The 55800-nt window shown below is 71.3% G+C and carries 57 protein-coding genes and 5 tRNA genes (2 of these 62 only partly in view); 51 read left to right on the top strand and 11 right to left on the bottom strand.

Features of this window, described 5'->3' with window-relative positions; translation table 11 throughout:
* The 9 genes from ACH4UK_RS07655 to ACH4UK_RS07615 all read left to right on the top strand — a co-directional run.
* Positions 1-96, top strand: partial view of a hypothetical protein gene (locus ACH4UK_RS07655; RefSeq protein WP_398355088.1) — the 3' portion only. The gene continues 87 nt to the left of window position 1, outside the view; the window shows 96 of its 183 coding nt (coding positions 88-183); the start codon falls outside the window, past its left edge; it ends in the stop codon at positions 94-96.
* 126 nt (positions 97-222) lie between these two features.
* A complete protein-coding gene (locus ACH4UK_RS07650; protein WP_398355087.1) occupies positions 223-1008 on the top strand; it encodes a fumarylacetoacetate hydrolase family protein in 786 nt (261 codons plus the stop codon).
* Positions 1001-2476 (top strand): glutamate--tRNA ligase, encoded by a 1476-nt coding sequence (gene gltX, locus ACH4UK_RS07645; RefSeq protein ID WP_398355086.1) that lies wholly within the window; start codon positions 1001-1003, stop codon positions 2474-2476. The genes ACH4UK_RS07650 and gltX overlap by 8 nt, the downstream gene beginning before the upstream one ends.
* A gap of 97 nt (positions 2477-2573) precedes the next feature.
* Positions 2574-3293, top strand: a complete 720-nt coding sequence (locus ACH4UK_RS07640) for an HAD family hydrolase (protein ID WP_398355084.1) — start codon at positions 2574-2576, stop codon at positions 3291-3293.
* Between the two features lie 87 nt (positions 3294-3380).
* Positions 3381-3452: transfer RNA gene (locus ACH4UK_RS07635), tRNA-Gln, on the top strand.
* A gap of 48 nt (positions 3453-3500) precedes the next feature.
* A tRNA-Glu gene (locus ACH4UK_RS07630) sits at positions 3501-3573 on the top strand.
* Positions 3574-3633: 60 nt separating this feature from the next.
* Positions 3634-3706, top strand: a tRNA-Glu gene (locus ACH4UK_RS07625).
* Between the two features lie 12 nt (positions 3707-3718).
* Positions 3719-3790 (top strand) — tRNA-Gln (locus ACH4UK_RS07620).
* Between the two features lie 20 nt (positions 3791-3810).
* Positions 3811-3883, top strand: a tRNA-Glu gene (locus ACH4UK_RS07615).
* Positions 3884-4054: 171 nt separating this feature from the next.
* On the opposite strand, the gene ndgR is transcribed toward ACH4UK_RS07615, so the two are convergent.
* The gene (ndgR, locus tag ACH4UK_RS07610; protein WP_003966003.1) at positions 4055-4771 is read right to left on the bottom strand and encodes an IclR family transcriptional regulator NdgR; all 717 of its coding nucleotides are present in this window, start codon (positions 4769-4771) and stop codon (positions 4055-4057) included.
* A 173-nt stretch (positions 4772-4944) separates the two neighbouring features.
* Between ndgR and leuC the strand changes: the two genes are divergently transcribed.
* From leuC to ACH4UK_RS07590, 4 genes are all read left to right on the top strand, one after another.
* Complete coding sequence (gene leuC / locus ACH4UK_RS07605) at positions 4945-6372, top strand: 3-isopropylmalate dehydratase large subunit (protein ID WP_398355083.1); 1428 nt, start codon at positions 4945-4947, stop codon at positions 6370-6372.
* A 2-nt stretch (positions 6373-6374) separates the two neighbouring features.
* Positions 6375-6968: a 3-isopropylmalate dehydratase small subunit gene (leuD, locus tag ACH4UK_RS07600; protein WP_398355082.1), complete on the top strand. Its 594-nt coding sequence runs from the start codon at positions 6375-6377 to the stop codon at positions 6966-6968.
* 104 nt (positions 6969-7072) lie between these two features.
* Complete coding sequence (locus ACH4UK_RS07595; protein WP_398355081.1) at positions 7073-7300, top strand: hypothetical protein; 228 nt, start codon at positions 7073-7075, stop codon at positions 7298-7300.
* A gap of 142 nt (positions 7301-7442) precedes the next feature.
* On the top strand, positions 7443-8117 hold the full coding sequence (locus ACH4UK_RS07590; protein ID WP_398355080.1) for an HU family DNA-binding protein: 675 nt from the start codon (positions 7443-7445) through the stop codon (positions 8115-8117).
* Positions 8118-8220: 103 nt separating this feature from the next.
* Here the strand turns inward: ACH4UK_RS07590 and ACH4UK_RS07585 are convergent, their stop codons facing one another.
* Positions 8221-8424, bottom strand: coding sequence for a hypothetical protein (locus tag ACH4UK_RS07585; RefSeq protein WP_398355079.1), 204 nt, complete (start codon positions 8422-8424; stop codon positions 8221-8223).
* A 10-nt stretch (positions 8425-8434) separates the two neighbouring features.
* Positions 8435-9118: a 2-phospho-L-lactate guanylyltransferase gene (cofC, locus tag ACH4UK_RS07580; RefSeq protein WP_398355077.1), complete on the bottom strand. Its 684-nt coding sequence runs from the start codon at positions 9116-9118 to the stop codon at positions 8435-8437.
* 150 nt (positions 9119-9268) lie between these two features.
* Between cofC and ACH4UK_RS07575 the strand changes: the two genes are divergently transcribed.
* From ACH4UK_RS07575 to ACH4UK_RS07565, 3 genes are read left to right on the top strand one after another with little or no spacing between them, the layout of a single operon-like run.
* Positions 9269-10021: a lysophospholipid acyltransferase family protein gene (locus ACH4UK_RS07575; RefSeq protein ID WP_398355076.1), complete on the top strand. Its 753-nt coding sequence runs from the start codon at positions 9269-9271 to the stop codon at positions 10019-10021.
* Positions 10018-11028 (top strand): NAD(P)H-dependent glycerol-3-phosphate dehydrogenase, encoded by a 1011-nt coding sequence (locus tag ACH4UK_RS07570; RefSeq protein WP_398355075.1) that lies wholly within the window; start codon positions 10018-10020, stop codon positions 11026-11028. The genes ACH4UK_RS07575 and ACH4UK_RS07570 overlap by 4 nt, the downstream gene beginning before the upstream one ends.
* Positions 11029-11062: 34 nt before the next feature.
* Positions 11063-12238 carry a D-alanine--D-alanine ligase family protein gene (locus ACH4UK_RS07565; protein WP_398355074.1) on the top strand — a complete coding sequence of 392 codons (1176 nt, stop codon included), beginning with the start codon at positions 11063-11065 and terminating at the stop codon, positions 12236-12238.
* A gap of 19 nt (positions 12239-12257) precedes the next feature.
* On the opposite strand, the gene ACH4UK_RS07560 is transcribed toward ACH4UK_RS07565, so the two are convergent.
* Together ACH4UK_RS07560 and ACH4UK_RS07555 are read right to left on the bottom strand one after the other, a co-directional pair.
* Positions 12258-12752 carry a DUF3515 domain-containing protein gene (locus ACH4UK_RS07560; protein WP_398355073.1) on the bottom strand — a complete coding sequence of 165 codons (495 nt, stop codon included), beginning with the start codon at positions 12750-12752 and terminating at the stop codon, positions 12258-12260.
* Positions 12753-12772: 20 nt separating this feature from the next.
* Entirely contained in the window at positions 12773-13006 is a 234-nt protein-coding gene (locus ACH4UK_RS07555; RefSeq protein ID WP_006127869.1) for an Lrp/AsnC family transcriptional regulator, read from the bottom strand.
* Positions 13007-13225: 219 nt separating this feature from the next.
* Between ACH4UK_RS07555 and ACH4UK_RS07550 the strand changes: the two genes are divergently transcribed.
* The gene (locus ACH4UK_RS07550; RefSeq protein ID WP_398355072.1) at positions 13226-14206 is read left to right on the top strand and encodes a thiamine-phosphate kinase; all 981 of its coding nucleotides are present in this window, start codon (positions 13226-13228) and stop codon (positions 14204-14206) included.
* A 36-nt stretch (positions 14207-14242) separates the two neighbouring features.
* Entirely contained in the window at positions 14243-15076 is an 834-nt protein-coding gene (thiD, locus tag ACH4UK_RS07545) for a bifunctional hydroxymethylpyrimidine kinase/phosphomethylpyrimidine kinase (RefSeq protein WP_398355071.1), read from the top strand.
* Between the two features lie 99 nt (positions 15077-15175).
* Here thiD and rpmB read toward each other — a convergent pair whose 3' ends face one another.
* The gene (gene rpmB / locus ACH4UK_RS07540; RefSeq protein WP_003965989.1) at positions 15176-15361 is read right to left on the bottom strand and encodes a 50S ribosomal protein L28; all 186 of its coding nucleotides are present in this window, start codon (positions 15359-15361) and stop codon (positions 15176-15178) included.
* Positions 15362-15618: 257 nt separating this feature from the next.
* Between rpmB and ACH4UK_RS07535 the strand changes: the two genes are divergently transcribed.
* The 9 genes from ACH4UK_RS07535 (at position 15619) to mutM (ending at position 24877) form a co-directional block, all read left to right on the top strand.
* Positions 15619-17337, top strand: a complete 1719-nt coding sequence (locus tag ACH4UK_RS07535; RefSeq protein ID WP_398355070.1) for a DAK2 domain-containing protein — start codon at positions 15619-15621, stop codon at positions 17335-17337.
* A 49-nt stretch (positions 17338-17386) separates the two neighbouring features.
* Positions 17387-19609 (top strand): ATP-dependent DNA helicase RecG, encoded by a 2223-nt coding sequence (gene recG / locus ACH4UK_RS07530; protein WP_398355069.1) that lies wholly within the window; start codon positions 17387-17389, stop codon positions 19607-19609.
* Positions 19610-19746: 137 nt separating this feature from the next.
* Positions 19747-20331, top strand: a complete 585-nt coding sequence (rsmD, locus tag ACH4UK_RS07525) for a 16S rRNA (guanine(966)-N(2))-methyltransferase RsmD (RefSeq protein WP_398355068.1) — start codon at positions 19747-19749, stop codon at positions 20329-20331.
* A 26-nt stretch (positions 20332-20357) separates the two neighbouring features.
* Positions 20358-20837 carry a pantetheine-phosphate adenylyltransferase gene (coaD, locus tag ACH4UK_RS07520; protein ID WP_398355700.1) on the top strand — a complete coding sequence of 160 codons (480 nt, stop codon included), beginning with the start codon at positions 20358-20360 and terminating at the stop codon, positions 20835-20837.
* Positions 20838-20936: 99 nt separating this feature from the next.
* Complete coding sequence (locus ACH4UK_RS07515) at positions 20937-22037, top strand: ATP synthase F0 subunit B (protein ID WP_398355066.1); 1101 nt, start codon at positions 20937-20939, stop codon at positions 22035-22037.
* Positions 22038-22290: 253 nt separating this feature from the next.
* The gene (locus ACH4UK_RS07510) at positions 22291-22866 is read left to right on the top strand and encodes a YceD family protein (RefSeq protein WP_398355699.1); all 576 of its coding nucleotides are present in this window, start codon (positions 22291-22293) and stop codon (positions 22864-22866) included.
* 2 nt (positions 22867-22868) lie between these two features.
* The gene (gene rpmF, locus ACH4UK_RS07505; protein WP_003965982.1) at positions 22869-23042 is read left to right on the top strand and encodes a 50S ribosomal protein L32; all 174 of its coding nucleotides are present in this window, start codon (positions 22869-22871) and stop codon (positions 23040-23042) included.
* A 19-nt stretch (positions 23043-23061) separates the two neighbouring features.
* The gene (gene rnc / locus ACH4UK_RS07500) at positions 23062-23886 is read left to right on the top strand and encodes a ribonuclease III (protein WP_118905841.1); all 825 of its coding nucleotides are present in this window, start codon (positions 23062-23064) and stop codon (positions 23884-23886) included.
* Positions 23887-24016: 130 nt separating this feature from the next.
* The gene (gene mutM / locus ACH4UK_RS07495; protein WP_398355065.1) at positions 24017-24877 is read left to right on the top strand and encodes a bifunctional DNA-formamidopyrimidine glycosylase/DNA-(apurinic or apyrimidinic site) lyase; all 861 of its coding nucleotides are present in this window, start codon (positions 24017-24019) and stop codon (positions 24875-24877) included.
* Here the strand turns inward: mutM and ACH4UK_RS07490 are convergent.
* Positions 24850-25236 carry a winged helix-turn-helix transcriptional regulator gene (locus ACH4UK_RS07490; protein WP_398355063.1) on the bottom strand — a complete coding sequence of 129 codons (387 nt, stop codon included), beginning with the start codon at positions 25234-25236 and terminating at the stop codon, positions 24850-24852. The genes mutM and ACH4UK_RS07490 overlap by 28 nt on opposite strands.
* 110 nt (positions 25237-25346) lie before the next feature.
* Positions 25347-26294, bottom strand: a complete 948-nt coding sequence (locus tag ACH4UK_RS07485; RefSeq protein ID WP_398355062.1) for a CAP domain-containing protein — start codon at positions 26292-26294, stop codon at positions 25347-25349.
* Positions 26295-26525: 231 nt separating this feature from the next.
* Between ACH4UK_RS07485 and ACH4UK_RS07480 the strand changes: the two genes are divergently transcribed.
* The 4 genes from ACH4UK_RS07480 to ACH4UK_RS07465 all read left to right on the top strand — a co-directional run bounded on the left by ACH4UK_RS07480 (position 26526) and on the right by ACH4UK_RS07465 (position 33412).
* Positions 26526-26807, top strand: coding sequence for an acylphosphatase (locus ACH4UK_RS07480; protein ID WP_030085033.1), 282 nt, complete (start codon positions 26526-26528; stop codon positions 26805-26807).
* A 437-nt stretch (positions 26808-27244) separates the two neighbouring features.
* Positions 27245-27457 (top strand): hypothetical protein, encoded by a 213-nt coding sequence (locus ACH4UK_RS07475; protein ID WP_006127885.1) that lies wholly within the window; start codon positions 27245-27247, stop codon positions 27455-27457.
* Positions 27458-27757: 300 nt separating this feature from the next.
* Positions 27758-31786, top strand: coding sequence for an AAA family ATPase (locus ACH4UK_RS07470; protein ID WP_398355061.1), 4029 nt, complete (start codon positions 27758-27760; stop codon positions 31784-31786).
* Between the two features lie 207 nt (positions 31787-31993).
* The gene (locus ACH4UK_RS07465; RefSeq protein ID WP_398355060.1) at positions 31994-33412 is read left to right on the top strand and encodes a sugar porter family MFS transporter; all 1419 of its coding nucleotides are present in this window, start codon (positions 31994-31996) and stop codon (positions 33410-33412) included.
* Between the two features lie 97 nt (positions 33413-33509).
* Here the strand turns inward: ACH4UK_RS07465 and ACH4UK_RS07460 are convergent, their stop codons facing one another.
* Positions 33510-34466, bottom strand: coding sequence for an LLM class flavin-dependent oxidoreductase (locus tag ACH4UK_RS07460; protein WP_398355059.1), 957 nt, complete (start codon positions 34464-34466; stop codon positions 33510-33512).
* A gap of 179 nt (positions 34467-34645) precedes the next feature.
* On the opposite strand from ACH4UK_RS07460, the gene ftsY reads away from it, so the two are divergent.
* Positions 34646-35854, top strand: coding sequence for a signal recognition particle-docking protein FtsY (gene ftsY / locus ACH4UK_RS07455; RefSeq protein WP_398355058.1), 1209 nt, complete (start codon positions 34646-34648; stop codon positions 35852-35854).
* Positions 35855-35990: 136 nt separating this feature from the next.
* On the opposite strand, the gene ACH4UK_RS07450 is transcribed toward ftsY, so the two are convergent.
* Positions 35991-36638, bottom strand: a complete 648-nt coding sequence (locus ACH4UK_RS07450) for a bifunctional DNA primase/polymerase (RefSeq protein WP_398355056.1) — start codon at positions 36636-36638, stop codon at positions 35991-35993.
* A 446-nt stretch (positions 36639-37084) separates the two neighbouring features.
* On the opposite strand from ACH4UK_RS07450, the gene ACH4UK_RS07445 reads away from it, so the two are divergent.
* From ACH4UK_RS07445 to ffh, 5 genes are all read left to right on the top strand, one after another.
* Positions 37085-38560, top strand: coding sequence for a hypothetical protein (locus tag ACH4UK_RS07445; protein ID WP_398355055.1), 1476 nt, complete (start codon positions 37085-37087; stop codon positions 38558-38560).
* A 423-nt stretch (positions 38561-38983) separates the two neighbouring features.
* Positions 38984-40336: an ammonium transporter gene (locus ACH4UK_RS07440; protein WP_398355053.1), complete on the top strand. Its 1353-nt coding sequence runs from the start codon at positions 38984-38986 to the stop codon at positions 40334-40336.
* Positions 40333-40671 carry a P-II family nitrogen regulator gene (locus tag ACH4UK_RS07435; RefSeq protein ID WP_398355051.1) on the top strand — a complete coding sequence of 113 codons (339 nt, stop codon included), beginning with the start codon at positions 40333-40335 and terminating at the stop codon, positions 40669-40671. Before ACH4UK_RS07440 ends, ACH4UK_RS07435 begins: the two co-directional genes overlap by 4 nt.
* Positions 40672-40700: 29 nt before the next feature.
* The gene (locus ACH4UK_RS07430; RefSeq protein WP_398355050.1) at positions 40701-43160 is read left to right on the top strand and encodes a [protein-PII] uridylyltransferase; all 2460 of its coding nucleotides are present in this window, start codon (positions 40701-40703) and stop codon (positions 43158-43160) included.
* 131 nt (positions 43161-43291) lie between these two features.
* Complete coding sequence (gene ffh / locus ACH4UK_RS07425; protein ID WP_398355048.1) at positions 43292-44839, top strand: signal recognition particle protein; 1548 nt, start codon at positions 43292-43294, stop codon at positions 44837-44839.
* Between the two features lie 73 nt (positions 44840-44912).
* On the opposite strand, the gene ACH4UK_RS07420 is transcribed toward ffh, so the two are convergent.
* Positions 44913-45791 carry a methyltransferase domain-containing protein gene (locus tag ACH4UK_RS07420; protein WP_398355047.1) on the bottom strand — a complete coding sequence of 293 codons (879 nt, stop codon included), beginning with the start codon at positions 45789-45791 and terminating at the stop codon, positions 44913-44915.
* Between the two features lie 453 nt (positions 45792-46244).
* Here ACH4UK_RS07420 and ACH4UK_RS07415 point away from each other — a divergent pair, with 453 nt between their 5' ends.
* The 14 genes from ACH4UK_RS07415 to ACH4UK_RS07350 all read left to right on the top strand — a co-directional run.
* On the top strand, positions 46245-46838 hold the full coding sequence (locus tag ACH4UK_RS07415) for a hypothetical protein (protein ID WP_398355046.1): 594 nt from the start codon (positions 46245-46247) through the stop codon (positions 46836-46838).
* Positions 46839-46995: 157 nt separating this feature from the next.
* Positions 46996-47436 (top strand): 30S ribosomal protein S16, encoded by a 441-nt coding sequence (rpsP, locus tag ACH4UK_RS07410; protein ID WP_215108526.1) that lies wholly within the window; start codon positions 46996-46998, stop codon positions 47434-47436.
* 2 nt (positions 47437-47438) lie between these two features.
* Complete coding sequence (locus ACH4UK_RS07405) at positions 47439-47678, top strand: RNA-binding protein (protein ID WP_003965959.1); 240 nt, start codon at positions 47439-47441, stop codon at positions 47676-47678.
* A 123-nt stretch (positions 47679-47801) separates the two neighbouring features.
* On the top strand, positions 47802-48389 hold the full coding sequence (gene rimM, locus ACH4UK_RS07400) for a ribosome maturation factor RimM (protein ID WP_398355045.1): 588 nt from the start codon (positions 47802-47804) through the stop codon (positions 48387-48389).
* A complete protein-coding gene (gene trmD / locus ACH4UK_RS07395) occupies positions 48389-49210 on the top strand; it encodes a tRNA (guanosine(37)-N1)-methyltransferase TrmD (RefSeq protein WP_398355044.1) in 822 nt (273 codons plus the stop codon). Before rimM ends, trmD begins: the two co-directional genes overlap by 1 nt.
* Positions 49211-49340: 130 nt before the next feature.
* The gene (rplS, locus tag ACH4UK_RS07390) at positions 49341-49691 is read left to right on the top strand and encodes a 50S ribosomal protein L19 (protein ID WP_003965955.1); all 351 of its coding nucleotides are present in this window, start codon (positions 49341-49343) and stop codon (positions 49689-49691) included.
* A gap of 45 nt (positions 49692-49736) precedes the next feature.
* Entirely contained in the window at positions 49737-50507 is a 771-nt protein-coding gene (gene lepB / locus ACH4UK_RS07385) for a signal peptidase I (RefSeq protein ID WP_398355043.1), read from the top strand.
* Entirely contained in the window at positions 50500-51576 is a 1077-nt protein-coding gene (gene lepB, locus ACH4UK_RS07380; RefSeq protein WP_398355042.1) for a signal peptidase I, read from the top strand. The genes lepB (ACH4UK_RS07385) and lepB (ACH4UK_RS07380) overlap by 8 nt, the downstream gene beginning before the upstream one ends.
* Complete coding sequence (gene lepB / locus ACH4UK_RS07375) at positions 51479-52375, top strand: signal peptidase I (RefSeq protein WP_398355698.1); 897 nt, start codon at positions 51479-51481, stop codon at positions 52373-52375. The genes lepB (ACH4UK_RS07380) and lepB (ACH4UK_RS07375) overlap by 98 nt, the downstream gene beginning before the upstream one ends.
* A 50-nt stretch (positions 52376-52425) precedes the next feature.
* Complete coding sequence (lepB, locus tag ACH4UK_RS07370; protein ID WP_398355041.1) at positions 52426-53181, top strand: signal peptidase I; 756 nt, start codon at positions 52426-52428, stop codon at positions 53179-53181.
* Entirely contained in the window at positions 53178-53666 is a 489-nt protein-coding gene (locus ACH4UK_RS07365) for an NUDIX hydrolase (protein WP_398355040.1), read from the top strand. The genes lepB (ACH4UK_RS07370) and ACH4UK_RS07365 overlap by 4 nt, the downstream gene beginning before the upstream one ends.
* Before the next feature lie 64 nt (positions 53667-53730).
* Positions 53731-54039: a DUF2469 domain-containing protein gene (locus ACH4UK_RS07360; protein ID WP_003965949.1), complete on the top strand. Its 309-nt coding sequence runs from the start codon at positions 53731-53733 to the stop codon at positions 54037-54039.
* Between the two features lie 160 nt (positions 54040-54199).
* Positions 54200-54559: a YraN family protein gene (locus ACH4UK_RS07355; RefSeq protein WP_398355039.1), complete on the top strand. Its 360-nt coding sequence runs from the start codon at positions 54200-54202 to the stop codon at positions 54557-54559.
* Positions 54559-55800, top strand: partial view of a YifB family Mg chelatase-like AAA ATPase gene (locus ACH4UK_RS07350; RefSeq protein WP_398355038.1) — the 5' portion only. The gene runs 381 nt beyond the window's last position; the window shows 1242 of its 1623 coding nt (coding positions 1-1242); the start codon lies at positions 54559-54561; its stop codon lies off the right edge, out of view. The genes ACH4UK_RS07355 and ACH4UK_RS07350 overlap by 1 nt, the downstream gene beginning before the upstream one ends.

The raw sequence follows: 55800 nt of genomic DNA, 5'->3' as shown, positions 1-55800 counted from the left end.
CCCTTCCAGCCGGAGCACGCCGCCGACCTGCCGACCGTGACGGCCAACCCGCGCCGCACCATCCTCATGGAAGCCCCGGTCGCCGTCGCCCGGTAGCACCCCGCAATGCGCGCGGTTGTCCCCCTCATCGGCGTCAGCGCCTCGCCCGGCCGGGGCCGGGCGAGGCGCTAGCCTGGAGCGTCAGTCTTCAGTCAGCCAGCAAGTGAGGGGCGACAGCATCCCGTGCGCATCGCCAGGTTCTCCATCGACGGCAATGTCGCCTTCGGCGCCGTCGAGGGACAGGGCACCGTGGAATCCGGTGGCCTCGTCCTCGACATCATCAAGGGCATTCCGTACGCCGACTTCGAGCTCTCGGGCACCAAGGTCCCCCTGAACAAGGTCCGGCTGCTGCCCCCCGTGCTCCCCAACAAGGTCGTGGCCATCGGCCGCAACTACGCGGAGCACGCCGCCGAGCTCGGCCACGAGGTCCCGGACGCGCCGATCACCTTCTTCAAGCCCACCACCTCGGTGATCGGCTCCGGCGACGCGATCGAGTACCCCTCCTTCTCCAACGAACTGCACCACGAGGCCGAGCTGGCCGTGGTCATCGGCCGCATGTGCCGCGAGGTCCCCCGGGAGCGCGTCAAGGACGTCATCCTCGGCTACACCTGCGCCAACGACGTCACGGCCCGCGACGTGCAGCAGCGCGAGAAGCAGTGGGCCCGCGCCAAGGGCTTCGACACCTCCTGCCCGCTGGGCCCCTGGGTGGAGACCGACGTGGACCCCCACGACCTCACCATCCAGGCGACGGTCAACGGCGAGCAGCGACAGCTGGGCCGCACCAGCGACATGGTCCGCTCCATCGAGGACCTGATCGTCCACATCACGGAGGCCATGACGCTGCTCCCGGGCGACGTGATCCTCACGGGCACCCCCGCGGGGGTCGGCCCCCTGCACGTCGGCGACGAGGTCGCCGTCACCATCGAAGGCATCGGCACTCTCACCAACAAGGTGATCAAGCGTGGCTAACGCACCAGTCCGTGTACGTTTCTGTCCCTCCCCGACCGGCAACCCCCACGTGGGCCTGGTCCGGACGGCGCTCTTCAACTGGGCCTTCGCCCGGCACCACCAGGGCACCCTGGTCTTCCGGATCGAGGACACCGACGCGGCGCGCGACTCCGAGGAGTCCTACCAGCAGCTGCTCGACTCGATGCGCTGGCTGGGCCTGGACTGGGACGAGGGCCCCGAGGTCGGCGGCCCGCACGCCCCCTACCGCCAGTCGCAGCGGATGGACCTGTACAAGGACGTCGCCGAGAAGCTGCTCGCCGCCGGGTACGCCTACCCCTGCTACTGCACCACCGAGGAGCTCGACACCCGCCGCGACGCCGCCCGCGCCGCCGGGAAGCCGTCCGGCTACGACGGCCACTGCCGCGACCTCACGGCCGAGCAGACCGCCGCGTACGAGGCCGAGGGCCGCAGCTCGATCGTCCGCTTCCGGATGCCCGACGAGGCCATCACCTTCACCGACCTGGTCCGCGGCGACATCACCGTCCAGCCGGAGAACGTCCCGGACTACGGCATCGTCCGCGCCAACGGGGCCCCGCTCTACACCCTGGTCAACCCGGTCGACGACGCGCTGATGGAGATCACCCACGTCCTGCGCGGCGAGGACCTGCTCTCCTCCACCCCGCGGCAGATCGCCCTGTACCGGGCGCTCATCGAGTTGGGCATCGCCAAGGACACGCCTGCCTTCGGCCACCTGCCGTACGTCATGGGCGAGGGCAACAAGAAGCTCTCCAAGCGCGACCCGCAGGCATCCCTCAACCTCTACCGGGAGCGCGGCTTCCTCCGCGAGGGCCTGCTGAACTACCTCTCGCTGCTCGGCTGGTCGATCGCCGAGGACCGCGACATCTTCTCGATGGACGAGCTGGTCGCGGCGTTCGACATCAAGGACGTGAACGCCAACCCGGCCCGCTTCGACCTCAAGAAGTGCGAGCACATCAACGCCGAGCACATCCGCATGCTGGACGTGAAGGCCTTCACCGAGGCCTGCGGCCCCTGGCTCCGGGCCCCGTTCGCGCCGTGGGCCCCGGAGGACTTCGACGCGGAGAAGTGGGAGCAGATCGCGCCGCACGCCCAGACCCGGGTCACGGTGCTCTCCGACATCACCGACAACGTCGACTTCCTCTTCCTCGACGAGCCGGTGGCGGACGAGGCGTCCTGGGCCAAGGCGATGAAGGGCGACCCCGCCGCCCTCCTGACCACGGCCCGCGCCAACCTGGAGACGGCGGACTGGAGCGACCCGGAGTCCCTGAAGAACGCCGTCCTCACCGCCGGCGAGGCCCACGGCCTCAAGCTCGGCAAGGCCCAGGCCCCGGTCCGCGTCGCCGTCACCGGCCGCACCATCGGTCTGCCGCTCTTCGAGTCCCTGGAGATCCTGGGCCGGGAGAAGAGCCTGGCCCGCGTGGACGCGGCGCTGGCCAAGCTGACCGCGTAGCGACAGGACACCCCGAGGAGGGCCGCGGCCGACCGGCCGCGGCCCTCCTCGGCTTTTCGCCCCCGCGGGCGGCCGCCGGACGGCTACCGTGGCGTTCATGCCGATCCGCGCCGTGCTCTGGGACATCGACGACACGATCTTCGACTACTCGGGGGCCGACCGCACCGGGATGCGGCAGCACCTGGAGCGCGAGGGCCTGCCCGAGGCGTACGCGTCGGTGGACGCCGCCCTCGACGCCTGGCGGGCGCTGAGCGTCCGGCACTGGGCGCGCATGACCGCCGGGGAGACGGACTTCGCCGGGCAGCGCCGGGACCGGGTGCGGGAGTTCCTCTCGCGCGAGCTGGAGGACGCCGAGGCCGAGGCATGGTTCGGGCGCCACGCCGCTCACTACGAGGCCGCCTGGGCGCTCTTCCCGGACGTGCTGCCCGTGCTGGACCTGCTGGCCCGCGACTACCGCCACGCGATCCTGTCCAACGCCAACACCCACCACCAGCACCACAAGCTCACCGTGCTCGGCGTTCGCGACCGGTTCGAGGCGATGGTCTGCGCCGTGGAGCTCGGGATCTCCAAGCCGGCCGCCGGAGCCTTCCACGCGGCCTGCGAGGCGCTCGCGCTGGAGCCGCACGAGGTGGCGTACGTCGGGAACGAGCCCGACATCGACGCGAGCGGGGCCGTCGCGGCCGGGCTGACCGGCATCTGGCTCGACCGGCGGGGCAGGGGCGGGCGCTCCGATCTCGTGACGATCACCGGGCTCGACCAGCTGCCCCCTCTGCTGGCAGGCAATACCCGTTTTGGAGCGCCGGACACCTTCGGGTAATGTTCTTTCTGCGCCGCCCGAGCAGGCCGAAAGATCCGCCCGGGAAGCGCAGACAGAGATGAAGCCCCACCGGGGGTTGCATTTCAATGGGCTATGGTGTAATTGGCAACACTACGGTTTCTGGTACCGTCATTCTAGGTTCGAGTCCTGGTAGCCCAGCGCAAGACCAAGCAGTACGAGCAAGATCAGCAGGAACAAGCAGGACAAGCCCCCGTTGTGTAGCGGCCTAGCACGCTGCCCTCTCACGGCAGTAGCGCCGGTTCGAATCCGGTCGGGGGTACAGATCCTTCCCGCGAGAACACCTGGGTCGCACCCACGTTTTCGATGCAGGATCGCTAGGGCCCCCGTTGTGTAGCGGCCTAGCACGCTGCCCTCTCACGGCAGTAGCGCCGGTTCGAATCCGGTCGGGGGTACTTGTCACACCATGGGCTATGGTGTAATTGGCAACACTACGGTTTCTGGTACCGTCATTCTAGGTTCGAGTCCTGGTAGCCCAGCGCAAGTCAGCAGTATCCACGCCCCCGTTGTGTAGCGGCCTAGCACGCTGCCCTCTCACGGCAGTAGCGCCGGTTCGAATCCGGTCGGGGGTACAACAGAGCAGTACAGGAAGGCCCTTCACCTCGGTGGAGGGCCTTCTTCGTGCTCCCCGAGAGAGCAACTCTCCCGCGCTGTGCGGCGGTTCGGGCCGGGAGGGGGGAGAAAAAGGGCCGCCACGGCGCTGGGGCGGCCTTCCGGAAGAGGGGAGAAGTGCGGGCGGAGGGTCAGCCCGTGCGGCGCAGGGCCTCGCTCAGGCGGGCCGCCGAGTCGATGACCGCCTGGGCGTGCATCCGGCCCGGGTGACGGGTCAGCCGCTCGATCGGCCCGGAGACCGATACGGCGGCGACCACCCGGTTCGAGGGGCCGCGCACCGGGGCGGAGACCGAGGCCACGCCCGGCTCCCGCTCGCCGATCGACTGGGCCCAGCCCCGCCGCCGTACGCCGGAGAGCGCCGTCGCCGTGAACCTGGCGCCCTGGAGGCCGCGGTGCAGGCGCTCCGGCTCCTCCCAGGCCATCAGGATCTGGGCGGAGGAGCCCGCCTTCATGGTGAGCGTGGAGCCGACCGGCACCGTGTCCCGGAGCCCCGACAGCCGTTCCGCCGCCGCCACGCAGATGCGCATGTCGCCCTGCCGGCGGTAGAGCTGCGCGCTCTCGCCGGTGATGTCGCGCAGGTGGGTGAGCACCGGTCCGGCCGTGGCCAGCAGGCGGTCCTCGCCCGCCGCGGCTGCCAGTTCCGACAGCCGGGGGCCGAGAATGAACCGGCCCTGCATATCCCTCGCCACCATCCGGTGGTGTTCCAGTGCCACGGCCAGTCGATGGGCCGTGGGCCGTGCGAGCCCGGTCGCCGCGACCAGCCCGGCGAGGGTGGCCGGACCGGACTCCAGGGCGCTCAATACCAGAGCTGCCTTGTCGAGAACGCCGACGCCGCTAGAGTTGTCCATACGACGATACTCCCGTCTCACTCTGTGAAACGCAAGTTCAATTTTCGGCGGAAGTTGCGAACCTGTAGGGGCGGCCGCACAACGGCCCGTAGCCGCCGCCCCGCACGGGGGTCCGGACGGAGGCAACCGAATCTCTAGTTGGGCCGGCGAAGACGCCGGCCGGAGGGAAAGCGATGGGTAGGACACTCGCGGAGAAGGTCTGGGACGACCATGTCGTCCGGCGCGCGGAGGGCGAGCCCGACCTTCTCTTCATCGATCTGCACCTGCTGCACGAGGTGACCAGCCCGCAGGCCTTCGACGGTCTGCGCCAGGCCGGACGTCCGGTGCGGCGCCTCGACCTCACCATCGCCACCGAGGACCACAACACCCCGACCCTCGACATCGACAAGCCGATCGCCGACCCGGTCTCGCGCGCCCAGCTGGAGACCCTGCGCAAGAACTGCGCGGACTTCGGCGTGCGGCTGCACCCGCTGGGCGACGTCGAGCAGGGCGTCGTCCACGTGGTCGGCCCGCAGCTGGGGCTGACCCAGCCCGGCACCACCGTGGTCTGCGGCGACTCCCACACCTCCACGCACGGCGCGTTCGGCGCGCTGGCGTTCGGCATCGGCACCAGCCAGGTGGAGCACGTCCTGGCCACCCAGACGCTGCCGCTGGCCCGCCCGAAGACCATGGCCATCACGGTCGAGGGCGAACTGCCCGACGAGGTCACCGCGAAGGACCTGATCCTGGCGATCATCGCCCGGATCGGCACCGGCGGCGGCCAGGGCTACATCCTCGAATACCGCGGCTCCGCCATCGAGAAGCTCTCGATGGAGGCCCGGATGACGATCTGCAACATGTCGATCGAGGCCGGCGCCCGCGCGGGCATGATCGCCCCGGACGCCACCACCTTCGACTACCTCGAGGGCCGCGACCACGCCCCCGAGGGCGAGGACTGGGACGCCGCCGTCGCGTACTGGAAGACCCTGCGCTCCGACGACGACGCGGTGTTCGACGCCGAGGTCGTCATCGACGCCACCGAACTGGCCCCGTTCGTCACCTGGGGCACCAACCCGGGCCAGGGCGCGCCCCTGTCGGGGCAGGTCCCCGACCCGGCTTCGTACGAGGACGCCTCGGAGCGCTTCGCCGCCGAAAAGGCCCTGGAGTACATGGGGTTGACCGCCGGGCAGCCGCTGCGTGACATCAACGTCGACACCGTCTTCGTAGGTTCGTGCACCAATGGCCGCATCGAGGACCTGCGCAACGCGGCCTCGATCCTGGACGGCCGCAAGGTCGCGACAGGGGTGCGGATGCTGGTCGTCCCCGGCTCGGTCCGGGTCGCCCTCCAGGCCGTCTCCGAGGGCCTGGACAAGGTCTTCACCGAAGCCGGCGCCGAATGGCGGCACGCGGGTTGCTCGATGTGCCTCGGCATGAACCCCGACCAGCTGGCCCCCGGCGAGCGCTCCGCCTCCACCTCGAACCGCAACTTCGAGGGCCGGCAGGGCAAGGGCGGCCGCACCCACCTGGTCTCGCCCCAGGTCGCCGCCGCCACCGCGGTGCTGGGCCATCTGGCCTCGCCCGCCGACCTGTCCGACGCCCGTACCCCCGCCGGAGTCCGATAGCCATGGAAGCATTCACCGACCACACCGGCCGGGCCGTTCCGCTGCGCCGCAGCAACGTCGACACCGACCAGATCATCCCCGCCCACTGGCTGAAGAAGGTCACCCGCGACGGGTTCGAGGACGGGCTCTTCGAAGCCTGGCGCAAGGACGAGAACTTCGTCCTCAACCGCCCCGAGCGCCAGGGCGCCTCGGTCCTGGTCGCCGGTCCCGACTTCGGTACGGGCTCCTCCCGCGAACACGCGGTCTGGGCCCTGCAGAACTACGGCTTCAAGGCCGTCGTCTCCTCCCGCTTCGCCGACATCTTCCGCGGCAACTCGCTGAAGAACGGGCTGCTGACCGTGGTCCTGGAGCAGCAGGTGGTCGACGCCCTCTGGGAGCTGACGGAGGCCGACCCGACCGCCGAGGTGACCGTCGACCTTCAGGCGCGACAGGTCCGCGCCGAGGGCATCACCGCCGACTTCGAGCTCGACGAGAACGCCCGCTGGCGACTGCTCAACGGCCTCGACGACATCAGCCTCACCCTTCAGAACGAAGCGGACATCGCCGCGTACGAGGCGGTCAGGCCCGCCTTCAAGCCGCGTACTATTGCCGTCTGAGCAGCACTTTTCCAGGACTGCGCCCCCTGCCTCCGGGCAGGGGGCGCAGTCGCTTGTTGAGACCCCGTCGGGCGACAACTCGCCCCAGATGGCACAATCGGTGCATGGAACGCGACAGCCAACTCAAGCTCTATGGCGAAGTCGCCGACCGATTGAAGGAAGCGCACGCGAAGGTGCGTGCACTGCAAGTCCCGGAGAGCGTACGGATGGCGCTGACCCGGAAGCTGCTGGTCGTCACGGCCGCGGCGAAGCACGATCTCCCGGACGCGGCAAGGCGTCTGGACCGGTTGGTGAAGGACCTCGATGAGGGCCGATTCCCCGAAGGTGACTGACACGTGGAACTGCGCATCGGTCGACTTCGTTGCGGCACTAGGGTGATTAGCCCGTTTCGTGTTTGATTTGCGGTATATATCTGCCTAACGTGCGAAAAAGCTTGAACACTTTCGTTCTGGCTATGTCTCCGAAGGGGAAGACGTGAACAAGGCGCAGCTCGTAGAAGCGATTGCCGACAAGGTCGGCGGCCGCCAGCAGGCCGCAGACGCCGTCGACGCGGTACTCGACGCGATCGTCCGTGCCGTTGTCGCCGGGGACCGTGTCTCGGTCACCGGCTTCGGCTCGTTCGAGAAGGTCGACCGCCCCGCCCGGTACGCCCGCAACCCGCAGACGGGTGAGCGCGTCCGGGTCAAGAAGACCTCGGTGCCCCGCTTCCGCGCGGGCCAGGGTTTCAAGGACCTGGTGAGCGGCTCGAAGAAGCTCCCCAAGAACGATGTGGCCGTCAAGAAGGCCCCCAAGGGCAGCCTCTCGGGCGGATCTTCCGCCGCCCGTACGACGGTGAAGGCCGCCGCCGCCAAGAAGTCGGCCGCCAAGAAGGCCACCGCGAAGAAGACCACCGCCAAGAAGGCGACTCCGGCGAAGAAGACCACCGCCGCCGCCAAGAAGGTCACCGCGAAGAAGACCACCGCGACGGCCAAGAAGGCCACCTCGGCCGCGAAGAAGGCGGCCCCGGCGAAGAAGGTCGCGACGGCAGCCAAGAAGGCCGTCGCCAGCAAGACCGCGCCCGCCAAGAAGACCACGGCGAAGAAGGCGCCCGCGAAGAAGACCACGGCGCGCAAGACCACGGCCAAGAAGGCCACCGCACGCAAGAAGTGAGACCGGGCACCCGCTCGCTCCTCACAACGCGCCGGGCCGGGCTCCCCTCCGGGGGAGCCCGGCCCGCGGGCTGTCCGGGCCCCGTTCGGCCCAGCGGACACTCCTAGAACGTCTGCAGCGTCACCAGCGTGATCCGCAGGGCCGCCCCCTCGCCCTCGCCCTCGATCCGCACCCGTTGCCCCGGCCGCAGCAGCAGCAGGCCGCCCGCGTCGAAGGCGGCGGCGTCGAAGTCCACCGGGGTGCCGTCGTCCAGCAGCACGCTGCCGCTGCGGGTCTCGGAGTCGTACGTGTACGAGGTCGCCTGCATGGGCGGCAGCCTATCGGTCACGGGCCGGGGCGGAGACGGCCGCGATCCGCGCCGTGTGCGGCCCCACCCCCAGGGCCAGGGCGACCCGCAGATCCTCGCCCGTATCCACGTCCCGGCGCACCGAGTCGACACCGGACAGCGTTATTTCCACCGCACCCGATGCCAGGTGCCGGGACCCGGACGGACCACCGAAAGCCGGACGGAATTCCGCACCGCTCGCCGCGGTCAGAAATGTCGTGCCGATTCCCGCCGCGTCCCGGAGAAAAGCGCGGGGAAAAGCGGAGGCAAAATCGAGCACCCGCGCCAATTCGCCGGTGCGCAGCGCGGGCAGATCCGCGTTGAGCGCGGCCACCGCCGCGGCGGAACGCAGGGCCCGCACGGAGCGGGCGCCGTGCGCGAGCGCCGCGTTGAGCCCGGCCCCCGGAGCGTCCGGCACGATCCGCGCCCCGAGCGCCGAAAGGGCCGCCGCGGCCGCCGCGTCGTCCGTGACGACCACCACATCCCGCACCCGGGAACAGGCCAGCGCCGCCGCCACCGTGTCCTGGGCGAACGCCAGGGCCAGCCGGGGCCGCGCGTCCTCGCCCGCCGCCCGTCCCAGGCGGCTCTTGGCCCGTGCGAGCGGCTTCAGCGGAACGACCAGGGACCAGGCCCCGGCCGGATCGGTGTTCGTGGCGATCTCCCCCTCCGTACGCATCAGGACTTATTCTCGCCTGCCGGTACGACAACCCGGAGGACCGGTGCCGAACGTGAGGCGTACGGTGTTCTCGACAGAGCCGGGGTCTGGGGCGAGACTTGACCGTCAGTAGCCAGACAGCAGGTCAAGCTCCTTAAGGAAGGTGTCCGAGTGTCCCGCCGCAGAATCGGCTTTTGGTACCGCCTGGCGGCGGTCATCGCCAAGCCGCCATTGGTGGTTCTGTTCAAGCGCGACTGGCGGGGGATGGAACACATTCCGGCCGACGGCGGATTCATCACCGCCGTCAATCACAACTCCTATCTGGACCCGCTCTCCTACGGACACTTCCAGTACAACACCGGGCGGGTGCCGCGGCTCCTGGCGAAGGCCGGCCTCTTCCGCACCCCGTTCGTCGGGATGATGCTGCGCGGCACCGGCCAGATCCCCGTCTACCGCGAGACCACCAACGCCCTGGACGCCTTCCGGGCCGCCGTGGACGCCATCGAGCGCGGCGAGTGCGTCGCCTTCTACCCCGAGGGCACCCTCACCCGGGACCCCGACATGTGGCCGATGGCCGGCAAGACCGGGGCCGCCCGGGTCGCCCTGATGACCAGGGCGCCCGTCATCCCCGTCGCCCAGTGGGGCGCCAACCTCGCGATGCCGCCCTACGCCAAGGAGAACAAGTTCCGGCTGTTCCCCCGCAAGACGCTCCAGGTGCAGGCCGGACCCCCCGTCGACCTCAGCCGCTTCCACGGTCTGGAGCCGACCCCCGAGGTGCTGCGCGAGGCGACCGAGGTCATCATGGCGGCCGTCACGCGCGAGCTGGAGGACCTGCGCGGCGAGAAGGCCCCCGCCGAGCTCTACGATCACCGCAAAGCCCGTGCTGAACAACGGCGCAGGGCCCAGGGAAAGGGACCCACGTGACGCACCCCGTAAAAGCAGCCGTCTTCGGAACCGGCTCATGGGGTACGGCCTTCGCCGTGATCCTCGCCGACGCGGGCTGCGAGGTCACCCTCTGGGGCCGCCGCGCCGAGGTCGCCGAGACCATCAACACCACCCGCACCAACCCGGACTACCTCCCGGGCATCGCGCTCCCCGACTCCATCCGCGCCACCACCGACGCCGCCGAGGCCCTGCGCGGCGCGGAGTTCGCCTTCCTCGTCGTGCCCTCCCAGACGCTGCGCGCCAACCTCGCCGACTGGACCCCGCACCTGGAGCCGGACACCGTCCTGGTCTCCCTGATGAAGGGCGTCGAGCTCGGCACCGCCGAGCTGATGAGCGAGGTCATCGCGGACGTCACCAAGGTCTCCGCCGACCGCATCGCCGTCGTGTCGGGCCCCAACCTGGCCAAGGAGATCGCCGAGCGGCGCCCCGCGGCGGCCGTCGTCGCCTGCGCCGACGCGGCGGTCGCCCAGCGCCTCCAGGCCGCCTGCCACACCTCGTACTTCCGGCCGTACACCAACACCGACGTCGTCGGCTGCGAGCTCGGCGGCGCCGTGAAGAACGTCATCGGCCTCGCCGTCGGCATCGCGGACGGCATGGGTCTCGGCGACAACACCAAGGGCTCCCTCATCACCCGAGGCCTCGCCGAGACCACCCGTCTGGGTCTGGCCATGGGCGCGGACCCGTTGACGTTCTCCGGCCTCGCGGGCCTGGGCGACCTGGTGGCGACCTGCTCCTCGCCGCTCTCGCGCAACCACACCTTCGGCACCAACCTCGGCCGCGGCATGACGCTCCAGGAGACGATCGCCGTCACCAAGCAGACCGCCGAGGGCGTCAAGTCCTGCGAATCGGTCCTCGACCTGGCCCGCAGGCACGGCGTCGACATGCCCATCACCGAGACCGTCGTCTCCATCGTCCACGAGGGCAAGTCCCCGGTCGTCGCCGTCAAGGAGCTGATGTCGCGGAGCGCCAAGGCCGAGCGACGCTGACGTCTCCCCTACCAGCAGGTACGCTCGTCGCGATATGAGCAGCGAGAACCTCCCCCAGAGCCCTGAGCGCGCCGAGAGCCCTGAGCCGCGGCGCCGCAAGCCACGTGTGGCTGTCGTGTTCGGCGGCCGCAGCTCCGAACACGGCATCTCGGTCGTCACGGCCGGCGCCGTCATGAAGGCCATCGACCGGACGAAGTACGACGTTCTGCCGATCGGCATCACGGCGGACGGCCGCTGGGCGCTCACCGCCGACGAGCCCGAACGCATGGCCATCGCCGACCGCCAGGTCCCCGACGTGGACCGGCTCGTCGAGTCCGCCGAGGGCAGCGTCGTGCTCTCCGTGGACCCCGGAAACCGCGAGGTCCTCTACAGCGAACCCGGCTCGGTGCCCAAGGCGCTCGGCGAGGTCGACGTCGTCTTCCCCGTGCTCCACGGCCCGTACGGCGAGGACGGCACGCTCCAGGGGCTGCTCGAGCTCTCCGGCGTGCCCTACGTCGGCGCGGGCGTCCTCGCCTCGGCCGTCGGCCAGGACAAGGAGTACATGAAGCGGGTCTTCCTCTCCTTCGGGCTGCCCGTCGGACCGTACGAGGTCGTCCGCCCCCGCGAGTGGGACAACGACCCCGCCGCCGCCCGCAAGCGGATCGTGGACTTCGCCGGCGAGCACGGCTGGCCGCTGTTCATCAAGCCCGCCCGTGGCGGCTCCTCGATGGGCATCACCAAGGTCGACGGCCTCGAGGGCCTCGACGAGGCGATCGAGGAGGCCCGCCGCCACGACCCGAAGTTCCTCGTCGAGTCGCTGCTGCGCGGCCGGGAGATCGAGTGCGGGGTGCTGGAGTTCGAGGACGGCCCGCGCGCCAGCGTGCCCGCCGAGATCCCGCCGGTCACCGCGCACGACTTCTACGACTTCGAGGCCAAGTACATCGACTCGGCCGCCGGTCTGGTGCCGGCGCCGCTCACCGAGGAGCAGACCGCCGAGGTGCAGCGGCTCGCCGTCGCCGCCTTCGACGCCGTCTCCTGCGAAGGCCTGGTGCGCGCCGACTTCTTCCTCACCGAGGACGGCTCCTTCGTCATCAACGAGATCAACACCCTGCCGGGCTTCACCCCGATCTCGATGTACCCGCGCATGTGGCAGGAGAGCGGCGTCGGCTACCCGGAGCTGGTCGACCGGCTGATCCAGGCCGCGTTGAGCCGTTCCACCGGGCTGCGCTGACGGACCCGCCGGGCGGCCTTCAGAACTTGCTCGGGACCGTCTTCGAGACGGGGCCGGCGAACGAGGCCAGCGGCGTGATGTCGTGGGCGTACGTCGAGTCCAGGGTGACCTCGACGTACGCCTTGCGGTACGTGGTGGTGAACCGCGGACCGGAGTCCTCGGGCTCCTCCAGCATCCACTGCACCCCGTCCGCCTCGACACCCTGTGACTGGGGGTCGTCCATCTTCGCGGGCCGGGGGACCCCGCAGCGCAGTACGATCGCCCCGTCCCCCCAGCCGGCGGTCAGCTCGGAATCCGGGGAGGGGTCGCTGCGGTCCAGTTCGAGGACGGCCTTCGGCAGTTCCTCGTGCAGGGCCCTGCAGTACGCGGCGGCCTCCGAAGACGGTGTGGGAACCGTGATCGAGGGCTGCGCGTCGCTGAAGGAACAGCCCGCCGCGGCCAGCACGAGAACGAGCACGGCAGCGGACGGACCGAGGGATATCGAGTGGTGGGAGCGGCGGGCGGATGACGTCACCGGCCCAGCCTAGACGGGGGTCAGAGGTGGACGACCGGGCAGGTCAGCGTTCGTGTGATGCCGTCCACCTGCTGCACTTTGGCGACCACCATGCGGCCGAGTTCATCGACCGTGTCGGCCTGGGCCCGCACGATCACGTCGTACGGACCGGTGACGTCCTCTGCCTGGATGACTCCCGGGATCTTGGAAATGGTCTCGGCGACGATCGACGCCTTGCCCACCTCGGTCTGAATGAGGATGTACGCCTGTACCACGGAACCTCCAGGGCGGCCACGAGGATCATGTGGGGGAAAGGGACGCCACGTTATCGCGTTGCCGAGGGCCACGGGGAGACCTACGGGCCGGATGACGCCCACAGCGTGGCGTACAGGGCGCAGAAGTTGACGTATCTCTTGACGGTACCGACAGCACAGACGGCTCGCGACCGGGGGCCCGGACGGGTGTCCGGGGCGATAAAGGAGAGGTGAGACTCGGTGAAGGGAACCGTGGGCGAGTTGGGGGAGTTCGGGCTCATCAGAGAGCTCACGTCCCGGCTCACCACCACTCCGGCGGTACGGCTGGGGCCCGGCGACGACGCCGCGGTCGTGGCCGCCCCCGACCGCAGGGTCGTGGCCAGTACGGACATCCTGCTGGAAGGACGGCACTTCCGCCGCGACTGGTCGACGGCGTACGACGTCGGCCGCAAGGCCGCCGCCCAGAACCTCGCCGACATCGCGGCGATGGGCGCCGTGCCCACCGCGCTGCTCCTCGGCCTCGTCGTCCCGGCCGACCTGCCCGTCACCTGGGCCGCCGAGCTGATGGACGGGCTGCGCGACGAATGCCAGGTGGCGGGCGCGGCCGTGGTCGGCGGCGATGTGGTCGGCGGCGACACGATCACCGTCGCGATCACCGCGCTCGGCGACCTGCGCAACCACGAACCGGTCACCCGGGCCGGCGCCTGCCCCGGCGACGTCGTCGCGGTCACCGGCTGGCTCGGCTGGTCCGCCGCCGGATACGCGGTGCTCTCCCGCGGCTTCCGCTCGCCCCGCGCCTTCGTCGAGGCCCACCGCCGCCCCGAACCGCCCTACCACGCGGGCCCCGCGGCCGCCGGGCTCGGCGCCACCGCGATGACCGACGTCAGCGACGGCCTCGTCGCGGACCTCGGACACATCGCGGAGGCCAGCAAGGTCCGCATCGACCTGCGCGCCGGCCTCATCGACATCCCCTCGCAGATGTCCGACATCGGTCAGGCCGTCGGCGTCGACCCGCTCCAGTGGGTGCTGACCGGGGGAGAGGACCACGCGATCGTGGCGACCTTCCCGCCGGACGTGAAACTGCCCGCCCGCTGGAAGGTGATCGGCGAGGTCCTCAACCCCTCCGCCCTGCCCCAGGTCACCGTCGACGGAGCGCCCTGGACCAGCAAGGGCGGCTGGGACCACTTCGGCTCGATCGAGGACACCCCGCCGCGCATGTGAGCGGGGGCTGCGCGCGCGAGCGTTAGATTGCTGCGTATGCCCATACGTACCGCTGTACCGCCCCGTGTGCTCACCGTCGCCGGATCCGACTCCGGCGGCGGTGCGGGGATCCAGGCCGATCTGAAGACGATGCTCGCCCTCGGCGTCCACGGCATGAGCGTGCTCACCGCCGTCACGGCACAGAACTCCCTCGGCGTCCAGGGCGCGTGGGAGCTTCCGGTGGACGCCGTACGCGCCCAGTACCGCAGCGTCGTCGACGACATCGGCGTCCAGGCCGTGAAGACCGGAATGCTCGCCTCCACCGCCCTCGTGGAGACCGTCGCCGAACTCCTCGCCGGAACCGACGCCCCCGTCGTCGTCGACCCGGTCGGCGTCTCCAAGCACGGCGACGCGCTGCTCGCCGCCGAGGCGCTCCACTCCGTACGGACGAAACTGCTGCCGGTCGCCACCGTCGCCACCCCCAACCTCGACGAAGTGGCCCAGCTCACCGGCGTCCAGGTCACCGACGAGCGCGACCTGCGGCGGGCCGCCGAGGAGATCCTCGCCTTCGGACCGCGCTGGGTCGTGATCAAGGGCGGCCACCTGCCCGGTGAGGCGGTGGACCTGCTCACCGACGGGAGCGCGGAACACTGGCTGCGCGCCCCCCGGCACGACAACCGCCACACCCACGGCACCGGCTGCACCCTGGCCTCCGCCATCGCCTCCGGGCTCGCGCTCGGTCAGGACGTGCCCACGGCCGTGCGGGGCGCGAAGGCGTACGTCACCGGTGCGATCGAGGCCGGCTTCCCGCTCGGCGGCGGCATCGGCCCGGTCGACCACGGCTGGCTGACCCGCCCGGCCGTCCGATCAGCCCCACGGTCCGCCTCCTGAGCCGCCTGCTGGGTCGCCTCCTGGGCACAGCAAAAAGCCGGTCCACCGAGGTGGACCGGCTTTTTTGGGCAACCGGAAGGCTGCGCTACGACGGGGACGTCAGCGCGCGACCTTGCCGGCCTTGATGCACGAGGTGCAGACGTTGAGCCGCTTCGGCGTCCGACCGACCACGGCACGCACGCGCTGGATGTTGGGATTCCAGCGACGGGACGTACGGCGGTGCGAGTGCGAAATGCTGTTGCCGAAGCTCGGCCCCTTGCCGCAAACGTCGCAGTTGGCAGCCACGGGTCACTCCAAAGACTTCAGATGCACTTACAGTGAATTCCGGCGCGCCGGATTCATTTGACTGAAGTGGCGGTACCGGAGGAATGGCCCGACTCTCATCGGGCAACCGGAGCAGCATACAACGCCTGCTTCGGAGATACGAAACTACCACGGGTTGGCCCCCCGCCCTCCCCGCCCCCTGTCCGGACCGGGACCCCGGAAAGCGGGCTAACCTGCGATGCAGCCCGTTGCCACGGCCGCTTCAAGGAGGACCATCGGTGCCGCAGCTCCCCGACGATCTGGACGCCGTCGCGGTGCGCACGTGGTGCTCACTGGCCCTGGAGGCCCTGGGCCGGGAGCGCGCGGAGATCGACGCGATCAACGTCTATCCCATCGCCGACGGGGACACCGGCACCAACCTCTACCTGACTCTCGAGTCCGCAGCCGCGGCCGTCGAAGCGGTGTTCGCCGCCCATGAGACCGGCACCACCGCACCCGCCACCTCCGACGCCGTACGCGCCATGGCGCACGGCGCCCTGATCGGCGCCCGCGGGAACTCCGGCACGATCCTGGCCCAGCTGCTGCGCGGCATGGCCGGGGTACTGGCCGACGGCGGCGACGCGGCTCACCTGCGGCTGGCCCTCGCCGACGCCGCCGAGGCCGCCCGGCAGGCCGTCGCCCATCCCGTCGAGGGCACGGTGCTCACCGTCGCGGCGGCGGCCGCCGAGGCCGCCCGGGGCGAGGACCCCGACCTGCGCACCGTCGTGAACGCGGCCTACGAGGGAGCGCGCGCCGCCCTCGCCAGGACCCCCGAGCAGCTCGCCGTCCTCGGCCGGGCCGGGGTCGTGGACGCCGGGGGCCGGGGACTGGTGGCGGTCCTGGGCGCGCTGGCGGAGACGGTGACCGGGCAGGCTCCGGCCCGGGGACCTAGCACCGGGCCCGGGAAGGCGCCCGTGCCCGTGGACGGCGGGTCCGTGGTGGGGCTTCCGGTGGGCGGCGTTCCGGTGCCGGCCGAGAGCGGCCCGCCGGGCGGCGCGCCCGTGGGGGAGGGCCCGCTCGACTGCCCCGAGGACGGCGGCGCGGGGCCCGCGTTCGAGGTCATCTATCTGCTGGAAGCCCGCGACGAGCAGGTGGCCCGGCTGCGCACCCGGCTCGACGCGCTCGGCGACTCCCTGGTCGTGGTGGGCGGCGACGGGCTCTGGCACGTCCACGTCCATGTCGACGACGCGGGGGCCGCGGTGGAGGCGGGCGTCGAGGCCGGACGCCCGTACCGGATCCGGATCACCCACTTCGCCACCGAGAGCGGCCACGACCTCCGCGTCCAGGCCGAACCCGCCCAGCGCGCCGTCGTCGTCGTGGTCCCCGGCGACGGCCTGGCCGGGCTCTGCACCGAGGCCGGCGCCACCACCGTGATCGCCCGGCCCGGCGAACCCCCCGCCAGCGGCGAACTGGTCGACGCCATCCGCCGCGCCCACGCCCGCGAAGTGGTGCTGCTGCCCAACGACGCGGCCCTGCGCCACACCGCGGCCGCCGCCGCCGAACAGGCCAGGACCGAGGGGGTCCGGGTCGCCCTCGTCCCCACCCGAGCCGCCGTCCAGGGCATCGCCGCCCTCGCCGTCCACGAGCCGGACCGCGGCTTCGACGAGGACGTGGTCGCCATGACCGCCGCCGCCGGCGCCACCCGCTACGCCGAACTGGCCGTCGCCGAGCGCCAGTCGTGGACCATGGCGGGGGTCTGCCAGGCCGGGGACATCCTCGGCCTGATCGACGGAGACGTGGCCGTGATCGGCGCCGACGTCCCGGCCACCGCCCGCACCGTGCTCGACCGGATGCTGGCGGCCGGCGGCGAACTGGTCACCCTCGTCCTCGGCGAGGACGTCCCCGACTCGCTGGCCCACGTGCTGGAGGAACACGTGCGCGAGGGCCATCTCGCCGTGGACACCGTGGTCTACCGGGGCGGGCACCAGCGCGCACCCCTGCTGATCGGCGTCGAGTAACCGCGTCGCGGCCGTGCCCGGCGGACAGCTGTCAGTGCCGTGGTGTGCAATGGATCGCGTGTCCTCGTTCGATGAACCTCTCAAGAAGCTGCTCGGCGGAGCCACCGCGAAGGTGATGGCCGAACACCTCGACCTGCACACGGTCGGTGATCTGCTGCATCACTACCCGCGGCGGTACGAGGAGCGCGGCAAGCTGACCGCGCTGGCCGACCTCCCGCTGGACGAGCACGTCACCGTCGTCGCCCAGGTCGCCGACGCCCGGATCCTGATGTTCAACAACGGCCGGGGCAAACGCCTGGAAGTCACCCTGACCGACGGCAGCGGCCGCCTCCAACTGGTCTTCTTCGGCCACGGCGTCCACAAGCCGCACAAGGAACTGCTCCCGGGCCGCCAGGCGATGTTCGCGGGCAAGGCCTCGGTCTTCAACCGCAAGATGCAGCTGGCCCACCCCACCTACCAACTGCTCGACGCCTCCGACGCCGACGAGGCCACCGAGGCGGTGGACGCCTTCGCCGGACGCCTCCTGCCGATCTACCCCGCCTGCAAACAGCTCGACTCCTGGCGGATCGCCAAGGCCGTCGACGCCGTCCTGCCCAGCGCGCAGGACGCCGTGGACCCGCTGCCCGCCTCCCTGCGCGAGGGCCGCGGGTTCACCCCGCTCCCCGAGGCGCTGCTCAAGGTGCACCGCCCGCAGACGAAGGCGGACATCGAGGACGCCAGGGCCCGGCTCAAGTGGGACGAGGCGTTCGTCCTCCAGGTCGCCCTGGCCCGCCGCAGGTACGCCGACACCCAGCTCCCCGCCGTCGCCCGCCGCCCGGTCACGGACGGCCTGCTGGACGCGTTCGACGCCGAACTGCCCTTCACCCTCACAGAGGGCCAGCAGAAGGTCAGCAAGGAGATCTTCGACGACCTGGCCACCGAGCACCCGATGCACCGCCTCCTCCAGGGAGAGGTGGGCAGCGGGAAGACGATGGTGGCCCTGCGCGCCATGCTCACCGTGGTCGACGCGGGCGGCCAGGCCGCGATGCTCGCCCCCACCGAGGTCCTCGCCCAGCAGCACCACCGCTCGATCACCGAGATGATGGGCGAGCTGGCCGAGGGCGGCATGCTGGGCGGCTCGGACCGGGGGACCAAAGTCGTCCTGCTCACCGGCTCCATGGGCATGGCGGCCCGCCGCCAGGCCCTGCTCGACCTGGTCACCGGCGAGGCCGGGATCGTCATCGGCACCCACGCGCTGATCGAGGACAAGGTGCAGTTCCACGACCTCGGCCTCGTCGTGGTGGACGAACAGCACCGCTTCGGCGTGGAGCAGCGCGACGCCCTGCGCTCGAAGGGCAGGCAACCGCCCCACCTCCTCGTCATGACCGCCACCCCCATCCCCCGTACGGTCGCGATGACGGTCTTCGGCGACCTGGAGACCTCCGTCCTGGACCAGCTCCCGGCCGGCCGCTCCCCGATCGCCAGCCATGTCGTCCCCGCCAAGGACAAGCCCCACTTCCTCAGCCGCGCCTGGGAACGCGTCCGCGAGGAGGTGGAGAACGGCCATCAGGCGTACGTGGTCTGCCCCCGCATCGGCGACGACGCACAGGAGGCGGAGGGCAAGGGCGGGAAGAAGGCGAAGGCCCGGAAGCCGGCCGCCGAGGAGGACCCCGAGAAGCGGCCGCCACTCGCCGTCCTGGAGATCGCCGACGAACTGCGCAAGGGCGCGCTGGCCGGGCTGGGCGTCGAGGTGCTGCACGGGCGGATGCACCCCGACGAGAAGGACGACGTCATGCGCCGGTTCGCCGCCGGGGACGTGGACGTCCTGGTCGCCACCACCGTCATCGAGGTCGGGGTCAACGTCCCCAACGCCACCGCCATGGTGATCATGGACGCCGACCGCTTCGGCGTCTCCCAGCTCCACCAGCTGCGCGGCCGCGTCGGCCGTGGCTCCGCCCCGGGGCTCTGCCTGCTGGTCAGCGAGGCCCATGAGGCGAGCCCCGCCCGCGCCCGGCTCTCCGCCGTCGCCGCCACCCTCGACGGCTTCGAGCTCTCCCGCATCGACCTGGAGCAGCGCCGCGAGGGCGATGTGCTGGGCCAGGCCCAGTCCGGAGTGCGCTCCTCGCTGCGGATGCTCGCCGTCATCGACGACGAGGAGGTGATCGCCGCCGCCCGTGAGGAGGCCGTCGCGATCGTCGCCGCCGACCCGGAGCTGGAGCACCTGCCGGAGCTGCGCACGGTGCTGGCCGCCCTCCTGGACAAGGACCGCGAGGAGTATCTCGACAAGGGGTGAGGGCGCGGGGGCGACCGCCGACCGGGCCGGTGCGGACCGCACGCCATATCGTGGACGCACGGCACGCGCACAGCGCGCGGGCCGGCCGCCGACGGCTCCGTACGCCGTACGTCCACGACCCCGAGGACCACACACCCATGACCCGCGTGATCGCCGGCTCGGCCGGCGGACGCCGCCTGGCCGTACCGCCCGGCACCGGCACCCGCCCCACCTCCGACCGGGCGCGCGAGGGCCTGTTCTCCACCTGGGGAGCGCTGCTCGGCACCCTGGAGGGGGCCAGGGTCGCCGATCTGTACGCCGGATCCGGCGCCGTCGGCCTCGAAGCGCTCTCCCGCGGCGCGGTCCACGCCCTGCTCGTCGAGGCCGACCCGAAGGCGGTCCGCACCGTCCGCGACAACGTCCGGACGCTCGGCCTGCCCGGCGCCGAGGTACGCACCGGCAAAGCGGAGCAGATCGTGACAGGTCCGGCGCCCGCCGACCCGTACGGCATCGTCTTCCTGGACCCGCCGTACGCCGTCACCGATGACGATCTTCGCGAGATCCTGCTCACACTCCGTGCTCAGGGGTGGCTCACGGCCGATGCGCTCGTCACGGTGGAACGCAGCACCCGGGGCGGAGAATTCGGCTGGCCCGCCGGATTCGAGCCACTGCGGTCCCGTCGCTACGGCGAGGGAACGCTTTGGTACGGTCGCGCCGCCGCTACGTGCGAAGACGCACGATGACCGGACCGGAGAGCGAGGGAATCACAGTGCGCCGCGCCGTCTGTCCGGGGTCGTTCGACCCCATCACCAACGGACATCTCGACATCATTGGCCGAGCCTCGAAGCTGTACGACGTGGTGCACGTCGCGGTGATGATCAATCAGTCCAAGAAGGGGCTGTTCACCGTGGACGAGCGGATCGAGCTGATCCGCGAGGTCACCGCCGACTTCGGCAACGTCGAGGTGGAGTCCTTCCACGGACTGCTGGTCGACTTCTGCAAGCAGCGGGAGATCCCGGCGATCGTGAAGGGCCTGCGGGCCGTCAGCGACTTCGACTACGAGCTGCAGATGGCCCAGATGAACAACGGGCTCTCGGGCGTCGAGACGCTCTTCGTGCCGACCAATCCGACGTACAGCTTCCTGTCGTCCTCGCTGGTCAAGGAGGTGGCGACCTGGGGCGGCGACGTCTCCCACCTGTTGCCGCCGGCCGTCCACGAGGCACTCGTGGAGCGCCTGGGCGAACGCTGAGGCGCTGACGGATCGTCAGCAGGTGTCGGGCGGCGGCCGACTGGCCTTACAGTCGTCCCGTCCGTCTCCAACAGAGCAGCAGAGAGTGGCGAGCACACGGTGGACGTGCAGAAGAAGCTCGACGAGATCGTCGAAGCGGTCGGGAGCGCCCGATCCATGCCCATGTCGGCCTCGTGCGTGGTCAACCGCGCCGAGCTGCTCGCCATGCTCGAAGAGGTGCGCCAGGCGCTGCCCGGCTCCCTCGCCCATGCCCAGGAGCTGATCGGCGGCCACGAGCAGTTCGCCGAGCAGGCCCGGCAGGAGGCCGAGCGGATCATCGAGTCCGCCCACGCCCAGCGCGCCTCCCTGATCTCCGAAACCGAGATCGCCCGCCAGTCGCAGAGCGAGTCCGACCGGATCCTGTCCGAGGCCCGCCGCGAGGCCGAGGAGGTCCGGGCCGAGGCCGACGACTACGTCGACAGCAAGCTCGCCAACTTCGAGGTCGTCCTCACCAAGACCATCGGCTCGGTGGACCGGGGCCGCGAGAAGCTCCTCGGCCGCGGTCAGGGCCTGGACGAGCAGGGCTACCAGGACCCCGACTTCGCCGAGGCCCCCGAGCGCAGCGCCGACCCGGAGACCCTGCGGCAGCGGGCCGACGCGTACGTCGACGCCAAGTTCGGCGCCTTCGAGGCCGTTCTCGCCAAGACCCTGGAGGCGGTCGGCCGGGGCCGGCAGAAGCTGCTCGGCCGGGTCGCCAGCGACGACCTCGGCGCGCACATGGCCGCCCAGGACGCCGCGGGCGGCCAGGGGCACACCAGCGACGCCGACTATCTGGCCGGTCTCGCCGAGCACTCCGCCCCGGAGCAGCAGCAGGCGCCCCAGCAGCCCGCGTACCCGGCGCAGCCGCAGGCCGAGCCGAGCTACGCGCAGGCGGCGGCCTACGGCTACCAGGAGCAGCCGCTCCAGCAGGGCGTCCAGGACGCGTACGGCTACCAGCAGCAGCCCGACCCGTACGCGGCCTACCCGCAGCAGGGGGGCTACGACCCGAACGGGTATCCGCCCCAGCCGGGGACCCAGCCGGACTACGGCTGGCAGCCCCAGCCCCAGCAGCAGCCCCAGGCGCCCGATCAGCAGGGCGGCGGCGCGCTGGACGAGACCAGCCTCTTCGACACCGGCATGATCGACCTGGAACAGCTGCGCCGGTACGAACAGGGCCGCTGACCCCGGCGAGCTGGTCCGATTGGGTGCTGAGCGGTCCTTCCAGTATCCTGAATCCTCGGTCGCACATAGGTCCGCGATCTCGGCTGCCCGTTTCGTCCATGGATCGGGACGATGCGATTCCGGACCGCCCACGGCCCTTCCTTTGCAGCACGACACCCATGATTCGAAAGCAGGAAAAGCCCTGAACGGCCACCTCGACCACCGCAACCCCCTCGTGTTCGATACGCACGAGCTGGGTCGGCGTCCCGGTGCCATGAAGCGGCTGACCCGCTCGGTGGACGCACCCGGTTCACCGGTCCTGGGCATCGACGGCGTCATCGGCGTGCCGGCAGGCGCACCCGTGGAGCTGGACCTCCGCCTCGAATCGGTCATGGAAGGGGTGCTTGTCACAGGCACCGCCCGTGCAACCGCCGAGGGGGAGTGCGTAAGGTGTCTGGAGCCGCTGACCGTAGAGGTCGACGCGGATTTCCAGGAAATGTTCTCGTACCCTGACGCCGATGACCGGGGCCGCAGCAGTGCGGCGGAACCGGCCGACGACGCCGAGGACGACGAGGACAGGTTCTTCCTCGAGGACGGCTTGTTCGACCTCGAGTCAATGCTGCGTGACGCGGTAGTGCTCGCACTGCCCATGCAGCCGGTGTGCAAGGAGACCTGCGCCGGTCTGTGTTCCGAATGCGGAATCAGGCTGGACGAGAATCCGGACCACCACCACGACGCCCTCGACATTCGTTGGGCGGCACTGCAAGGACTCGCCGAGACCGATCAGGACGGCGAGAAGGACAACATGGGCGGCGCCGAACCGGGCGTCGACGAGAAGCAGGAGAAGTAGCCGTGGCTGTTCCGAAGCGGAAGATGTCGCGCAGCAACACGCGCCACCGCCGGTCGCAGTGGAAGGCTGCGGTCCCCACCCTGGTTTCGTGCGAGCGTTGCCAGGAGCCCAAGCTCCAGCACATTGCGTGCCCGAGCTGCGGCACCTACAACAAGCGCCAGGTCCTCGAGGTCTGAGCGGCTGGTGAGAGGCCCGATGTCTGAGTTGTCCAGCGCCAAGAAGCAGGCAGACAACGTCAACACAGCCTCGTCCCACACGCTTCTGGAAGGGCGGCTCGGGTATCACCTCGAGTCCGCCCTTCTGGTGCGTGCGTTGACCCACCGTTCGTACGCATACGAGAACGGCGGTCTGCCCACCAACGAGCGGCTCGAATTCCTCGGGGATTCGGTGCTCGGCCTGGTGGTCACGGACACGCTGTACCGCACCCACCCCGATCTGCCCGAAGGCCAGCTGGCCAAGTTGCGGGCCGCGGTGGTCAACTCGCGTGCACTTGCGGAAGTGGGCCGCGGCCTCGAACTCGGCTCCTTCATCCGGCTCGGCCGCGGTGAAGAGGGCACGGGTGGCCGGGACAAGGCTTCCATCCTCGCCGACACCCTTGAAGCGGTGATCGGCGCGGTCTATCTCGACCAGGGCCTCAGTGCGGCCTCGGAGCTGGTTCACCGGCTCTTCGACCCGCTGATCGACAGGTCCTCGAACCTCGGTGCCGGCCTGGACTGGAAGACCAGCCTCCAGGAGCTCACCGCGAGCGAGAGCCTCGGAGTCCCCGAGTACCTCGTCACGGAGACCGGTCCGGATCACGAGAAGACCTTCACTGCTGCCGCTCGCGTCGGTGGTGTCTCGTACGGCACCGGCACCGGTCGTAGCAAGAAGGAAGCGGAGCAGCAGGCGGCCGAGTCCGCCTGGCGCGAGATCAGCGCCGCCGCAGAGGCACGGCAGGCCGCGGAGAAGTCCGCGGCCGACGGAGGGGCCGCCGACACCCCTGCCGAGCCGTCGCCGAACACGGACGCCGCTCCGGCCTGAAGCGAAACGGGAACCCCTCGGTGCCAGGTGCACCGGGGGGTTTCCCCTGTCCTGGGAGCTCTCGCACCACCTGCTCCCGAACTGCCGTCTACTGCGTCTACTGCCGTCGTCGTGTCCAGAGGAGTGCGTCGTGCCCGAGCTGCCCGAGGTCGAAGTCGTACGCCGGGGCCTGGAGCGCTGGATCAGCGGTCGCACCGTCACCGAGGTCGAGGTCCTGCACCCGCGCGCGGTCCGCCGGCATCTCGCGGGCGGCGTCGACTTCGCCGCCCGGCTGCGCGGAGCCCGCTTCGGCACGGCGATGCGCCGCGGCAAGTACCTCTGGGTGCCCATCGACGAGGCCGCCTCCTCGCTGCTGGGCCACCTCGGCATGAGCGGACAGCTCCTGGTGCAGCCCGCGGACGCGCCCGACGAGAAGCACCTGCGGATCCGGATGCGCTTCGACGACGCGCTCGGCACCGAGCTGCGCTTCGTCGACCAGCGCACCTTCGGCGGGCTCTCGCTGCACGACAACACCCCCGACGGCCTGCCGGACACCATCGCCCACATCGCCCGGGACCCGCTCGACCCGCTCTTCGACGACGCCGCGTTCCACACCGCGCTGCGCCTGCGCCGTACGACGGTCAAGCGCGCCCTGCTCGACCAGTCGCTGATCAGCGGCGTCGGCAACATCTACGCGGACGAGGCGCTCTGGCGCGCCAAGCTGCACTACGACCGGCCGACCGCGACCCTGACCCGCCCCAGGTCCGCCGAGCTGCTCGGCCATGCCCGGGACGTCATGAACGCGGCGCTCGCCCAGGGCGGCACCAGCTTCGACAGCCTGTACGTCAACGTGAACGGCGAGTCCGGCTACTTCGACCGGTCGCTCGACGCGTACGGCCGGGAGGGCGAGCCCTGCCACCGGTGCGGCACCCCGATGCGCCGCCGCGCCTGGATGAACCGCTCCAGCTACTACTGCCCGCGCTGTCAGCGGCCGCCGCGCGCCTCGTCGTAACGCGTACGGGCGGACAGCACGTCGTCCATCCGCCCCTCGACGAACTGGATCAGCCCGAGAAGCCGCCCGGCGACCTCGCGCCCGAACGGGGTGAGCTCGTAGTCCACCCGGGGCGGGTTCACTGGCTGGGCCTCCCGCAGGACGAGCCCGTCCCGCTCCAGGGCGTGCAGGGTCTGGGAGAGCATCTTCTCGCTGACCCCGTCGACCCGGCGGCGCAGCTCGTTGAACCGGAGACTTCCCTCGTACAGGGCGCCCAGCGTCAGGCTGCCCCAGCGCCCGGTGACGTGCTCCAGCGTCGAGCGCGAGGGGCACTCCCGGGAGAAGACGTCGAACGCGAGGCGGTCCGTATCGCTGTCCATGCAACAAGCTTACTCCCGCGCAGTGCTCACCCCGAGGGAGCGCTGCGCGGGAGTAAGTGGTCGGTGGGACCGTCGGGAGGCGGTCCCGGGCGGTGGTCGGGAACGGTGGGTCAGAAGCCGAAGTTCTGGACCCACCACGGACCGCCGGAGCCCTCGTGGACGCCGATGCCGATGGTCTTGTAGTCGCAGTTGAGGATGTTCGCCCGGTGGCCTTCGCTGTTCATCCAGCCCTCCATCACGGCCTGGGCGTCGGCCTGGCCGCGGGCGATGTTCTCCGCGGCGAGCCCCTGCACGCCGGCCTGTGCGGCGCGGTCCCAGGGGGTGTCGCCGTCCGGGTCCGTGTGGTCGAAGAAGCCGCGGGCCGCCATGTCCTCGCTGAAGTTCTGGGCGAGGGAGGTCAGCGGGGCGCTGGTGGACAGCGGTGAGCAGCCGACCTTCGCCCGCTCCTGGTTCACCAGGGCCAGCACCTCGCTGCGTGCGGAGGCGTCGGTCGGGGAAGGGGTCGGCTTCTTGCTGGGCGGCGGGGCGGTGGAGGTCTTCGGCGGCGCCGGGGCCTTGCTCGCCGGGGCGGTGCTCTTCTTCGGGGCCGAGGTGGGCGCCTTCGACTTCTTCGACGGGGTGGCGGCCGGCTTCTTCGACGTGGAGGGCGCGGCCGACTTCGACGGCGTCTTCGAGGGCGAGGCCGAGGGCGTCTTGGAGGGCGTCTTCGACGGAGTCCCGCTCGGCGTCTCCGGGCGCTCGCTGCCCCGGCTGGTGGGGGAGGAGGACCGGTCGGCCGGCTCGGTGGAGCTGCCACCCTGCGTCAGCAGGTCCGGAGCGCCACCGGTGCGCACCTGGTCGGCGGCGGTGGTGTTGCCGGAGGTGAAGGTGTCGCCGCCCGGGATCAGACCCGAGGCGACGGCGACCGCGCCGACGGCCACGGCCGCCGAGACGCCGAGGAGCCCGGTGCGCAGGGGCACGGCGGACCTCTTGCGGCGCGTGCCCCGGTGCCGGAAACCGGCCCCGGCCGCGGGTTCTTCAGCGGCGGGGCCTGCGGCGGATCGTCGATGGCGTCCCATGCGCTGTGCCTTCCTGATGCTCCGGACGCCGTGGTGACGTCACTCGACTGCCCCGTTGACCGCCTCTTCGATCGAATTCGGTCGCGGCGGAGCGAATGCTCCTTGATCGACTTTCCGTCGACGCCCGTCCGATACTCACCCGATCGAGTGAGGCTGTTGCGACGGGACTGTAGCCCATGGGTGAAAGGGGGCGACGTGCTTCGCGAGCAATTGGCCCGTTAGCGTTCGGGTATGAACGAAGAAGCGCGCCTCGTCGTCTGGGTACGCGGCCGAGTACAGCAAGTAGGCTTCCGCTGGTTCACCAGGGCAAATGCTTTGGAGATCGGCGGGCTCATCGGGTTCGCCCTCAATCTCGACGACGGCAGGGTGCAGATCGTGGCCGAAGGGTCGCGTGAGAATTGCCACCGTCTGCTGGACTGGCTGCGGTCCGACGACACACCCGGGCGCGTGGACGGAGTCACTGAGATCTGGGACACCCCGCGCGGTGGATACGACGGATTCGCCATCCGCTGATCCCGCCCCCGCCCTGCTCCTCGGATCCGCTCGGTGAACGCCGCGCGCCGAACGGTCACCGGTACGTCTCCTCGTGCCCCGCACCCGAAATGACCTGCGACGGGACCTGACGGCGGCCGATGGTTGCCAGATGCGGCATGTCGTGCAAGGCTGCGGCATTGACGAAGATCCGCACGCCCCTCGGGGTCCCGCAGAAGAGTCGCGCCGCATGATCGTCCGGCCGCGCACCCTCGGGACGCCCGGGTACACGGGGTGTGATCGTGTTGACCGTCAAACTTTTTGGTGAGACGCTGAAAACCCCGCGCACCTTAGCTGTTCGGTAGAGCTGATTAGCAGCGAACCGCAGTGATGACAGAGTCCTGCCGAGCACCGCGGGTGCGATCCCCTGACGACCCACACCGCATCGGTCGGTCACTCATTGTGGAGGACCATCCATCATGGCAAAGGCGCTTCTCGGTTACGTCGGCGGTTCCGACCCGCGACTCCTCGCCGAGATGCGACGGCTCCAGCAGCGCGTCCAGGACCTGGAATCCGAGCTCACCAGGATCCAGGACGAGAACGACGCGCTCAACGCCGCCGCTCAGCACCAAGAGTCGCTGCTCGACAGCATCGACATCGACGTACCCCAGGGCGAGCCTGCACTGACCTGACCACAGCGGCCCCTTCGGGCCGGTCGGGCCGGGCACGCTCAGTAGCCTCGGAACACCTCTGATTCGTCCTGCGTCACGGATCGCCGTCTCCGAACACCGGAGTCCCCTCAGCACCGGGGACGTCGTTGTCCGGTCGTCTGCGATGCGCCGCGCAGGACCGCAACAAGATTCACAGGGACGCTTCGGCGTCCCTTTTTCTTTGCCCGACCCCCACCCCGGACCTACCGGCCTTCGCTTACCGTCTGATGTGCCCTGCACCTTCATCAGCGAAACCGAGAGCGAAAGGTAGAGTCCGGCGGCGTGCACCTCAAGGCCCTGACCCTGCGTGGTTTCAAATCGTTCGCGTCCGCCACCACCCTGCGGTTCGAACCGGGGATCACCTGCGTCGTCGGTCCCAATGGCTCCGGAAAGTCCAATGTGGTGGACGCGCTCTCCTGGGTCATGGGGGAACAGGGAGCCAAATCCCTGCGCGGCGGCAAGATGGAAGACGTGATCTTCGCCGGGACGACCGGGCGGCCCCCGCTCGGTCGCGCCGAAGTGTCGCTGACCATCGACAATTCCGACGGCGCATTGCCCATCGAGTACGCCGAAGTGACGATCACTCGGATCATGTTCCGCAATGGCGGCAGCGAATACCAGATCAATGGCGACACCTGCCGGCTGCTCGACATCCAGGAACTCCTCTCCGACTCCGGCATCGGCCGCGAGATGCACGTCATCGTCGGGCAGGGCCAGTTGGACTCCGTGCTGCACGCCGACCCGATGGGCCGCCGGGCCTTCATCGAGGAGGCGGCGGGCGTGCTCAAGCACCGCAAGCGGAAAGAGAAGGCGCTGCGGAAGCTGGACTCGATGGGCGCCAACCTGGCCCGGGTCCAGGACCTCACCGACGAACTGCGCCGCCAGCTCAAGCCGCTCGGCCGGCAGGCCGCCGTCGCCCGCCGGGCCGCCGTCATCCAGGCCGACCTGCGGGACGCCCGGCTCCGGCTCCTCGCGGACGACCTGGTGACCCTGCGGGACGCGCTGCGCGAGGAGATCGCCGACGAGGCGGAGCTGAAGAGGCGCAAGGACGCGGCCGAGGCCGAGCTGCGGACGGCGCTCGCGCGCGAGGCCGAGCTGGAGGGCGAGGTGCGCCGGCTCGCGCCCCGGCTCCAGCGCGCCCAGCAGACCTGGTACGAGCTGTCGCAGCTGGCCGAGCGGGTCCGCGGCACGATCTCGCTGGCCGACGCCCGGGTCCGCAGCGCCTCCGAGGCCCCCGCCGAGGAGCGCCGGGGCCGCGACCCCGAGGACCTGGAGCGCGAGGCCGCCCGGATCCGCGAGCAGGAGGCGGAACTGACGGCGGCCCTGGAGGCGGCCGAACACGCGCTGGAGGACACCGCCGCCCACCGCGCCGACCTGGAACGCGACCTGGCCGCCGAGGAGCGCCGCCTCAAGGACGCCGCCCGCGCCATCGCCGACCGGCGCGAAGGGCTCGCCCGGCTGAACGGCCAGGTCAACGCGGCCCGCAGCCGGGCCGGTTCGGCCCAGGCCGAGATCGACCGGCTGGCCGCGTCCCGCGACGAGGCCCAGGAGCGCGCGGTCACCGCCCAGGAGGAGTACGAGCAGCTCAAGGCCGAGGTCGAAGGCCTGGACGCGGACGATGAAGAGCTGACCGCCCGCCACGAGGCCGCCAAGGAAGCCCTCGCCGAGGCCCAGTCCGCGCACAGCGCCGCCCGTGAGCAGGCCACGGCCGCCGAGCGCAGGCGGGCGGCGGTCCAGGCCCGGCACGAGGCGCTGGCCCTGGGGCTGCGCCGCAAGGACGGCACGGGGGCGCTGCTCGGGGCCCGGGACCGGCTGGCCGGACTCCTCGGCCCGGCCGCCGAACTGCTGACCGTCGAGCCCGGGTACGAGGTCCCGGTCGCGGCCGCCCTTGGCACGGCGGCGGACGCGGTGGCCGTCGCGGACCCGGCCACGGCCGCCGACGCGATCCGGCTGCTGCGCGAACGGGACGCGGGGCGCGCGGCGATGCTGCTGGGCGCGGTGGCCGCCGGCGCTCCGGAGGCCGGGCCCCCTCACGTACCGGAGCAGTCCGGCGAGCACGTAAGCGTGCGCGAGGAGACGCGCGGGACCGGTCCGGCGAGCGCCGGCGCACCTGCGGTCTCCGGTGCGTCGGGCCCGTTGGCGTCGGGTCTGTCCGCGTCCGGACCGTCCGGACCGTCCGCTTCCGCCGGCACGACCGCCTCCGGCCCGCCGGTCTCCGCCGGCCCGTCCGCGTCGGGCCCGTCCGCCGCCTCGGGCTCATCCGCCTCCGGCCCGCCGGTCTCCGCCGGCCCGTCCGCCTCGGGCCCAACCGCCGCCTCCGCCCCGCCCGCCTCCGCTTCGACCGTCTCCGCCGCTCCGACCGCCTCGGGCCCGACCCCCTCCGCCCCCCTCCCCGCGCAGCTCGGTGCTCACAGCAGCCCGGAATCCGCGTCCGCCGTGCAGCCCGTGCCCGGTGGACCGGACGCCGTCGTTCTGCCGCGCGGTCGTGCCGAGAGGGCCACCGTCCTCGCCGCGCCCGCCGTCGCCGACCTCGTGCGCGGGCCCGCCGCGCTGGTCGGGGCCGTACGCCGGCTCGTACAGGACATGGTGGTCGTCGGGACGCTGGAGGACGCCGAGGAGCTGGTTGCCGCGCATCCCGGGGTGATCGCGGTGACCGGTGAGGGCGATGTGCTCTCCGCCCATTTCGCGCACGGCGGGTCGGCCGGGGCGCCCAGCCTTCTGGAGGTGCAGGCCTCCGTCGACGAGGCCGCCGCCGAACTGGCCGACCTCGCCGTACGGTGCGAGGAGCTCGCCGGGGCCCAGCGCCTGGCGGGGGAGCGGCGCACGGAGCAGACCGCGCTGGTCGAGGAGCTGGGGGAGCGCCGCCGGGCGGCCGAGCGGGAGAAGTCCGGTTTCGCCCAGCAGCTCGGCCGGCTCGCCGGACAGGCCCGGGGGGCGGCGGGCGAGGCCGAGCGGATGACCGCGTCCGCCGCCCGTGCCCAGGAGGCCCTGGAGCGGGCGACCGAGGAGGCCGAGGAGCTGGCCGAGCGGCTGCTGGTCGCCGAGGAGGCCCCGGTCGAGGAGGAGCCCGACACCGCCGTGCGGGACCGGCTCGCCGCCGACGGGGCCAACGCCCGCCAGACCGAGATGGAGGCCCGGCTCCAGGCCCGTACGCATGAGGAGCGGGTCAAGGCGCTGGCCGGGCGCGCCGATTCGCTGGACCGGGCCGCCCGCGCCGAGCGGGAGGCGCGTACCCGTGCCGAACAGCGCCGGGCCCGGCTGCGGTACGAGGCCGAGGTCGCCGCCGCCGTCGCCTCCGGGGCCCGCCAGCTGCTGGCGCACGTCGAGGTGTCGCTGGTGCGGGCCGACCAGGAGCGGACCTCGGCCGAGGCGGCGAAGGGCGAGCGGGAGCGCGAGCTGGCCGTCGAGCGCGACCGGGGCCGGGGGCTGAAGGGCGAGCTGGACAAGCTCACCGACTCGGTCCACCGGGGCGAGGTGCTGGGCGCGGAGAAGCGGCTGCGGATCGAGCAACTGGAGACGAAGGCCCTGGAGGAGCTGGGCGTGGAGCCCGCGGGGCTGACCGCGGAGTACGGCCCGGACCAGCTCGTGCCGCCGTCGCCCGCCGCGGAGGGCGAGGAACTGCCGGAGGACCCGGAGCATCCGCGTAACCAGCCCAAGCCGTATCTGCGGGCCGAGCAGGAGAAGAGGCTGCGGTCGGCCGAACGGGCGTACCAGCAACTCGGGAAGGTGAATCCGCTCGCTCTCGAGGAGTTCTCGGCGCTGGAGGAACGGCACAAGTTCCTCTCCGAGCAGCTCGAGGACCTGAAGAAGACCCGGGCCGATCTGCTCCAGGTGATCAAGGAGGTCGACGAGCGGGTCGAGCAGGTCTTCACGGAGGCCTACCGCGACACCGCCCGCGAGTTCGAGGGCGTCTTCTCGCGGCTCTTCCCCGGCGGTGAGGGGCGGCTCATCCTGACCGACCCGGACAACATGCTCGCCACCGGAGTGGACGTCGAGGCGCGCCCGCCGGGCAAGAAGGTGAAGCGGCTCTCCCTGCTGTCGGGCGGCGAACGGTCCCTGACGGCCGTGGCGTTGCTGGTCGCGATCTTCAAGGCCAGGCCCAGTCCGTTCTACGTGATGGACGAGGTCGAGGCCGCGCTCGACGACACCAACCTGCAGCGGCTGATCCGGATCATGGCGGAGCTCCAGGAGAGCTCCCAGCTGATCGTGATCACGCACCAGAAGCGGACGATGGAGGTCGCCGACGCGCTGTACGGCGTGTCCATGCAGGGCGACGGGGTCTCGAAGGTCATCAGCCAGCGGCTGCGCTGACTCTTTACCGAATCATCAGAGGTTCAACGCACCTTTGGTGCGCTCTGGGGTACACGGGGCTGGACCCGCTGTTTGACTTCGTTTCTTGAACGCATAACCTCTGCAAAGTTGATTTCACCTTCAAGTGGTGGCGGGCCAGATGTTGTGCCCCACTGGGAAGGCTCACCCCCCCCACGTCTGACTTGCGGCCAGGCATCAGGAGTTCACGTGACCAGCACAGCGAACGGACCCGAGTCCGGGGCCCGAGCGGCCCATCCGGACCACCTCGGCCATGTCATCTTCATCACCGCGGCCGCGGCGATGGGCGGCTTTCTCTTCGGCTACGACAGCTCCGTCATCAACGGGGCCGTCGAGGCGATCCGCGACCGGTACGACATCGGTTCCGGAACCCTCGCCCAGGTCATCGCCATCGCGCTGATCGGCTGTGCGATCGGCGCCGCGACCGCCGGCCGGATCGCGGACCGGATCGGCCGCATCCGCTGTATGCAGATCGCCTCGGTGCTCTTCACGGCCAGCGCGATCGGCTCCGCGCTGCCGTTCGCGCTCTGGGACCTGGCGATGTGGCGCGTCATCGGCGGCTTCGCCATCGGCATGGCCTCCGTGATCGGCCCCGCCTATATCGCCGAGGTCTCCCCGCCCGCCTACCGCGGCCGGCTCGGCTCGTTCCAGCAGGCCGCGATCGTCATCGGCATCGCCATCTCCCAGCTGGTCAACTACGCCGTCCTCCAGATCGCCGACGGCGACCAGCGCGGCGAGATCCTGGGGCTGGAGGCCTGGCAGTGGATGCTCGGCGTGATGGTGATCCCGGCCGTCCTGTACGGGCTGCTCTCCTTCGCCATCCCGGAGTCCCCGCGCTTCCTCATCTCGGTCGGCAGGAAGGTCGAGGCCCGCAAGATCCTCGAAGAGGTCGAGGGCGACAAGATCGACCTCGATGCCCGCGTGGCCGAGATCGAGACGGCCATGCACAGCGAGCACAAGTCCTCCTTCAAGGACCTGCTCGGCAACCGCTTCTTCTTCCTGCCCATCGTCTGGGTCGGCATCGGCCTCTCGATGTTCCAGCAGCTCGTCGGCATCAACGTCGCGTTCTACTACTCGGCGACGCTGTGGCAGTCCGTCGGCGTCGACCCGACCGACTCGTTCTTCTACTCGTTCACCACCTCGATCATCAACATCATCGGCACGGTGATCGCGATGGTGCTGGTGGACCGGGTGGGCCGCAGGCCGCTCGCCCTCGTCGGCTCCATCGGCATGGCCCTCGCGCTCGCCGTCGAGGCCTGGGCCTTCTCCGCCGACCTGGTCGACGGCAAGCTGCCCGAGACCCAGGGCGCCGTGGCCCTGATCGCCGCCCACACGTTCGTGCTCTTCTTCGCCCTGTCGTGGGGTGTCGTCGTCTGGGTCTTCCTGGGCGAGATGTTCCCGAACCGGCTGCGCGCCGCCGCCCTCGGCGTCGCCGTCTTCGCGCAGTGGATCGCCAACTGGGCGATCACCGCCAGCTTCCCGAGCCTCTCGGACTGGAACCTCTCGGGGACGTACATCATCTACGCCTGCTTCGCCGTGCTCTCGATCCCCTTCGTGCTGAAATTCGTGAAGGAGACCAAGGGCAAGACGCTGGAGGAGATGGGCTGAGGGGCGCCGCTCGGCCGGGCGCCCCGGTCTCCGCCGCCCCGCTCCCCGTCCCGCCGCCCCGGCTCACCCGAGCCGGGGCGGCGGCGTCCCGGGCGTCTCAGACGGTCGCCTCGCAGAACAGCCGCAGGCTCCGCCACCCCTCCTCCACCGGCATCCCGCCGCACAGCGGATGCAGCACCAGGCTCTGAGCCTCCAGGGCCTTCAGTCCGTCCGGCGTGACGATCCGGTACACCCCCTCCGCGCGCAGCTCCGCCACCGTCGCCGCCGACGAGCGCACCGCCGAGCGGATGTCCTTGGACTGCCAGGAGGCGTACGTCCGCGCCTCGTGCAGCAGGTGCTCGCCGTACAGCGCCCAGGTCCGCTCCGGGTCCTCGGAGACATGCAGCAGCGGAGTGCGCTCCGCGGGCATCATGCAGAAGCCGTCCGTCCCGTGCTCCGCGCGCTGCTCGTGGTAGTACGCCTCCAGCTCCGGCAGATGCGCGCTCGGGAACAGCGGCAGCCCCAGCCGGGCCGCCCGCCGCGCCGCCGCCCGCGAGCTGCCGCCGACCAGCAGCATCGGGTGCGGGTGCGTGTACGGACGCGGGGTGACGCGGACCGTACGGCCCCGGTACGAGAACGGCTCCCCGGTCCACGCGGCGAGCAGCGTCTCCAGCAGCTCGTCCTGGAGCCTGCCGCGCCGCCCCCACTCGACCCCGGCCCGCTCGTACTCCTCGGGGCGGTAGCCGATCCCCGCGACCGTCACCAGCCGGCCCGCGCTCAGCAGGTCCAGCACGGCGACGTCCTCCGCGAGACGCAGCGGATCGTGCAGCGGCCCGATGATCGCCGAGACGGTCACCGCGATCCGGCGGGTGGCGCCGAAGACCGCTCCGGCGAAGGTGAACGGGGAGGGCAGCCAGGAGTTCGCCACCCCGTGGTGCTCCTCGGTCTGCACCGTGTCGACACCGTGCTCGTCCGCGTACGCCGCCATCTCCAGGGCGGTGCGATAGCGGGCCGAGAGCGATACGGGGGTGGCTTCGGGATCGACGAGATTGAACCGGACCACTGTGAAGGCCATCAGGGGCATCCCTTCGCCGGGCGGGCAGGGCGGGCGGCGGCACCGTAGCTGACGAAGCGTCAGAAGTGTAGGGGCCGGCGTATCCCTTGCGGCCAAAAGGTGCATATGGTCCGGCCGGATCGCCGGGGGGCAGCCGGGGCAGCACCCGCGGCATGGCTGTGGCCGATACTGGACAGGTTATGGAACTCGTCGAAATCGTCATCCTCGCTGTAGTCATCGCCCTGGTCGCTGTCGGCCTGGTCGGCGGGCTCGTGGTCGGCAGCCGCAAGAAGAAGCTGCCGCCCCCGCCGCCGAGCGCGCCGACCATCACTCCTCCCGCCGAGCCGCAGGTCGGCGAGGAGGCCGAGACGCCGCGCGACGAAGCGCGGCGCACCATCGACGAAGTCGGCCTCCCGGACGCCACCGCGCCCGTGGAGGAGGCCCCGGTCGCCGAGGCCCCCGCGCCGCCGGAGCTGGAGGTCCCCGAGCCCACGGCCGGGCGGCTCGTCCGCCTGCGGGCCCGGCTCGCCCGCTCGCAGAACTCGCTGGGCAAGGGGCTCCTCACCCTGCTCTCCCGGGACAACCTCGACGAGGACACCTGGGAGGAGATCGAGGACACCCTCCTCACCGCCGACGTCGGCGTCGCCCCCACCCAGGAACTGGTCGAGCGGCTCCGCGAGCGGGTCCGGGTGCTCGGCACCCGCACCCCCGACGGGCTGCGCACCCTGCTCCGCGAAGAGCTGATCACCCTGCTCGGTCCGGACTTCGACCGGGAGGTCAAGACCGAGGGCGGCGCGGAGACCCCCGGCGTCGTCATGGTCGTCGGCGTCAACGGCACCGGCAAGACCACCACCACCGGCAAGCTCGCCCGGGTGCTCGTCGCCGACGGCCGCAGCGTGGTGCTCGGCGCGGCCGACACCTTCCGCGCCGCCGCCGCCGACCAGCTCCAGACCTGGGGCGAGCGCGTCGGCGCCCGTACGGTCCGCGGGCCCGAGGGCGGCGACCCGGCGTCGATCGCCTACGACGCGGTCAAGGAAGGCATCGCCGAGGGCGCGGACGTCGTCCTCATCGACACCGCCGGCCGACTGCACACCAAGACCGGCCTCATGGACGAGCTCGGCAAGGTCAAGCGCGTCGTGGAGAAGCACGGCCCGCTGGACGAGATCCTGCTCGTCCTCGACGCCACCACCGGGCAGAACGGCCTCGTCCAGGCCCGGGTGTTCGCGGAGGTCGTGGACATCACCGGCATCGTCCTCACCAAGCTCGACGGCACCGCTAAGGGCGGCATCGTCATCGCGGTCCAGCGCGAGCTGGGCGTACCGGTGAAGCTGATCGGCCTCGGCGAAGGGGCGGACGACCTCGCTCCGTTCGAGCCGGGCGCCTTCGTGGACGCTCTGATCGGCGACTGACCCCCGTTCTCGAACCCGGCACGGCCCCGGACGGCGGACGGGCGGCGGCTCCTGCGAGGAGCCTGCCGCCCGTCCGCCGCTTCCGTATCTCCCGCGGGTCTCCTGCCGGTCTCCCGCCAGCTCCCGCAGGCTCCGGCTAGGAGCGGTGGCAGACGTACGCCAACGTCCCCAGCAGCAGCCGCGCCTGCGGGGGAGCGGCCGCCGTGTCCAGCACCGGGGGCCGCAGCCAGCGGACCGGGCCGAGGCCGCCGAGGTCGGAGGGCGGGGCGGTGATGTGCGTCCCCGGGCCGAGGGCGCGCAGATCGAGGCCCGCGTCGTCCCAGCCCATCCGGTAGAGCAGATCGGGCAGCTCGGCGGCGGCCCCGGGGGCGACGAAGAACTGCGCCCGCCCGGTGGGCGTCACCGCGACCGGGCCCAGCGGCAGTCCCATCCGCTCCATCCGGACCAGGGCGCGCCGCCCGGCCTGTTCCGCCACGTCCAGGACGTCGAAGGAGCGGCCCACCGGCAGCAGCATCGCGGCACCGGGCGTCTCGGCCCAGGCGTCCGCGGCGCGGTCCAGGCCGGTGCCGGCCGGGACCTCCCGGGCGAAGCCCAGCGGGTGCGCGCCCGGCGCCGGACAGGCCGGCTCGCCGCACGAGCAGGAGCCGCCCGCCGCCCGCGCCCCGGGCGTCACCGCCCAGCCCCACAGTCCCGTGTACTCGGCCACCGCCGTGCCCTCGGTGCCGCGGTGGCGCCGTCGCGCACCGGATCGCATCTCCCGGATACCGCCGATAGTGAAGCCCATGCCCCCTCCAACGGGTCCGGATCGCCGGTGGTTACGACCCGCGTTGGCCGGGTAACCCTCCGTCGCTGAAAGTCGATCGAGTGGTGTGCGCCGTGGTGCGCAAGGGAGTGCGGCACGGTGTGCGCGCCCCCGAGTGCTTCCGTCCGCTCGCCCTCGGTCCTGGTCGCTCAAGTCAAGCGCGCTCAGCGGCAGTCGGGTTCATTCGAAGGGGTGGCGAATGGTGGCGTTTCTTCAATCCCCCTCGCGGGAGGGGTGATCGTAGGATTACCGTCGGTACACGAACCCTGGGAGTATGTGCGCCGACGGGTATGCCGCGGGCAACCCGATTTCCTGTTCGATGATGTCGGTGACGCCGGCGGGTTTGAACTCCCGTACGGACGGCACCGATGCACGGCATTCTGATATTGGTTCGCGCGATGAGGTTTCGGCGGGATGGGGGCGTTCCAGTGAGTGGCAGCGGCGCAGGCGACACGGATGCCGGAAAGCGCCCCAACGGGCAGTTGGGATCATGGTTCGTGCGCAGTGGCTGGTCCAAGGGCGAGCTGGCGCGCCAGGTGAACCGGCGGGCACGGCAGATGGGCGCCCACCACATCAGCACCGACACCTCCCGGGTGCGGCGCTGGCTCGACGGTGAGCAGCCGCGTGAGCCGATCCCGCGCATCCTCTCGGAGCTCTTCTCGGAGCGCTTCGGCGCCGTCGTCGCCGTCGAGCAGCTCGGGCTGCGCACCGCCCACCAGTCCCCCTCGGTGGCCGGCGTCGACCTGCCCTGGGCCGGCCCCCAGACCGTCGCCCTGCTCAGCGAGTTCTCCCGCAGCGACCTGATGCTCGCCCGGCGCGGCTTCCTCGGCAGCTCGCTGGCGCTGGCCGCGGGGCCCGCGCTCATCGAGCCGATGCAGCGCTGGCTGGTGCCCGTCCCCGCCCAGGGCCCCGGCGAACCGGAGTCCCCGGCCGCCGCCCACCGGCCCTCCCGGCTCTCCCGGCCCGAGCTGGACCTGCTGGAGTCGACCACCGCGATGTTCCGGCAGTGGGACGCCCAGTGCGGCGGCGGACTGCGCCGCAAGGCCGTCGTCGGGCAGCTGCACGAGGTCACCGACCTGCTCCAGGAGCCCCAGCCGGGACCCACCGCCCTGCGGCTCTTCCGCTGCGCCGCCGAGCTGGCCGAGCTGGCCGGCTGGATGAGCTACGACGTCGGCCTCCAGCCCACCGCCCAGAAGTACTTCGTGCTCGCCCTGCACGCCGCCAAGGAAGCCGGCGACAAGCCGCTCGGCAGCTACATCCTGTCCAGCATGAGCCGCCAGATGATCCACCTGGGCCGACCCGACGACGCCCTGGAGCTGATCCACCTCGCGCAGTACGGCAGCCGCGACTGCGCCACCTCCCGCACCCAGGCGATGCTGTATGCGATGGAGGCCCGCGCCTACGCCAACATGGGCCAGCCCAGCAAGTGCAAGCGGGCCGTCCGGATGGCCGAGGACACCTTCCTGGACGCCGGTCTCGACGGCGAACCGGAGCCCGACTGGATCCGCTTCTTCTCCGAGGCCGAGCTGAACGGGGAGAACGCCCACTCCTACCGCGACCTGGCCTATGTCGCCGGCCGCAGCCCCACCTACGCCTCGCTCGCCCAGCCCGTCATGGACAAGGCCGTCGAGCTGTTCGGCGAGGACGACGAGCACCAGCGCTCCTACGCGCTCAACCTCATCGGCATGGCCACCGTCCACCTCCTCCAGCGCGAGCCCGAGGAGTCCACCGTGCTCGCCACCCGCGCCCTGAAGATCGCCAAGAAGGTCCGCTCCGAGCGGGTGAACACCCGCCTGCGCAAGACCGTCGACACCGCTGCCAGGGACTTCGGCGATGTCGCCGACGTCGCCCGGCTCACCGAGCTGCTCCACGAACAGCTGCCGGAGACCGCCGAAGCGGTCTGACCGGCACCCCCGGCCCCGGCCGCGGCGCCCCTTCCGTACAGCCCGACTCGGCTCCCCCATTGCCTGGTCACACGGAGGGTCGCCGTGGCCGGTTTCGTGTTTCCGGCTCCTGGGCGTTTCAACCGCACCGTATGCGGAGTGCGCTGCATGCTGGGGCCTCTCGTCCGGATCGGGCCGGGCGCGCGCGGTCCGTGATCCGGCCCGACTCGAACGAAAGACCCTAGGCGGCACACCGCACGCGCCACCCCGGATTCATTCGGCCGTAACACGCGATCCCTCTTCGTCACGCTCGCGAAACATCGTGCGGCATCCCCGGAAACGGCACTCCGCCAATCTCAGGGCCCATAACCGGCCCGCACCTTCCCAGTGGTCCCGCAGCATTCCCCCGCACGCCGCGGCCGCACCGACGACGAGGAGACGCCGATGCCCCCAGGCATCACGACGCTTGCCGCAGACGCCCCCGAGCTGTCTGCCGCCAACACCGGGTTCATGCTCATCTGCTCGGCCATGGTGATGCTCATGACCCCCGGCCTGGCCTTCTTCTACGGAGGCATGGTCCGCGTCAAGAGCACCCTCAACATGCTGATGATGAGCTTCATCAGCCTCGGGATCGTCACGATCCTGTGGGTGCTCTACGGATTCAGCCTCGCCTTCGGCTCCGACGTCGGCTCGGTCATCGGCTGGAGCTCCGACTACGTCGGCCTCAGCAACATCGGCGTCACCGAACTCTGGGACGGCTACACCATCCCGGTCTACGTCTTCGCCGTCTTCCAGCTGATGTTCGCCGTCCTCACCCCGGCCCTGATCAGCGGCGCCCTGGCCGACCGGGTCAAGTTCACGGCCTGGGCGGCGTTCATCGTCCTGTGGGTCACCGTCGTCTACTTCCCCGTCGCCCACTGGGTCTGGGGCTCCGGCGGCTGGCTCTTCGAGATGGGCGTCATCGACTTCGCCGGCGGCACGGCCGTCCACATCAACGCCGGCGCGGCGGCCCTCGGCGTCATCCTGGTCATCGGCAAGCGCATCGGCTTCAAGAAGGACCCGATGCGGCCGCACAGCCTGCCGCTCGTCATGCTCGGCGCGGCCCTCCTGTGGTTCGGCTGGTTCGGCTTCAACGCCGGATCCTGGCTCGGCAACGACGACGGCGTCGGCGCGGTCATGTTCCTCAACACGCAGGTCGCCACCGCCGCCGCCGTCCTCGGCTGGCTCGTCTACGAGAAGCTGCGCCACGGCTCCTTCACCACGCTCGGCGCCGCCTCCGGCGCGGTCGCCGGTCTCGTCGCCATCACTCCGGCGGGCGGCTCCGTCAGCCCGCTCGGCGCCATCGCGGTCGGCGCCATCGCCGGTGTCCTGTGCGCCATGGCCGTCGGCCTGAAGTACAAGTTCGGCTACGACGACTCCCTGGACGTCGTCGGCGTCCACCTCGTCGGCGGCATCATCGGCTCCATCCTGGTCGGCTTCTTCGCCACCGGCGGGGTCCAGTCCGACGCCAAGGGCCTCTTCTACGGCGGCGGCCTCGAACAGCTCGGCAAGCAGGCCGTCGGCGTCGCCGCCGTCCTCGCGTACTCTCTGGTCGTCTCCGCCCTCATCGCCCTCCTGCTCGACAAGACCATCGGGATGCGGGTCTCCGAGGACGACGAGATCTCCGGCATCGACCAGGTCGAGCACGCCGAGACGGCGTACGACTTCAGCGGCGCCGGCGGCGGCACGGTCTCCCGCACCGCCGCACCGGCCCAGGACCCGACGGCAGCACCGAAGGCAAAGAAGGTGGACGCATGAAGCTCATCACCGCGGTCGTGAAGCCCCACCGGCTGGACGAGATCAAGGAGGCCCTCCAGGCCTTCGGCGTCCAGGGGCTCACCGTCACCGAAGCCAGCGGTTACGGGCGGCAGCGCGGCCACACCGAGGTCTACCGGGGCGCCGAGTACACCGTCGACCTGGTTCCCAAGATCCGCATCGAGGTCCTCGTCGAGGACGAGGACTCCGAACAGCTCATCGAGGTCGTCGTCAAGGCCGCCCGAACCGGCAAGATCGGAGACGGCAAGGTCTGGAGCATCCCGGTCGAGACCGCCGTCCGCGTCCGGACCGGCGAGCGCGGCCCGGACGCCCTCTGACCGACGGCCCGCAAACGGAAGGCAGCTGGGTGACGAGTACCGAAGTGACCACCGAAACCGAAGGCTCGGGACCCAGCGGCTACGCGGCGGCCCGGCTGCGCCTCCTCCAGCAGGAGGCGCGGTCCGGGCCGCCGCGCCGTGCGGCCCTCGCCCGCCTCACCGACGACTGGCTCACCGGCCTGTTCACCGCCGCCGCGACCCGCGCCGGGGTGCGCGGAGCCGCCCTCGTCGCGGTCGGCGGTTACGGCCGCGGCGAACTTTCCCCGCGCAGCGACCTCGACCTGCTCCTCCTGCACGACGGCAGCGCCGACGCGGCCGCCCTCGCCGCTCTCGCCGACGCCATCTGGTATCCGGTCTGGGACCTGGGCCTGGCCCTCGACCACTCCGTACGCACCCCCGGCGAGGCCCGGAAGACGGCGGGCGAGGACCTCAAGGTCCAGCTCGGCCTGCTGGACGCCCGCCCGGTCGCCGGCGACCTCGGCCTCGTCGCCTCCCTGCGCACCGCGATCCTCGCCGACTGGCGCAACCAGGCCCCCAAACGCCTCCCCGCCCTCCACGAGCTCTGCCAGGAACGCGCGGAGCGGATGGGCGAGCTCCAGTTCCTCCTGGAACCCGATCTCAAGGAGGCCCGCGGCGGCCTCCGCGACGCCACCGCTCTGCGCGCCGTCGCCGCGTCCTGGGTCGCCGACGCCCCCCGCGAAGGCCTCGCCGAGGCCCGCCGCACCCTCCTGGACGCCCGCGACGCCCTCCACCTCACCACCGGCCGCGCCACCGACCGCCTCGCCCTCCAGGAACAGGACCAGGTCGCCGAGGCCCTCGGCCTCCTCGACGCCGACACCCTGCTGCGCAAGGTCTACGAGGCCGCCCGCACCGTCTCGTACGCCACCGACGTCACCTGGCGCGAGGTCAACCGGGTCCTGCGCGCCCGCTCGGTCCGCCCGAAGCTCCGCGCCATGCTCAGCGGCGGCCTCGGTACCAAGGCCGCCCCCGAACGCACCCCGCTCGCCGACGGAGTGGTGGACGCGGACGGCGAAGTGGTCCTCGCCCGCGCCGCCCGCCCCGAACGCGACCCGGTCCTCACCCTGCGCGCCGCGGCCGCCGCCGCCGAGGCCGGACTCCCGCTCTCCCGCCACCTCGTACGCCACCTGGCGACCACCGCCCAGCCGCTGCCGGTCCCGTGGCCCCCCGAGGCCCGCGAGGAACTCGTCACGCTGCTCGGCGCGGGGGAGGCGACCGTCGGCGTCTGGGAGGCGCTCGAAGCGGAAGGGATCATCACCCGGCTGCTGCCCGACTGGGAACGCGTCCACTGCCGCCCCCAGCGCAACCCCGTCCACACCTGGACCGTCGACCGGCACCTCGTGGAGACCGCCGTCCGCGCCGCCTCCCTCACCCGCCACGTCCACCGCCCCGACCTCCTCCTGGTCGCCGCCCTCCTCCACGACATCGGCAAGGGCTGGCCCGGCGACCACTCCGTGGCCGGCGAGGTCATCGCCCGCGACATGGCCGCCCGCATCGGCTTCGACCAACACGACGTGGGCGTCATCGCCACCCTCGTACGCCACCATCTGCTGCTCGTCGACACCGCCACCCGGCGCGACCTCGACGATCCCGCCACCGTGCATGCCGTCGCCGCCGCCGTCTCCAGCACCTCCACCCTGGAGCTGTTGCACGCCCTCACCGAGGCCGACGCGCTGGCCACCGGGCCCGCGGCCTGGAGCTCCTGGCGCGCCTCCCTCGTCGCCGACCTGGTCAAGCGGGTCGCCGCCGTCCTCGCCGGAGAGCTCCCCGACGAGCCCGAGGAGGCCGCGCCCAGCGCCGAGCACGAACGCCTGGCCGTCGAGGCGCTGCGCACCGGCGAACCCGTCCTCGCCCTGCACACCCAGTCCGAGGAGCCCGCCGGCGACGGCGAAGTGGAACCCGTCGGCGTCGAACTCCTCATCGCCCTGCCCGACCGCCCCGGCGTGCTGCCCGCCGCCGCCGGAGTCCTCGCCCTGCACCGCCTCACCGTGCGCGCCGCCGACCTGCGCGCGGTGGAGCTGCCCAACGAGGTGGGCGAATCCGCGGACCTGCTGCTGCTCAGCTGGCGGGTCGCCGCCGAGTACGGGTCCCTCCCGCAGGCCGCCCGCCTCCGCGCCGACCTCGTACGCGCCCTGGACGGCTCCCTGGACATCCGGGCCCGCCTCGCCGAGCGGGAGGCCGCCTACCCGCGCCGGCGCGGCGTGAAGGCCCCGCCGCCCCGGGTGACCGTGGCCGCCGCCGGCTCCCGCCGCGCCACCGTCATCGAGGTCCGCGCCCAGGACGCCCCCGGCCTGCTGCACCGCATCGGCCGGGCTCTGGAACAGAGCGCGGTACGGGTGCGCAGCGCCCATGTCTCGACCCTCGGCGCCAACGCCGTGGACGCCTTCTACGTCACCGGGACCGACGGCGAACCCCTGTCCCGGAGCCGGGCAGGGGAGGTTGCCGGGGAGGTCGAGAAGGCCCTCGGCTGACCCGCAGGACACCGTCCGCGAGCCCTCGCTCCCCTTCGTATCCGGGCGAGGGCTTGGTGTTCGCCGGGGGACGGATACCCTGGAGGGCGACCGACCTGCCCCGCCCCCGACCCTGAGGACCGACGAGCGCCGTGTTCGATACTCTCTCCGACCGCCTTAGCGCGACCTTCAAGAACCTCAGGGGCAAGGGCCGCTTGTCCGAGGCGGACATCGACGCCACGGCACGCGAGATCCGTATCGCCCTGCTGGAAGCCGACGTCGCCCTGCCCGTGGTCCGGGCCTTCATCGCCAACGTGAAGGAGCGGGCGCGCGGCGTCGAGGTCTCCCAGGCGCTGAACCCCGCCCAGCAGGTCGTCAAGATCGTCAACGAGGAGCTCGTCTCCATCCTCGGCGGCGAGACCCGGCGGCTGCGGTTCGCCAAGACCGCGCCCACCGTGATCATGCTCGCCGGCCTCCAGGGCGCCGGTAAGACGACGCTGGCCGGAAAGCTCGGCCTCTGGCTCAAGAGCCAGGGCCACTCCCCGCTGCTCGTCGCCTGTGACCTCCAGCGCCCCAACGCCGTCAACCAGCTCAGCGTCGTCGCCGAGCGCGCCGGTGTCGCGGTGTACGCCCCCGAGCCGGGCAACGGCGTCGGTGACCCGGTCCAGGTCGCCAAGGACTCCATGGAGTTCGCCAAGGCCAAGGTCCACGACATCGTCATCGTCGACACCGCCGGCCGCCTCGGCATCGACCAGGAGCTGATGCAGCAGGCCGCGGACATCCGCGACGCCGTCAGCCCCGACGAGATCCTCTTCGTCGTCGACGCGATGATCGGTCAGGACGCGGTCAACACCGCGGAGGCCTTCCGCGACGGCGTCGGCTTCGACGGCGTGGTGCTCTCCAAGCTCGACGGCGACGCCCGCGGCGGCGCGGCCCTGTCGATCGCCCATGTCACGGGCAAGCAGGTCATGTTCGCGTCGAACGGCGAGAAGCTGGAGGACTTCGACGCGTTCCACCCGGACCGGATGGCCTCCCGCATCCTCGACATGGGTGACCTGCTCACCCTGATCGAGCAGGCGGAGAAGACGTTCAGTCAGGAAGAGGCCGCCAAAATGGCCTCCAAGCTGTCGTCGAGCAAGGGCGGCAAGGACTTCACGCTCGACGACTTCCTGTCCCAGATGGAACAGGTCCGCAAGATGGGCTCCATCTCCAAGCTGCTCGGGATGCTGCCCGGCATGGGGCAGATCAAGGACCAGATCAACAACATCGACGAGCGCGACATCGACCGCACCGCCGCGATCATCAAGTCGATGACCCCCAAGGAGCGCGCCGAGCCGACGCTCATCAACGGCTCGCGCCGGGCCCGTATCGCCAAGGGCTCGGGCGTCGAGGTCTCCGCGGTCAAGAGCCTCGTGGAGCGCTTCTTCGAGGCCCGCAAGATGATGTCGAAGATGGCCCAGGGCGGCGGCATGCCCGGGATGCCGGGGATGCCCGGCATGGGCGGCGGCCCCGGCCGTCAGAAGAAGCAGATCAAGCAGGCCAAGGGCAAGCGCAAGAGCGGCAACCCGATGAAGCGCAAGGCCGAGGAGGCCGCCGCCGCCGAACGCCGCGAGCAGGCGGGCCAGGGCGGCGCGTTCGGTCTGCCCGCCCAGGAGGACAAGAACTTCGAGCTGCCGGACGAGTTCAAGAAGTTCATGTAGCGGAACCGATCGCCACGCGTAAGGGGCGCCCTCTCTGGAGGGCGCCCCTTACGCATGCGGTGACGTCGTCCGCTCAGGTCACGCAGACCAGATAGCGGAAGACGTTCGGCATCCACACCGTGCCGTCCTGCCGCCGGTACGGATGCAGGGCCTCCGCGACCTCCTTCTCGACCTGGGAGCGGTCCGTGGCCCGGACGGCGGCGTCGAAGAGCCCGGTGGACAGGAGTCCGCGCACCGCGCTGCCCACGTCCGCGTAGCCGAACGGGCAGGACACCCGGCCCGAACCGTCCGGCTTCAGCCCGGCGCGCGCCGCCACATCCTCCAGATCGTCCCGGAGCGTGGGCCGCCACCGGCCCGGATCCGTACGCGGCGGACGCGCGGACTCCGCGAGCCGGGCGGCCACCCGCAGCACCGCGGCCGTGGCGCAGCGCTCCGGCGGACCCCAGCCGGTCAGCACCACGGTGGCGCCCCGGACGGCCAGCGGCACCGCGGACCGCAGCGCCGGGTCGAGCCCTTCGGAGTCCCCGGCCGCACAGCCGATCGGCTCGAAGACCGTGATCAGGTTGTACGGAGCGCCGTCCGCGCCCGCCGGCCGCCCGTCCTCCAGCAGCCGGGCCCGGCGGTGGGCCCCGTGCGCGGAGTGCGCGGGCGCGTCGTCCCAGCCGGCGTCGGGCAGCAGCCGGGCGCGGGCCAGGGCCAGGCGCTCCCGGTCGGAGTCCACACCCGTGACATGCGCCCCCCGGGCCGCCGCGACGAGCATCGCGAGGCCGGAGCCGCAGCCGAGGGACAGCATCCGGGTGGCGGCCCCGACTTCCATCCGGTCGTACACCGCCTCGTACAGCGGCGCGAGCATGCGTTCCTGGATCTCGGCCCAGTCACGTGCGCGGGTACCGGCGTCCGCCGGCGCGGAGGGATCCGCGTCCAGGTGGTTCCGGACGAGCGTTGGTGTCATGGAAAGTGCCCCAATCCGCCAGGAGGTCGGTCGTGCCCGAGTGGACGTCCCCCGTGTGCGTGTGTTCCGCACCCCCGTAGCCAGAGAACTGCGCATCCGCCGTTCCGTCCAGGGGTTGTGGAGCAGTGCTTGTGTGCCCCGGTCGTGCGCCCCGTCCCACGTCTGCTCTCCGACCCAGTCTTACCCGACACTCCGCGCCGGGCACGTCGAGCGGCGCGGCGGGTAGTCTCGCGGGCGGATTCGTCAGGACCGGAGGCCGCCCGCGCTCCTCACATCCCCGGCCCCGGGCGCACCGCACGCTGTGCACCACCTTGGTGTGAGCTGTGCGTCTTCTCCGCAGTTCTGCGCACCCGCCCTCGTCCGGACGCATCAAGGGCAACTGACTGGTACGTGCAAATTATTTGGGATGCCCCGGAATAGGAACACCGGGGCACTCGGGCTCGTTGTCACGACGTGAGCACGACACCACCTGTACTTGCCGCAGAGCTGGCACAGGCGTGGGCCGACATTCAGCGGTACCACGCCGAGCTGCCCGATCTTGCCGCGCCCGAGTCCCTGATCGGAGAGTCCTCGTCCGCCTGTGGCGCCGAGCTCTCCTTCGAGCGACTGCTCCACGAGGCAGTCCACGGCATCGCCGCCGCGAGAGGTGTCCGCGACACCTCCCGCGCCGGCCGCTACCACAACCGACGTTTCCTCGCGATCGCCGAGGAGCTGGGCCTCGATCACGCCGAGGAACCCCACCCCAGCAGCGGATTCTCGCTGGTCACGCTGAATCCGGAAGCCAAGCGCCGGTACCGTCCGACCACCGAACGGCTGCAGCGCGCCCTCAAGGCGCACACGGTCGCCACCGCCGCCGACACCAAGCGCTCCTTCCGCGGACCTGCCGCCCGGCACGGTTCCTCCGGGGGCGGTGTGCGGGTCAAGGCCGTCTGCGACTGCGGACGCAACGTCCGCGTCGTCCCGTCGGTCCTGGCGCAGGCGCCGATCGTCTGCGGCGGCTGCGGCAAGCCGTTCCGGATTCCGGAAGCGGCGGTCGCGGTGGGGTGAGCCGACGGCGTGTGGCACAATGGCTAGCTGTACTCGACAGTCGCACAGGACCCCTCTCTCCTCCGGCTGACGCGTCCATCGGGCACTCCGAGTACCGCAACCCCACGTGGCATCTAGTTGTGCCCAACCACGTCATAGACCAGGAGACACCACTTCCGTGGCAGTCAAGATCAAGCTGAAGCGTCTGGGCAAGATCCGTTCGCCTCACTACCGCATCGTCGTCGCCGACTCCCGTACCCGCCGTGATGGCCGGGCCATCGAGGAGATCGGCCTGTACCACCCGGTGCAGAACCCCTCGCGCATCGAGGTCAACGCAGAGCGCGCGCAGTACTGGCTGTCCGTCGGCGCCCAGCCGACCGAGCCCGTCCTCGCGATCCTGAAGCTCACCGGTGACTGGCAGGCCCACAAGGGCCTCCCGGCCCCCGCGCCGCTGCTGCAGCCGGAGCCCAAGGCTGACAAGCGCGCGCTGTTCGAGGCGCTGTCCTCGGACGGCGACGAGGCCAAGGGTGAGGCCATCACCCCCAAGGCCAAGAAGTCCGACAAGAAGGCGGACGAGGCGGCTGAGGCCCCCGCGTCCACCGAGTCGACCGAGGCCTGAGCATGCTCGAGGAGGCTCTCGAGCACCTCGTGAAGGGCATCGTCGACAACCCCGACGACGTGCAGGTTGCCGAGCGCACCCTGCGTCGCGGACGCGTGCTGGAGGTCCGGGTCCACCCCGACGACCTCGGCAAGGTGATCGGCCGTAACGGCCGCACCGCTCGCGCTCTGCGCACGGTCGTGGGTGCCATCGGCGGCCGTGGGATCCGCGTCGACCTCGTCGATGTGGACCAGGTTCGCTGATAAGCGAGTTGAACACCGGCCAGGGCCGGGGAGGGCCTTCGGGCCGTCCCCGGCCTTTGTCGTCGGCCACCCGGACGTTTCCGCGACAGGTCGACGTCCGCACCCCATCAATCGGAGAACAGCGTGCAGTTGGTAGTCGCGCGGATCGGTCGCGCCCACGGCATCAAGGGCGAGGTCACCGTCGAGGTACGAACGGACGAGCCGGAGCTGCGGCTCGGACCCGGTGCCGTCCTGGCCACCGAACCGGCGGAGACGGGCCCGCTGACGATCGAGACGGGCCGGGTCCACAGCGGCAGGCTCCTGCTGCGCTTCGAGGGGGTGCGCGACCGCACCGCCGCGGAGGCGCTGCGCAACACCCTGCTGATCGCCGACGTGGACCCGGAGGAGCTCCCCGAGGACCCCGAGGAGTTCTACGACCACCAGCTGATCGACCTCGACGTGGTGCTCGCCGACGGCACCGCGATCGGCCGGATCACCGAGATCTCCCATCTGCCCTCGCAGGACCTGTTCATCGTGGAGCGCCCCGACGGCAGCGAGGTGATGATCCCCTTCGTGGAGGAGATCGTCACCGGGATCGACCTGGAGGAGCAGCGCGCGGTCATCACCCCGCCGCCCGGCCTGATCGACGAGAGCGAGGCCGTGGTGGCCTCCTCCCGCGACGAGGAAGAGGCCGCCGGGGACACGGGCGGGGCGCCGAAGGGCGACGCCTGATGCGACTCGACGTCGTCACGATCTTCCCGGAGTACCTGGAACCGTTGAACGTCTCCCTCGTCGGCAAGGCCCGTGCCCGCGGCGTGCTGGACGTCCACGTGCACGACCTGCGGGAGTGGACGCACGACCGGCACAACACGGTCGACGACACCCCGTACGGCGGCGGCCCCGGCATGGTCATGAAGACCGAGCCCTGGGGCGAGGCGCTGGACGACGCGCTGGCCGACGGCTACGAGGCCGGGGCGGGTTCCCCGGTGCTCGTCGTGCCCACGCCCAGCGGTCGCCCGTTCACCCAGGAACTGGCCGTCGAACTCTCCGCCGAGCCCTGGCTGGTCTTCACCCCGGCGCGGTACGAGGGCATCGACCGCCGGGTGATCGACGAGTACGCCACCCGGCTGCGGGTCGTCGAGGTCTCCATCGGCGACTACGTGCTGGCCGGCGGCGAGGCGGCCGTCCTGGTGATCACCGAGGCCGTGGCCCGGCTGCTGCCCGGCGTCCTCGGCAACGCCGAGTCCCACCGGGACGACTCCTTCGCCCCCGGCGCGATGGCGAACCTCCTGGAGGGGCCCGTCTACACCAAGCCGCCCGAGTGGCGCGGCCGGTCGATCCCGGACGTCCTGCTCAGCGGCCATCACGGCAGGATCGCACGCTGGCGGCGGGACCAGGCCTTCGCCCGCACCGCCCTCAACCGGCCCGATCTGATCGAGCGGTGCGAGGCGGGCGCCTTCGACAAGAAGGACCGCGAGATCCTCTCCATCCTCGGCTTCGCGCCGGAGCCCGGCGGCCGATTTTGGCGCAGGCCCACCGGCGTGGAAGAATAGGCCGCTGCTGTACGTCCGGAGTGCGCCCCTGCCACAGGGGGAAAGACGCCCGCCCGACGCGATCAGCACTCCGAACTCCTCAACGACATGCCGTCGATGACCTGTGGCATCGGCGAAGAAAGCAGAAACCATGGCTTCCCTGCTCGATGGCGTCAACGCCGCCACCCTCCGTTCGGACGTCCCGGCGTTCCGCCCCGGTGACACCGTCAACGTCCACGTGCGCGTGATCGAGGGCAACCGCTCCCGTATCCAGCAGTTCAAGGGTGTTGTCATCCGCCGCCAGGGCTCGGGCGTCAGCGAGACCTTCACGGTCCGCAAGGTCTCCTTCAGCGTCGGCGTCGAGCGCACCTTCCCGGTGCACAGCCCGATCTTCGAGAAGATCGAGCTCGTCACCCGCGGTGACGTCCGTCGCGCCAAGCTGTACTTCCTCCGTGAGCTGCGCGGCAAGGCCGCGAAGATCAAGGAGAAGCGCGACAACTGAGCTGCCGCCCGCGTCCACAGGACGGCCGGATAAGCTTCGGCCGCGATGGACACGCAAGCACAGCACTCGGAGCGCGACCGCTCCTCGGAACCCGAAGCGGGGTCCGGGGAGGGGTCGCGCTTTTCGCGTACGCGGGCCCGTGCCGCCGCTGTGCTGTCCTGGCGGCGGGTGCTCGCCGGTGCGGTCGTGGCCACCCTCGTCCTGCTGCTGTTCAGCTCCTACGTGGTCCAGCCCTTCCTGATCCCCAGCCGCTCGATGGAGCCCACCCTGCAGGTCGGGGACCGGGTCCTGGTCAACAAGCTGGCGTACCGGTTCGGCGCGGAACCCGAGCGCGGCGACGTGGTGGTCTTCGACGGCACCGGCTCGTTCGTGCAGGAGGACCTCGACGCGAACCCCCTGGCCGGCCTGGCGCGCGGGGCGGCGGCCTCCCTGGGGCTCGCCGAGCCCGCCGACACCGACTTCGTGAAGCGGGTGGTCGGCACGGGCGGGGACCGCGTCGTCTGCTGCGACGCGCGGGGAAGGCTCGCGGTCAACGGCGCGACGGTGGACGAGCCTTATCTGTACCCCGGCGACACCGCTTCCCGGGCGCCCTTCGACATCGTGGTGCCCGCCGGCACCCTGTGGATGATGGGCGACCATCGCAGCCGCTCCAGCGACTCACGGGACCATCTCGGGTCGCCCGGCGGCGGGATGGTTCCCGTCGAGCGGGTGACCGGACGGGTGGACTGGCTCGGCTGGCCGCCGGCCCGTACGGGTTCGCTGGAGGGGACCGGCGCCTTCGACGGCATACGGGCGCCCGGCGGGGCGCATGGGTAACCGCGGACGTCCGCGCGGCGCACCCGACCCCGAGGCCTCCCTGCCGACCGGGACCAGGCCGACCGGGCCGCGCTCCCTGCCCACCCGGGCCGAGCGCCGCCGGCTCGCCAAGAAGGTCCGGCGCAAGCGCCGCAGGTCGGCGGTGAAGGAGATACCCGTCCTCATCGTCGTGGCGCTGCTGATCGCGCTCGTCCTGAAGACGTTCCTGGTCCAGGCGTTCGTCATCCCGTCCGGGTCGATGGAGCAGACCATCCGGATCGGTGACCGGGTGCTGGTGGACAAGCTGACCCCGTGGTTCGGATCGAAGCCGCAGCGCGGCGACGTCGTGGTGTTCAAGGACCCCGGCGGCTGGCTCCAGCAGGAGAACCCCGGGCAGCAGAAGGACCCGCCGATCGGCGTCAAGCAGGTCACCGAGGTGCTGACCTTCATCGGGCTGCTGCCGTCCGACGACGAACAGGACCTGATCAAGCGGGTCATCGCGGTCGGCGGCGACACCGTGAAGTGCTGTGGCGAGGACGGCCGGATCACGGTCAACGGCGTACCGCTGGCCGAGACCTACCTGCACCCCGACGACCGTCCCTCGACCATCCCGTTCGAGGTGAAGGTCCCCGAGGGCCGGCTGTTCGTGATGGGGGACCACCGCTCCGACTCCGCCGACTCCCGCTTCCACCTCAACGAGCCCGACCGGGGCACGGTCTCCGAGACGGAGGTCGTGGGGCGGGCCGTCGTGATCGCCTGGCCGTTCGGCCACTGGAGCACCCTGGAAGAACGCGACGCCTTCACCGCGGTCCCGGACTCACGGGCATCGGAGGCAGCGGCTCCGGCCCCGTCGAATAGTGTGGCACCTCCGGATCGCGACGGAATGGTCCGGCTCCCGACCCCTGCGGAACTCCCGCTCGTTATGGGAGTGGTGGGCCTGCACCGGATCGGGCGCGGGCAGTGGCACGTATTGAGGAGTGGATGTGGGGGATTTGGCGGTCGGCGCACGATCCGGACACGACGAACCCGAGGACCGGCCGGAGCGCGACGAGTCTCCCGAGGCCGGGGCGGCGATCCCGCCGGAGGGTGACGGCGACACCCCTGGCGACGACGGTGGCAAGCCTCCCAGGAGGCAGCGTTCCTTCTGGCTGGAGCTGCCGCTGCTCGTCGGCATCGCCCTGGTTCTGGCGCTGCTGATCAAGACGTTCCTGGTCCAGGCGTTCTCGATCCCCTCGGACTCCATGCAGAACACCCTGCAGCGGGGTGACCGGGTGCTGGTCGACAAGCTGACCCCGTGGTTCGGCTCGGAGCCGGAGCGCGGCGAGGTCGTGGTCTTCCACGACCCGGGCGGCTGGCTGGAGGACACCGCGACCCCGGAGCCCAACGCGGTGCAGAAGTTCCTGAGCTTCATCGGCCTGATGCCGTCCTCCGAGGAGAAGGACCTGATCAAGCGGGTCATCGCGGTCGGCGGCGACACCGTGGAGTGCAAGGAGAACGGGCCGGTCACGGTCAACGGGAAGAGCCTGGACGAGAAGTCGTTCATCTTCCCGGGGAACACCCCCTGCAACGACAAGCCCTTCGGCCCGATCAAGGTGCCGGACGGCCGGATCTTCGTCATGGGCGACCACCGGCAGAACTCCCTGGACTCGCGCTACCACCAGGAACTCCCGGGACAGGGCACGGTCTCCACGGACGAGGTCGTCGGCCGCGCCGTGGTCGTCGCCTGGCCGCTGGGCCGCTGGGCGACCCTTCCGGTCCCCGGCACCTTCGACCAGCCCGGTCTGAACGCGGCCGCCGCGATGGCCCCGGCGGCACTGGGCGTAGCCGGAGCGGTGCCCCTCGTGTTGTGGCGCCGCCGGAGGCTGACCGCCGGGCGTACCGCCGGGTAGGGTGCCGACTCGGATCAGCGATTGTCGATCTCCGACGGGGGAGCGCTGGGATGAGCGGTACAGGACGCAAGGAAGACGGCCGCGGCCGGCTCGGCACCATGGTGTCGGGCCTGGCCGTGGCCGTCGGCTGTGTGCTCTTCCTCGGCGGTTTCGTCTGGGCGGCGGTGGTCTACCAGCCGTACACGGTTCCGACCGCCTCGATGTCCCCCACGGTGAACCCCGGTGACCGGGTGCTCGCCGAGCGGATAGACGGCGCCGAGGTCCGGCGCGGTGACGTGGTGGTCTTCACCGACCAGGTCTGGGGCGCCACACCGATGGTGAAGCGCGTCGTCGGGATCGGTGGCGACAAGGTGGCCTGCTGCGACAAGGAAGGACGGCTCACCGTCAACGGGACCCCCGTCGACGAGCCGTATCTCGACCGGGGCCCGGCCGCCCCGGGAAAGCGTGCGCCCGCCTCGCCCCAGGACTTCTCCGCCACCGTGCCCCGGGGCCAGATCTTCCTGCTCGGCGACGAACGGGCCACCTCCCTGGACTCCCGGGTCCACCTGCAGGACGCCGGCGAGGGCTCCGTGCCGCTGAGCGCCGTGCAGGCCCGGGTGGACGCGGTCGCCTGGCCGATGAACGGCATGATCGGCAGGCCCGCATCGTTCGCCGCGCTGCCCGGCGGAGTGTCCGCCGCAGGGCCCCTGCCGCTCCAGCTGGGCGCGATCGTGGTGGGAGTGGCACTGATCCTCGCCGGTGCGGTGTACGGGCCTGTGGCGGCGCGCCTCGCCCGTCGTGGGACGGCCCCCGGCGGGGCCCGATGACCTCCGGGGCCCGCCGGGTCGCCCGGGTGGTCCTCCTGGACCCCGACGACCGCGTTCTGCTGCTGCACGGGCACGAGCCGGACGACCGGGCCGACCACTGGTGGTTCACCCCGGGCGGCGGTCTCGAAGGCGACGAGACCCGGGAGCAGGCGGCCCGCCGCGAGCTCGCCGAGGAGACCGGCATCACGGACATCGAGCTGGGCCCGCTCCTGTGGACGCGGATCTGCTCCTTCCCGTTCGACGGGCGGCGCTGGGACCAGGACGAGTGGTACTACCTGGCCCGTACGGCGCAGACCGCCACCTCCCCGCAGGGCCTCACCGACCTGGAACTGCGCAGCGTCGCCGGTCTGAGGTGGTGGACTTCCGCCGAACTGCTGGCGACGCGTGAGACGGTGTACCCGACCAGACTCGCCGAGCTGCTGCGCAGGCTCCTCGACGAGGGTCCCCCGCGTGATCCGCTGGTTCTGGCCCCCGAAATCGTCTAATCGTTCAGGGGCGCCGGAGGCTGGCGCACAATGGGGGCACGCACGGCTGAAGGGGAAACATGCCATGAGCGCCGAGGACCTCGAGAAGTACGAGACCGAGATGGAGCTGAAGCTCTACCGGGAGTACCGCGATGTCGTCGGTCTGTTCAAATATGTGATCGAGACCGAACGGCGCTTCTACCTCACCAACGACTACGAGATGCAGGTGCACTCCGTCCAGGGTGAGGTCTTCTTCGAGGTATCCATGGCGGACGCCTGGGTCTGGGACATGTACCGGCCCGCGAGGTTCGTCAAGCAGGTCCGCGTCCTGACCTTCAAGGACGTCAACATCGAAGAGCTCAACAAGAGCGATCTGGAACTTCCGGGAGGCTGAGCCCGCGCGGCCCCGGCGGGCGGCCGCCGATACGCGACGCGCAGTGAACGACCCGGTCACCCGTGTGGGTGGCCGGGTTTTCCACATCCGGGGGGTTGTCCACCAAGATCCACATCCTCGGTCCCGACGGGTCACAGTCGGTGCCGGAGGTGGTGCCGACATGAACGCACGGGGGGCACTCGGGCGGTACGGCGAGGATCTGGCGGCGCGGCTGCTGGCCGAAGCCGGGATGGCGGTGGTCGAGCGCAACTGGCGCTGTCGCGCCGGAGAGATCGACATCGTGGCCAGGGACGGCGACGCCCTGGTCTTCTGCGAGGTGAAGACGCGCAGCTCACAGGGGTTCGAACACCCCATGGCGGCGGTCGGCCCGGCCAAGGCGGACCGGCTGCGACGGCTCGCCGAGATCTGGCTCGACGGGCACGGCGGGCCACCGCCAGGCGGTGTCCGCATCGACCTGATCGGGGTGATCGTGCCCCGGCGCGGAGCCCCGGTCACGGAGCATGCCCGGGGGGTGTCCTGATGGGCTTCGCGCGAGCGTGTTCCGTGGCGCTGGTCGGCGTCGAGGGCGTGGTGGTGGAGGTCCAGGCGGACCTGGAGCCGGGGGTGGCGGCCTTCACCCTGGTGGGACTGCCGGACAAGAGCTTGGTCGAGAGCCGGGACCGGGTGCGGGCCGCCGTGGTCAATTCCGGAGCCGAGTGGCCGCAGAAGAAGCTCACGGTGGGGCTCTCCCCGGCCTCCGTGCCGAAGAGCGGTTCGGGGTTCGATCTCGCCGTCGCGTGCGCCGTGCTCGGAGCGGCGGAGCGGATCGACCCGGCCATGATCGCCGATGTGGTGATGGTCGGCGAGCTGGGTCTGGACGGCCGCGTCCGCCCGGTACGCGGGGTGCTGCCCGCCGTCCTCGCGGCGGCCGAAGCGGGGTACGAGCAGGTGGTCGTCGCCGAGCAGTCGGCCGGCGAGGCGGCCCTGGTGCCCGGGGTCTCGGTCCTCGGCGTCCGGAGTCTGCGCCAGCTCATCGCCGTCCTGTGCGACGAACCGGTGCCCGAGGAACCCGCCGACGACCAGGGCCGCCCCGACGCCATGCTGGCCGGGCTCATGATCCCCGGCTCGGGCCTCGGCGCGGGACTCGCCCCGGCCGCCGCGCGGGGCGACGGACACCGGCCGGATCTGGCGGACGTCGCCGGGCAGCCGCGTCCGCGCCGGGCCCTGGAGGTGGCCGCGGCCGGCGGACACCATCTGCTGTTCTCCGGCCCGCCGGGCGCGGGCAAGACCATGCTGGCCGAGCGGCTGTCGGCGGTCCTGCCGCCGCTGACCCGGCAGGAATCCCTCGAAGTGACGGCGGTCCACTCCGTGGCGGGCATCCTCCCCCCGGGTGAACCGCTCGTCTCCCGGGCGCCCTACTGCGCCCCGCACCACTCGGCGACCATGCAGTCGCTGGTCGGCGGGGGCAATGGGATCCCGAGGCCGGGGGCGGTGTCCCTCGCCCACCGCGGGGTCCTCTTCCTCGACGAGGCCCCCGAATTCTCGGGCAAGGCTCTCGACGCGCTGCGCCAGCCCCTGGAGTCCGGTCATGTGGTGGTCGCGCGGGCGGCGGGAGTGGTGCGGCTACCCGCCCGGTTCCTGATGGTGCTGGCCGCCAATCCGTGTCCCTGCGGGCGGCACACCCTCACCGGCGCGGGCTGCGAGTGCCCGCCCTCGGTGGTCCGCCGCTATCAGGCGCGCCTGTCCGGGCCGCTGCTCGACCGGGTGGACCTGCGGGTCGAG

Source organism: Streptomyces sp. NPDC020884 (assembly GCF_044333935.1).
GTDB lineage: Bacteria > Actinomycetota > Actinomycetes > Streptomycetales > Streptomycetaceae > Streptomyces.
Note: the sequence above shows the minus strand (reverse complement) of the source record. Positions and strands in the feature narration are given on the sequence as shown.

Coding starts and splice junctions, on each gene's coding strand:
- ACH4UK_RS07640 (WP_398355084.1), top strand. CDS start 2,574: ATGCCGATCCGCGCCGTGCTCTGGGACATCGACGACACGATCTTCGAC.
- ndgR (WP_003966003.1), bottom strand. CDS start 4,771: ATGGACAACTCTAGCGGCGTCGGCGTTCTCGACAAGGCAGCTCTGGTA.
- leuC (WP_398355083.1), top strand. CDS start 4,945: ATGGGTAGGACACTCGCGGAGAAGGTCTGGGACGACCATGTCGTCCGG.
- leuD (WP_398355082.1), top strand. CDS start 6,375: ATGGAAGCATTCACCGACCACACCGGCCGGGCCGTTCCGCTGCGCCGC.
- ACH4UK_RS07595 (WP_398355081.1), top strand. CDS start 7,073: ATGGAACGCGACAGCCAACTCAAGCTCTATGGCGAAGTCGCCGACCGA.
- ACH4UK_RS07585 (WP_398355079.1), bottom strand. CDS start 8,424: ATGCAGGCGACCTCGTACACGTACGACTCCGAGACCCGCAGCGGCAGC.
- cofC (WP_398355077.1), bottom strand. CDS start 9,118: ATGCGTACGGAGGGGGAGATCGCCACGAACACCGATCCGGCCGGGGCC.
- ACH4UK_RS07565 (WP_398355074.1), top strand. CDS start 11,063: ATGAGCAGCGAGAACCTCCCCCAGAGCCCTGAGCGCGCCGAGAGCCCT.
- thiD (WP_398355071.1), top strand. CDS start 14,243: ATGCCCATACGTACCGCTGTACCGCCCCGTGTGCTCACCGTCGCCGGA.
- recG (WP_398355069.1), top strand. CDS start 17,387: ATGGATCGCGTGTCCTCGTTCGATGAACCTCTCAAGAAGCTGCTCGGC.
- rsmD (WP_398355068.1), top strand. CDS start 19,747: ATGACCCGCGTGATCGCCGGCTCGGCCGGCGGACGCCGCCTGGCCGTA.
- ACH4UK_RS07510 (WP_398355699.1), top strand. CDS start 22,291: ATGAAGCGGCTGACCCGCTCGGTGGACGCACCCGGTTCACCGGTCCTG.
- rnc (WP_118905841.1), top strand. CDS start 23,062: ATGTCTGAGTTGTCCAGCGCCAAGAAGCAGGCAGACAACGTCAACACA.
- ACH4UK_RS07490 (WP_398355063.1), bottom strand. CDS start 25,236: ATGGACAGCGATACGGACCGCCTCGCGTTCGACGTCTTCTCCCGGGAG.
- ACH4UK_RS07485 (WP_398355062.1), bottom strand. CDS start 26,294: ATGGGACGCCATCGACGATCCGCCGCAGGCCCCGCCGCTGAAGAACCC.
- ACH4UK_RS07480 (WP_030085033.1), top strand. CDS start 26,526: ATGAACGAAGAAGCGCGCCTCGTCGTCTGGGTACGCGGCCGAGTACAG.
- ACH4UK_RS07475 (WP_006127885.1), top strand. CDS start 27,245: ATGGCAAAGGCGCTTCTCGGTTACGTCGGCGGTTCCGACCCGCGACTC.
- ACH4UK_RS07460 (WP_398355059.1), bottom strand. CDS start 34,466: ATGGCCTTCACAGTGGTCCGGTTCAATCTCGTCGATCCCGAAGCCACC.
- ftsY (WP_398355058.1), top strand. CDS start 34,646: ATGGAACTCGTCGAAATCGTCATCCTCGCTGTAGTCATCGCCCTGGTC.
- ACH4UK_RS07450 (WP_398355056.1), bottom strand. CDS start 36,638: ATGGGCTTCACTATCGGCGGTATCCGGGAGATGCGATCCGGTGCGCGA.
- ACH4UK_RS07440 (WP_398355053.1), top strand. CDS start 38,984: ATGCCCCCAGGCATCACGACGCTTGCCGCAGACGCCCCCGAGCTGTCT.
- ACH4UK_RS07435 (WP_398355051.1), top strand. CDS start 40,333: ATGAAGCTCATCACCGCGGTCGTGAAGCCCCACCGGCTGGACGAGATC.
- ACH4UK_RS07420 (WP_398355047.1), bottom strand. CDS start 45,791: ATGACACCAACGCTCGTCCGGAACCACCTGGACGCGGATCCCTCCGCG.
- ACH4UK_RS07405 (WP_003965959.1), top strand. CDS start 47,439: ATGCTCGAGGAGGCTCTCGAGCACCTCGTGAAGGGCATCGTCGACAAC.
- trmD (WP_398355044.1), top strand. CDS start 48,389: ATGCGACTCGACGTCGTCACGATCTTCCCGGAGTACCTGGAACCGTTG.
- rplS (WP_003965955.1), top strand. CDS start 49,341: ATGGCTTCCCTGCTCGATGGCGTCAACGCCGCCACCCTCCGTTCGGAC.
- lepB (WP_398355043.1), top strand. CDS start 49,737: ATGGACACGCAAGCACAGCACTCGGAGCGCGACCGCTCCTCGGAACCC.
- lepB (WP_398355042.1), top strand. CDS start 50,500: ATGGGTAACCGCGGACGTCCGCGCGGCGCACCCGACCCCGAGGCCTCC.
- lepB (WP_398355041.1), top strand. CDS start 52,426: ATGAGCGGTACAGGACGCAAGGAAGACGGCCGCGGCCGGCTCGGCACC.
- ACH4UK_RS07365 (WP_398355040.1), top strand. CDS start 53,178: ATGACCTCCGGGGCCCGCCGGGTCGCCCGGGTGGTCCTCCTGGACCCC.
- ACH4UK_RS07360 (WP_003965949.1), top strand. CDS start 53,731: ATGAGCGCCGAGGACCTCGAGAAGTACGAGACCGAGATGGAGCTGAAG.
- ACH4UK_RS07355 (WP_398355039.1), top strand. CDS start 54,200: ATGAACGCACGGGGGGCACTCGGGCGGTACGGCGAGGATCTGGCGGCG.